The organism is Flavobacterium aquidurense, from assembly GCF_001404985.1.
GTDB classification, from domain to species: domain Bacteria; phylum Bacteroidota; class Bacteroidia; order Flavobacteriales; family Flavobacteriaceae; genus Flavobacterium; species Flavobacterium aquidurense_B.
Map to the genome: position 1 here is coordinate 173015 of NZ_JRLF01000007.1, position 57671 is coordinate 230685.

General features: G+C 32.8%; 50 protein-coding genes (2 of these 50 running past the window's edge). 24 read left to right on the forward strand and 26 right to left on the reverse strand.

Going from position 1 to position 57671, the window contains the following annotated elements; all coding sequences use genetic code 11:
- Nucleotides 1–1541, reverse strand: the 5' portion of a protein-coding gene (locus RC62_RS05130) for an alpha/beta hydrolase family protein (protein ID WP_055093258.1). 871 nt of this gene lie to the left of the window's left edge; the window shows 1541 of its 2412 coding nt (coding positions 1–1541); the start codon lies at nt 1539–1541; its stop codon lies beyond the left edge, outside the window.
- A gap of 262 nt (nt 1542–1803) precedes the next feature.
- Between RC62_RS05130 and RC62_RS05135 the strand changes: the two genes are divergently transcribed.
- Together RC62_RS05135 and RC62_RS05140 are read left to right on the forward strand one after the other, a co-directional pair.
- Complete coding sequence (locus tag RC62_RS05135; RefSeq protein WP_055093260.1) at nt 1804–2811, forward strand: 3-oxoacyl-ACP synthase III family protein; 1008 nt, start codon at nt 1804–1806, stop codon at nt 2809–2811.
- 136 nt (nt 2812–2947) lie between these two features.
- The gene (locus RC62_RS05140) at nt 2948–3619 is read left to right on the forward strand and encodes a copper homeostasis protein CutC (RefSeq protein WP_055093262.1); all 672 of its coding nucleotides are present in this window, start codon (nt 2948–2950) and stop codon (nt 3617–3619) included.
- Between the two features lie 91 nt (nt 3620–3710).
- Here the strand turns inward: RC62_RS05140 and RC62_RS05145 are convergent, their stop codons facing one another.
- Entirely contained in the window at nt 3711–6125 is a 2415-nt protein-coding gene (locus RC62_RS05145) for a TonB-dependent receptor domain-containing protein (protein ID WP_055093264.1), read from the reverse strand.
- A gap of 324 nt (nt 6126–6449) precedes the next feature.
- Here RC62_RS05145 and argS point away from each other — a divergent pair, with 324 nt between their 5' ends.
- A complete protein-coding gene (gene argS / locus RC62_RS05150; RefSeq protein ID WP_055093266.1) occupies nt 6450–8228 on the forward strand; it encodes an arginine--tRNA ligase in 1779 nt (592 codons plus the stop codon).
- A 73-nt stretch (nt 8229–8301) separates the two neighbouring features.
- Here the strand turns inward: argS and RC62_RS05155 are convergent, their stop codons facing one another.
- Nucleotides 8302–9204 carry a DUF6607 family protein gene (locus RC62_RS05155; RefSeq protein WP_055093268.1) on the reverse strand — a complete coding sequence of 301 codons (903 nt, stop codon included), beginning with the start codon at nt 9202–9204 and terminating at the stop codon, nt 8302–8304.
- A 103-nt stretch (nt 9205–9307) separates the two neighbouring features.
- Between RC62_RS05155 and RC62_RS05160 the strand changes: the two genes are divergently transcribed.
- The 11 genes from RC62_RS05160 (at nt 9308) to RC62_RS05210 (ending at nt 24428) form a co-directional block, all read left to right on the forward strand.
- Nucleotides 9308–11464 carry a TonB-dependent receptor plug domain-containing protein gene (locus RC62_RS05160; RefSeq protein ID WP_055093270.1) on the forward strand — a complete coding sequence of 719 codons (2157 nt, stop codon included), beginning with the start codon at nt 9308–9310 and terminating at the stop codon, nt 11462–11464.
- A gap of 12 nt (nt 11465–11476) precedes the next feature.
- Nucleotides 11477–12892, forward strand: a complete 1416-nt coding sequence (locus RC62_RS05165; RefSeq protein WP_055093272.1) for an HmuY family protein — start codon at nt 11477–11479, stop codon at nt 12890–12892.
- Nucleotides 12893–13166: 274 nt separating this feature from the next.
- The gene (locus tag RC62_RS05170; RefSeq protein WP_055093274.1) at nt 13167–14651 is read left to right on the forward strand and encodes an SGNH/GDSL hydrolase family protein; all 1485 of its coding nucleotides are present in this window, start codon (nt 13167–13169) and stop codon (nt 14649–14651) included.
- An 82-nt stretch (nt 14652–14733) separates the two neighbouring features.
- Complete coding sequence (locus RC62_RS05175; RefSeq protein WP_245176786.1) at nt 14734–16065, forward strand: GDSL-type esterase/lipase family protein; 1332 nt, start codon at nt 14734–14736, stop codon at nt 16063–16065.
- A gap of 1 nt (nt 16066) precedes the next feature.
- Complete coding sequence (locus RC62_RS05180) at nt 16067–17752, forward strand: MBOAT family O-acyltransferase (protein WP_055093277.1); 1686 nt, start codon at nt 16067–16069, stop codon at nt 17750–17752.
- Between the two features lie 245 nt (nt 17753–17997).
- Entirely contained in the window at nt 17998–19350 is a 1353-nt protein-coding gene (gene ffh / locus RC62_RS05185) for a signal recognition particle protein (protein ID WP_055093278.1), read from the forward strand.
- Nucleotides 19351–19479: 129 nt separating this feature from the next.
- Nucleotides 19480–20364, forward strand: a complete 885-nt coding sequence (locus RC62_RS05190) for a bifunctional 5,10-methylenetetrahydrofolate dehydrogenase/5,10-methenyltetrahydrofolate cyclohydrolase (protein WP_055093280.1) — start codon at nt 19480–19482, stop codon at nt 20362–20364.
- Between the two features lie 488 nt (nt 20365–20852).
- Entirely contained in the window at nt 20853–21467 is a 615-nt protein-coding gene (locus tag RC62_RS05195) for a hypothetical protein (protein WP_055093282.1), read from the forward strand.
- Nucleotides 21468–21476: 9 nt separating this feature from the next.
- A complete protein-coding gene (locus RC62_RS05200) occupies nt 21477–21767 on the forward strand; it encodes a winged helix-turn-helix domain-containing protein (RefSeq protein WP_055093284.1) in 291 nt (96 codons plus the stop codon).
- Between the two features lie 139 nt (nt 21768–21906).
- Nucleotides 21907–23289: a DUF4173 domain-containing protein gene (locus RC62_RS05205; protein WP_055093286.1), complete on the forward strand. Its 1383-nt coding sequence runs from the start codon at nt 21907–21909 to the stop codon at nt 23287–23289.
- 188 nt (nt 23290–23477) lie between these two features.
- On the forward strand, nt 23478–24428 hold the full coding sequence (locus RC62_RS05210; RefSeq protein WP_245176787.1) for a magnesium transporter CorA family protein: 951 nt from the start codon (nt 23478–23480) through the stop codon (nt 24426–24428).
- A 73-nt stretch (nt 24429–24501) separates the two neighbouring features.
- Here RC62_RS05210 and rluF read toward each other — a convergent pair whose 3' ends face one another.
- The 3 genes from rluF to RC62_RS05225 all read right to left on the reverse strand — a co-directional run bounded on the left by rluF (nt 24502) and on the right by RC62_RS05225 (nt 27026).
- Nucleotides 24502–25353 (reverse strand): 23S rRNA pseudouridine(2604) synthase RluF, encoded by an 852-nt coding sequence (rluF, locus tag RC62_RS05215; RefSeq protein WP_055093288.1) that lies wholly within the window; start codon nt 25351–25353, stop codon nt 24502–24504.
- 162 nt (nt 25354–25515) lie between these two features.
- The gene (locus tag RC62_RS05220; RefSeq protein ID WP_055093291.1) at nt 25516–25860 is read right to left on the reverse strand and encodes an antibiotic biosynthesis monooxygenase family protein; all 345 of its coding nucleotides are present in this window, start codon (nt 25858–25860) and stop codon (nt 25516–25518) included.
- Nucleotides 25861–25874: 14 nt separating this feature from the next.
- The gene (locus RC62_RS05225; RefSeq protein WP_055093293.1) at nt 25875–27026 is read right to left on the reverse strand and encodes a cytochrome P450; all 1152 of its coding nucleotides are present in this window, start codon (nt 27024–27026) and stop codon (nt 25875–25877) included.
- Nucleotides 27027–27099: 73 nt separating this feature from the next.
- On the opposite strand from RC62_RS05225, the gene RC62_RS05230 reads away from it, so the two are divergent.
- Entirely contained in the window at nt 27100–27780 is a 681-nt protein-coding gene (locus RC62_RS05230; protein WP_055093295.1) for an ArsR/SmtB family transcription factor, read from the forward strand.
- 186 nt (nt 27781–27966) lie between these two features.
- On the opposite strand, the gene RC62_RS05235 is transcribed toward RC62_RS05230, so the two are convergent.
- The 3 genes from RC62_RS05235 to RC62_RS05245 all read right to left on the reverse strand — a co-directional run bounded on the left by RC62_RS05235 (nt 27967) and on the right by RC62_RS05245 (nt 30960).
- Nucleotides 27967–28839, reverse strand: a complete 873-nt coding sequence (locus RC62_RS05235) for an alpha/beta fold hydrolase (protein ID WP_055093296.1) — start codon at nt 28837–28839, stop codon at nt 27967–27969.
- Nucleotides 28840–29082: 243 nt separating this feature from the next.
- A complete protein-coding gene (locus RC62_RS05240) occupies nt 29083–29862 on the reverse strand; it encodes a zinc ribbon domain-containing protein (RefSeq protein WP_055093298.1) in 780 nt (259 codons plus the stop codon).
- 3 nt (nt 29863–29865) lie between these two features.
- Nucleotides 29866–30960, reverse strand: coding sequence for a Nif3-like dinuclear metal center hexameric protein (locus RC62_RS05245; protein WP_055093300.1), 1095 nt, complete (start codon nt 30958–30960; stop codon nt 29866–29868).
- 312 nt (nt 30961–31272) lie between these two features.
- Here RC62_RS05245 and RC62_RS23245 point away from each other — a divergent pair, with 312 nt between their 5' ends.
- Together RC62_RS23245 and lpxK are read left to right on the forward strand one after the other, a co-directional pair.
- On the forward strand, nt 31273–31386 hold the full coding sequence (locus tag RC62_RS23245) for a DUF2683 family protein (protein WP_410501011.1): 114 nt from the start codon (nt 31273–31275) through the stop codon (nt 31384–31386).
- A gap of 4 nt (nt 31387–31390) precedes the next feature.
- On the forward strand, nt 31391–32416 hold the full coding sequence (gene lpxK, locus RC62_RS05250; RefSeq protein WP_055093303.1) for a tetraacyldisaccharide 4'-kinase: 1026 nt from the start codon (nt 31391–31393) through the stop codon (nt 32414–32416).
- A 38-nt stretch (nt 32417–32454) separates the two neighbouring features.
- Here the strand turns inward: lpxK and RC62_RS05255 are convergent, their stop codons facing one another.
- The 3 genes from RC62_RS05255 to lipA form a co-directional block, all read right to left on the reverse strand.
- On the reverse strand, nt 32455–34626 hold the full coding sequence (locus tag RC62_RS05255; RefSeq protein WP_055093305.1) for an ATP-binding protein: 2172 nt from the start codon (nt 34624–34626) through the stop codon (nt 32455–32457).
- Nucleotides 34627–34653: 27 nt separating this feature from the next.
- On the reverse strand, nt 34654–35652 hold the full coding sequence (gene gap / locus RC62_RS05260) for a type I glyceraldehyde-3-phosphate dehydrogenase (RefSeq protein WP_055093307.1): 999 nt from the start codon (nt 35650–35652) through the stop codon (nt 34654–34656).
- Between the two features lie 75 nt (nt 35653–35727).
- Nucleotides 35728–36594 (reverse strand): lipoyl synthase, encoded by an 867-nt coding sequence (lipA, locus tag RC62_RS05265; RefSeq protein ID WP_055093309.1) that lies wholly within the window; start codon nt 36592–36594, stop codon nt 35728–35730.
- Between the two features lie 329 nt (nt 36595–36923).
- Here lipA and RC62_RS05270 point away from each other — a divergent pair, with 329 nt between their 5' ends.
- The gene (locus RC62_RS05270) at nt 36924–37799 is read left to right on the forward strand and encodes a M48 family metalloprotease (RefSeq protein ID WP_055093311.1); all 876 of its coding nucleotides are present in this window, start codon (nt 36924–36926) and stop codon (nt 37797–37799) included.
- Between the two features lie 69 nt (nt 37800–37868).
- On the opposite strand, the gene RC62_RS05275 is transcribed toward RC62_RS05270, so the two are convergent.
- From RC62_RS05275 to recF, 12 genes are all read right to left on the reverse strand, one after another.
- Nucleotides 37869–38249 carry a PH domain-containing protein gene (locus RC62_RS05275; protein ID WP_055093313.1) on the reverse strand — a complete coding sequence of 127 codons (381 nt, stop codon included), beginning with the start codon at nt 38247–38249 and terminating at the stop codon, nt 37869–37871.
- Between the two features lie 195 nt (nt 38250–38444).
- Nucleotides 38445–39263: an energy transducer TonB gene (locus RC62_RS05280; RefSeq protein ID WP_055093315.1), complete on the reverse strand. Its 819-nt coding sequence runs from the start codon at nt 39261–39263 to the stop codon at nt 38445–38447.
- Between the two features lie 158 nt (nt 39264–39421).
- A complete protein-coding gene (locus RC62_RS05285) occupies nt 39422–39973 on the reverse strand; it encodes an RNA polymerase sigma factor (protein WP_055093317.1) in 552 nt (183 codons plus the stop codon).
- Nucleotides 39964–41070, reverse strand: a complete 1107-nt coding sequence (locus tag RC62_RS05290) for a glycosyltransferase (protein WP_055093319.1) — start codon at nt 41068–41070, stop codon at nt 39964–39966. Before RC62_RS05290 ends, RC62_RS05285 begins: the two co-directional genes overlap by 10 nt.
- A gap of 82 nt (nt 41071–41152) precedes the next feature.
- Complete coding sequence (locus RC62_RS05295) at nt 41153–41767, reverse strand: FMN-binding negative transcriptional regulator (RefSeq protein ID WP_055093321.1); 615 nt, start codon at nt 41765–41767, stop codon at nt 41153–41155.
- A 1-nt stretch (nt 41768) separates the two neighbouring features.
- The gene (locus RC62_RS05300; protein ID WP_055093323.1) at nt 41769–42236 is read right to left on the reverse strand and encodes a GNAT family N-acetyltransferase; all 468 of its coding nucleotides are present in this window, start codon (nt 42234–42236) and stop codon (nt 41769–41771) included.
- A gap of 96 nt (nt 42237–42332) precedes the next feature.
- The gene (gene murB, locus RC62_RS05305) at nt 42333–43346 is read right to left on the reverse strand and encodes a UDP-N-acetylmuramate dehydrogenase (protein WP_055093325.1); all 1014 of its coding nucleotides are present in this window, start codon (nt 43344–43346) and stop codon (nt 42333–42335) included.
- 151 nt (nt 43347–43497) lie between these two features.
- A complete protein-coding gene (locus RC62_RS05310; protein WP_055093326.1) occupies nt 43498–44601 on the reverse strand; it encodes a pyridoxal phosphate-dependent aminotransferase in 1104 nt (367 codons plus the stop codon).
- Nucleotides 44602–44738: 137 nt separating this feature from the next.
- Complete coding sequence (locus RC62_RS05315) at nt 44739–45797, reverse strand: glycosyltransferase (RefSeq protein ID WP_055093328.1); 1059 nt, start codon at nt 45795–45797, stop codon at nt 44739–44741.
- A gap of 82 nt (nt 45798–45879) precedes the next feature.
- Complete coding sequence (locus RC62_RS05320; protein ID WP_055093330.1) at nt 45880–46560, reverse strand: DUF2461 domain-containing protein; 681 nt, start codon at nt 46558–46560, stop codon at nt 45880–45882.
- A 10-nt stretch (nt 46561–46570) separates the two neighbouring features.
- On the reverse strand, nt 46571–47263 hold the full coding sequence (locus RC62_RS05325; protein WP_055093332.1) for a thioredoxin domain-containing protein: 693 nt from the start codon (nt 47261–47263) through the stop codon (nt 46571–46573).
- A gap of 402 nt (nt 47264–47665) precedes the next feature.
- A complete protein-coding gene (gene recF, locus RC62_RS05330) occupies nt 47666–48745 on the reverse strand; it encodes a DNA replication/repair protein RecF (RefSeq protein ID WP_055093334.1) in 1080 nt (359 codons plus the stop codon).
- A 388-nt stretch (nt 48746–49133) separates the two neighbouring features.
- Between recF and RC62_RS05335 the strand changes: the two genes are divergently transcribed.
- From RC62_RS05335 to RC62_RS05360, 6 genes are all read left to right on the forward strand, one after another.
- The gene (locus RC62_RS05335) at nt 49134–49919 is read left to right on the forward strand and encodes a tetratricopeptide repeat protein (RefSeq protein ID WP_055093335.1); all 786 of its coding nucleotides are present in this window, start codon (nt 49134–49136) and stop codon (nt 49917–49919) included.
- A 66-nt stretch (nt 49920–49985) separates the two neighbouring features.
- Nucleotides 49986–50558 carry a 6,7-dimethyl-8-ribityllumazine synthase gene (gene ribH, locus RC62_RS05340; protein WP_055093337.1) on the forward strand — a complete coding sequence of 191 codons (573 nt, stop codon included), beginning with the start codon at nt 49986–49988 and terminating at the stop codon, nt 50556–50558.
- Between the two features lie 220 nt (nt 50559–50778).
- On the forward strand, nt 50779–52695 hold the full coding sequence (gene mutL, locus RC62_RS05345; protein WP_055093339.1) for a DNA mismatch repair endonuclease MutL: 1917 nt from the start codon (nt 50779–50781) through the stop codon (nt 52693–52695).
- Entirely contained in the window at nt 52692–53441 is a 750-nt protein-coding gene (locus RC62_RS05350; RefSeq protein WP_055093341.1) for a rhomboid family intramembrane serine protease, read from the forward strand. The genes mutL and RC62_RS05350 overlap by 4 nt, the downstream gene beginning before the upstream one ends.
- A 43-nt stretch (nt 53442–53484) precedes the next feature.
- Nucleotides 53485–54348, forward strand: coding sequence for a rhomboid family intramembrane serine protease (locus RC62_RS05355; RefSeq protein ID WP_055093343.1), 864 nt, complete (start codon nt 53485–53487; stop codon nt 54346–54348).
- Nucleotides 54349–54366: 18 nt separating this feature from the next.
- Complete coding sequence (locus RC62_RS05360) at nt 54367–55413, forward strand: endonuclease/exonuclease/phosphatase family protein (RefSeq protein ID WP_055093345.1); 1047 nt, start codon at nt 54367–54369, stop codon at nt 55411–55413.
- Between the two features lie 38 nt (nt 55414–55451).
- Here RC62_RS05360 and RC62_RS05365 read toward each other — a convergent pair whose 3' ends face one another.
- The gene (locus tag RC62_RS05365; RefSeq protein WP_055093421.1) at nt 55452–56066 is read right to left on the reverse strand and encodes a WbqC family protein; all 615 of its coding nucleotides are present in this window, start codon (nt 56064–56066) and stop codon (nt 55452–55454) included.
- Between the two features lie 94 nt (nt 56067–56160).
- On the reverse strand, nt 56161–57671 hold the 3' portion of the coding sequence (gene lepB / locus RC62_RS05370; protein WP_055093348.1) for a signal peptidase I. It continues 46 nt past the right edge of the window; the window shows 1511 of its 1557 coding nt (coding positions 47–1557); the start codon falls outside the window, past its right edge; the stop codon is at nt 56161–56163.

Genomic DNA, 57671 nt, shown 5'->3' on the forward strand with positions numbered 1-57671 from the left:
TAATTCGGATATTCGCTTTTAGACTGAATCTGAACGAGAACTTTACCGGTTTTAAAATCTTCAATACCTAATAAATCTTCTTTTTTATCTTTATAACCCGAAGTGTAAAGGCGTTTTGATTGTAGTGTTTTTAAATTAAATTCATCAATAAAAGGAAATTGCCCTTCTTTTGTATATCCTTCTCCAATACGATATGCATTGTCTTTTTCGATTGCTAAAACATACTTGTTATATGCATTCTTTTTAGTTTCAAAAGCTCCCGGATCTGAATAAACATCTTGTTGGTTTCTGTCTGTGATTACTTTTGCCTGCTGGGCAGGATTTGACGGATTGATTAAATACGTTTTTGTATTACGGGTATCGTACCACTCGTCAGTAAGAAAAGCGATATTGTCGTTACCCCAAATAATATCGTTGTAACGTTGAGGTACTTTTACTAATGCTGTTGCATTGCTTGTAAAAGGGGCATCCCAAAGAAAAACTTCATCTCTAAATTCTACTTTATTAGCAGGATCACCTTCGTCTAAAGCAACAACATATGATAATGTTGCAGGTTTGTCATTTCTCCATTCCATTTCTCTTTTTCCTTTACGAACTGCCATAAAACCTTTTGGGATTACTTCGTTCAAAGGAACTTCATTAACTGTTTTAACTTCTTTTCCCATTACATCATAAACAACTGTTCTGGATGGAAATCGATTTAAAGGAACAACATATGAAAACGGCTTCTGGATTGTACTTAACATTATATAGTTGCCATCCGGCGAAATTCTTTCTCCGGCATACATGGCTGCTTCCTTAAACAAAGTTGCAGTTCCGTTAATGTTGACTTTATATAATTCAGAAGTAATGATATTCTCAAAATTAATTTCGTCATTTTGATTTTTCAGCATGTCGGGATATGTTCTGTTTTGAGATTTTGCTCCTGATGTGTTAGAAATGATAGGACCGGCTGGCAAATCTTTTTTAGAATCTAATAATGGTTTTCTGTTTTTTGGAAGCATTTTAACCAAAATAGTTTCATTGTCTAAAAACCAGCTAAACGGATTACCAAGGTTTGCATTTACATTCGCATCTGTAAGTTTTGTTGCTTTTGCAGTTGCAACATCTACAACCCAAAGTTCTACACCAGTACTTGTAGTATGTGAGAATAAGATTTTCTTATCGTTTGGTGACCAAAGCACATTTGTTATTTTAGGATTTTCAGGTAAACCTGAAACTTGTACTTCGTCTTTTCCGGCAATTTTTCTTAACTTAAGATTGATTGTGTAGGTTGCAGTACTTGAAATATTAGTTACCGGATTAATTCTCAAACCACCTAATCGAAGTTCGTCCTGATTAAGATCGTCTAATGTTTTATATGTATTTCTGTAAAGGAGCAACATATTTTCTTTTTTAGTATCCATAGATACAAGTGGAGCTTTTTGATAATCGGCTAAATCCAAGATAGATTTAGATGGTTTTTGGTAGGTTAAATTTTCCTGAGCAAAGGCAAAAAAGCCAATGTTAAGAAAGAATAGGAGTGTAACCTTTAATTTCATAATTTGAATTTTAGGAGTTTAAAAATGGTATTCGTTATGTTTGACTAAAGTAATTCAATCTTGTTACATTTTATTCGTTATTTTTCATAGTTTTCATCATTTTGATGTAAAAACTGATTTTTCAAAATGCAAATAATCTTAATTCGATATATAATTAAAGTATATTAAATTGTCAATTACGAAAAAAACACTAATTTGTACGCTAATGATTTAAAGTATACTTAAATTTGCATTCCAAATTTTTAACAAATAATAAAAGAATATGTATCATTCAAAAATAGCGGGCTTAGGATATTATGTTCCTTCAAATGTTGTGACCAACGACGATTTGTCTAAGATTATTGATACCAATGATGAGTGGATTCAAGAGCGAACAGGAATTCAGGAGCGCAGACATATTATTCGTGGAGAAGATACCACAACTACAATGGGGGTAAAAGCAGCTAAAATTGCTATAGAACGTTCTGGCGTAGCCAAAGAAGATATTGATTTTGTAGTTTTTGCTACATTAAGTCCTGATTACTATTTTCCAGGACCCGGGGTTTTAGTACAACGTGACTTAGGGTTAAGAACAGTTGGAGCATTGGATGTAAGAAATCAATGTTCTGGTTTTGTTTATGCTATATCTGTTGCTGATCAGTACATAAAAACCGGAATGTATAAAAATATTCTGGTGATTGGTTCAGAGGTACATTCCACAGGTTTAGACATGACCACTCGTGGACGTGGAGTTTCTGTAATTTTTGGAGACGGGGCAGGAGCGGCAGTTTTAAGCCGTGAAGAAGATTTGACAAAAGGAATTTTATCGACTCACTTACACTCAGAAGGACAGCATGCCGAAGAATTAGCTTTGCAGGCACCAGGAATGGGAGCGCGTTGGGTAACTGATATTTTGGCAGATAATGACCCGAACGACGAAAGTTATTATCCGTACATGAATGGGCAATTTGTATTTAAAAATGCCGTAGTACGTTTTGCTGAAGTAATTAATGAAGGGTTGGAAGCAAACGGCTTGCAAGTTTCGGATATTGATATGTTGATTCCGCATCAGGCAAATTTGAGAATTTCACAATTCATTCAGAATAAATTTAAACTGACAGATGATCAGGTACATAATAATATCCAGAAATATGGTAATACAACCGCAGCATCGATTCCAATTGCTTTAACCGAAGCTTGGGAACAAGGGAAAATTAAATCTGGAGATACAGTTGTTTTGGCTGCCTTTGGTAGTGGTTTTACCTGGGCAAGCGCAATCATTAAATGGTAAATTAATTCATCTTGCATTATATTTAAAACCTGCTCTTTTATAGAGCAGGTTTTTTTTATAAATTGCATATTCAAACCTAACAGGTTAAAAAAAACGGTTAGGTTTCTTTTGCGGAAAAACAGATTAATAATCAAAAATGAAAAAAAATCAATTAGAAATAGCCTGCTTCAACTATGAATCGGCGATAATTGCACAAGACAGCGGCGCAGACAGAATCGAATTATGCGAAAATATGCAACTTGGCGGAACAACGCCAAATGCCGTTTTAGCGGTTAGGGTTCGCGACATTCTTTCGATTAAAATGCATGTTATTATAAGACCTCGCGGTGGGGATTTTGTATATACTGATGAGGAATTCGTTGAAATGAAGCAAGATTTAAAACACTTGAAAAAATTAGGGGTTGATGGTTTTGTTTTTGGAATCCTGAACCCTGATGGGAGTGTCAATAAAAAGCAAAATCAGGAATTAGTAAATTTGGCCAGTCCGCTTTCTTGTACTTTCCATCGCGCTTTTGATGTTGTAAAAAACATCGAGCAGTCACTTGAAGATGTAATAGATTGTGGTTTCAAAACTATTCTGACATCAGGAAGAGGCAAAAATGTAGAAGAAGGAATTGATGATTTAGAAATGATTCAGGAACTTACCAAAGACAGAATAGAAATTATGCCGGGTGGAGGTTTACGATCTTCGAACATTAAATTGCTGCAGGAAAAATTAGAACCAACTTTTTATCATTCATCTGCTATTACTGACAATTCAGAAACAGCAAATCCCGAAGAAATAAAAGAATTACGAAATTTTCTTTAACCATTAAATAAAATAAGAAAAGCCTGAAGTTGGCAAACTCCAGGCTTTTCCTTTCTACAAGAACTATTAAAATCTACTATTAAAAGTGGGATTAAAACATTCCGCCGCCACCTTTGCTAGTGTTATCTTCTCTTTGTTTACGCTCTAAATTTTTGATTTTTGCACCACCAAAATTATACGTTAAACCTAAATAAACAGTTTGACTTTCCCATTTAAATTGTCCTTCATGTGCATAAGGATACATAGCGTCAAATGAATATTTCATTGTATTAAAGACATCATTAAAACGTAAACTGATGTTCATCTTGTTGTCTAACAATGTATAACGCGAACCTATGTCCATTTTGTACATTTCATTGCTATTATTTTGAACTCCGTCAACTCCACCTCTGTAAAAACCAAATAATAAAAAGCTTAAACGTTTGTTTACCTTAAAGTTTGAGTTCATACGACCATTAAATGCTGCAACTGTAACTTTTCTTTCAAAAGGGTTACTTGTTTGTGTTACAGGATCATATTCAAACACAACTCCTTGTTGATTAATGCTTGAGAAATCGATAGAAGGTTGGATATCCCACCATTTTGTGATTTTGTAATTAAACGAAACCTCAAAACCATAAGACGTATTATGATCATAGTTTGTATAAGTCAAAATTTGTTTGTTACCAGTTGGATCTGTGTCGTCCGGGTATAAAATTCTACTAATTTGGTCATTGATGCTTCTGTAAAAAACACCTGTTGTAAAACTTCCTTTTTCAAGAGTTTTAGTATAATTTACTTCGACAGAATTTGTAAACTGAGGTTTTAATTCAGGATTTCCTAATGAGGTAACTAACGGAGTAGAAAACTCACGGATAGGTTTTGTCTGCTCTAAACTAGGGCGGTCTACACGACGGCTATAGCTAAATTGTAAAGTGTTTTTTTCGTTCAGGTTGTATGTAAAGTAAGCTGAAGGATATAAAGTAATATAATCATCATTGAATTTTTCAAGCCCCTGATTTAAATTAGCGACAACTTTATAGCTTTCAAAACGACCACCAACCTGATAGCTGAATTTTTTAAATTTCTGACCAAATGTTACATAAGCTGAATAAATATCCGTATCATAAGTATAAACAGAAACTGGAAGTGCTGCAAGCGGATTTCCGGTGCTGTAATAATTATCAGTTTTAGTAATTCTGGCTTCAGCACCGGCTTCAAGCGTCGTTTTATCGTTTAAAGGATTTACGTAATCTACATTCAAAGTTGTTAATTTACGTGTTCCTTTTATATAATCATCATAAACAACATTGTTTTGAGTATTGTCATTATTGATAGATTGAGTATCGAAAGAAGCATAATTAGTTTCTTTATTATCACTATAGTTTCCTTCAAAATCTAAAGTATGACCTTCTTTTTTAAAGATGTGTTTGTAGGCTAAATTGTAAGTTCCAACGTTATCCGGTCCTGAATATTTAGATTTCTGAAAAATACTGGCAACATCAGACCCCGTTACATTATTATAATCAATTGCTGTATCTACAAAACCTTTACCATTTGATTTATTTTGATTGGTATAAAAAGATAATGTGTTATGATCATTGATTAAATAATCCATACCAATTTTATACAAATAGGAGTCATTGTCATTTATAACATCAATTTTCTGAACTACGCTTGGATCAAATCTTTTAATGAAACCATCATTGTAATACGTTCCAAAGTTTTGTCCCACATTTCCAAAGAAATTTACTTTTCCGGTTTTGTAATTCAAGTTTAAAGATTGGTTGTATTTAGCCGTTTCTCCAAAAGTGATTCCGCCACTGTAACTTCCATTAAAACCAGTATTTGCATTTTTATGTAAAACGATATTAATAATTCCTGACATTCCTTCCGGATTGTATTTTGCACTAGGATTTGTAATCAATTCAATTTTTTTGATCGAAGTTGATGGGATTTGTTTTAATAATTGTGCAGGATCAATATTAGATGGTCTTCCGTCAATTAATACACGAACATTATCATTTCCGCGAAGCGAAAGTTTTCCGTCCTGATCTACATTTACAGATGGGATATTATTCATGATATCTGAAGCTGAAGCTCCGGCAGTAGTCAAATCTTTTCCAACTGTAATTACTTTTCTGTCAATTTTTTGTTCAATCGTCGAGCGGTCACTTACGATATTTACGCCTTTAAGCTGAGTAGCTTCTTCTTCAAGAGAAACATTTAATGTTGCTGTTTTTTTATTGTCACTTAAAATAAGCGAACCTGTATATTTTTTAAATCCAATGTACTGAATTTCGATAGTATAACTTTTTAAAGCCAGATTTTTAATAGAGAAATCCCCATTGTCATCCGTGTTAACTCCTGTAACTACTTTGCCGTTATCTTTTATTGAAACTGTTGCATAAGAAATAGGTGCATTGTTCGATTTTTCTGTAATCTTTCCAGAAACTGTTCCCACGTTCTGGGCTTGTGCTGTTGCAATTACACCTAGTAATGCAAACAGAAAGAATTTTAATTTCATAAGTACTAATTGATTATTTTGATTTGATTGATGATGATTGTTTTTTTTGTTTTTTGTTAATTTTTTTCTTCAGTAATTGAATTCTATTTTTCTATTAAGACTCTTTTGTCGCCGATATGTTACAGGAAAAATTGAAAATAATTTAGTTTTTTTTAAGAAAGCCTGTTTTTAAATGGATTAGCGTTTTAATTTTTTGATAATTTTAACAATCAAATTAAAATCCTTTTTGAGAAATTCTAATTGATTTGTTCTATTTTATATGTTTTTCATTTTCTGTAATTGATGAATAAGCAGTATCTTTGCTCACTTTAAAAATAAGTTTACATGTCATTATCACAAATTCTTACACCTTCTATACAAAAAGCAATACAAGCATTATTTGATGTTACTGTTGATAAAATCGAATTTCAAACTACCAGAAAAGAGTTTGAAGGCGATATTACTATGGTAATTTTTCCTTTGTTAAAAGTGATTAAAAGCAATCCTGTAGAATTAGGAAATAAAATAGGAAATTATTTAGTCGAAAATCTTCCCGAAGTAGCACGTTTTAATGTGGTTTCTGGCTTTTTGAATATTGTAATTGCAGATCGTTATTATTTGAATTTCTTTAATGAGATAAGAGACAATCAAAAATTTGGATATGTAACTCCTAATCCTCATGATAAAGCTATCATGGTCGAATATTCGTCGCCAAATACCAATAAGCCTTTGCACTTAGGTCATGTCCGTAACAATTTGTTAGGATATTCTGTAGCAGAAATTATAAAAGCTTCTGGTAAAAAAGTATATAAAACACAGATTATCAACGATCGTGGAATTCATATCTGCAAATCGATGCTGGCTTGGCAGAAATTTGGAAATGGTGAAACTCCGGAAAGTTCACATTTAAAAGGAGACAAATTAGTTGGTAAATATTATGTTGAGTTTGATAAAGCGTATAAAGCTGAGATTTCTCAATTGATAGAAACCGGAAAAACTGAAGAAGAGGCTAAAAAACAAGCTCCTGTCATTATTGAAGCACAAGAAATGCTTAAAAAATGGGAAGCCGGTGATGAAGAAGTAATCTCTTTATGGAAAATGATGAACCAATGGGTTTATGATGGTTTTGCTACAACTTATAGTAATCTTGGAGTTAATTTTGATAAATATTATTATGAAAGTAATACTTATCTATTAGGAAAAGATGTTGTTCAGGTTGGTCTTGACAAAGGTGTTTTCGAAAAAGATCCTGACGGTTCAGTTTGGATTGATTTGACAGATGAAGGCCTGGATCGTAAAATTGTGTTACGTTCAGATGGAACGGCGGTTTATATGACACAGGATATAGGTACCGCAATTCAGCGTGTAAAAGATATGCCGGATGTTGGCGGAATGGTTTATACTGTTGGTAACGAACAAGATTATCATTTTAAAGTATTATTTCTAATCCTGAAAAAATTAGGTTTTGACTGGGCTTCAAGTTTATACCATTTGTCATACGGAATGGTTGATTTGCCATCAGGAAAAATGAAAAGCCGTGAAGGAACTGTTGTAGATGCAGATGATTTGATGCAGGATATGACTGATACAGCAAAACAAATTTCTGAAGATCTTGGAAAATTAGATAGTTATTCAGCAGAAGAAAAAGCCAAATTGTACAAGACAATTGGACTTGGAGCTTTGAAATATTACATTTTAAAAGTAGATCCTAAGAAACGTATTTTGTTTAATCCGGAAGAATCAGTTGATTTCGCAGGAAATACAGGTCCGTTTATTCAATATACATATGCCAGAATTCAATCGATTATTCGTAAAGCCGATTTTGATTTTTCGGCTAAAACAAATACAGAAGAATTACACGAGAAAGAAAAAGAACTGGTAAAACAAATCGAGCTTTTCCCGGAAGTAATTCAAAATGCAGCGCAAAATCATAGTCCTGCACTGATTGCAAATTATACCTATGATCTGGTAAAAGAATACAACTCATTCTATCAGTCCGTACATATATTAGGAGAAGTCGATTTGACTAAAAAAATATTCAGAGTTCAGCTTTCACAAAAAGTTGCCGAAGTTATAAAATCTGCTTTTACTTTATTAGGAATTGAAGTTCCTGAAAGAATGTAAAAAAATAAATAAAATGCCAAAAAAGCCGATAGTCCTAAAACTATCGGCTTTTTCAATAACTAACACAAATATTTTATTTTACGAATTTGTTGATGATAGCATCTGTTTCTGCTTTTGAAGCAGTTGGTTTTAAATCAAACAAAAGAGAATAAAGTGCTTTTCTGTCCACTTTTGCTTCTAAGTTTAAGTCCTGATGTCTGTCAAAAAGAGTTTGCCATTTGTCACGAACATTTTTCCAAAGAGCATTATTTTCCTTCCACCATTTTTGCCCGGCAATACATTTAATATCCGGAACTTTAGTATAAACGTCAAATCCTTTTTCTTGTGCCAACAAAACATCTTTTCCACTATCATCTCTGATTAGTTTGTCGTTGTCTTGCTCGTGATTCCATCCTGTAGCAGTGATTTCGTGAATGTTTCTTCTTTTTAAAACATTATAATCATTACGTTTTGTTTGCTCTCTTCTTGGTAAAGGAGCGTCAGCAACATTCGCCCAGTAATCTTTTCCATCTACATGTACCCAAGTTGAAGAACCTTCATATCTTGGACTGTCATCTACCTGATATACTTTTTGAGTCCATTGTCCTTTAACGGCTTTTTTATCTAATTTTTTATATTTCCAGGAAGTCCCTTTATCGAATGAATATAAGTCTGTGTTTTCATATAGCCAATCTTGTCTCCAGTGTTTAATGATCATATCATCACTTACTATTAATAAGTGTTGCATTACGATTTTGTTAGGAGTATCTTCTAATAACTCTACCCATTCTAAAGCAGATTCATGTTTAGTTTCAGAAGGTTTATAAGTAGCTGAATCTTTAGGATATTGAAAAGTTTCAGTAAAATTAAATTTCACTTCATAACAACCACACATTGATTTAATAGATTTAATGTCTTGTTGTTTTTTGTCCTGACTGAAACCAAGGCTACAAGTCAAAGCCATAACGGCTGAAAAATAGAGGCTTTTTGAAATCATAACTTATTTTTTGTTTTTAAATTTTTTGCAAATATATAAATTTTATTTAGAACAATTAAAAATAGTTATATATTTGCACTGTTATTAAGACTCAATAAAAATAATGAAAATAAAATTTACACTCTTTACAGCTTTTCTTTTTTGTCAAATTTCGTTTGCACAAGAAAAAGATACTACGGCTGTAAATAAACTTTCTGAAGTGGTTGTTACCGGACAATTAGAACCACAATCAATTAAAAAATCAGTTTTTAATGTTCGGGTTATTTCTCAGGAAACTATAAAACAATTAGCAGCTAATAACCTTTCTGATGTTTTAAATCAATATTTAAATATAACAGTTAAAACGAGTGGAGAAGATGGTCGTTCAACAGTCTCTATGTTTGGGCTTGATTCGCAATATTTTAAAATTTTAGTCGATAATATTCCACTTGTAAGTGATACCGGAATGGGAACAAATGTCGATTTAACTCAGGTAAATCTTGATGATGTTGACCATATCGAGATTATCGAAGGTTCGATGGGCGTAACACATGGAGCTAATGCAGTAAGTGGTGTTTTAAATATTATTACTAAAAAAGGAGGTGGATATAAATGGCAAATAAGTGCAACTGTTCAGGAAGAAACAGTGGGTAATGAATATGCTCTTTTTGATAAAGGCCGTCATATTCAGGCAGCAAAAATAGCTCATAATTTTAATGATAACTGGTTTGTAAATGTAGGAGGAAATCGTAACGATTTTGCTGGATATTATGATAATAGAAAAGGTGCAGATTACAATAAAAATGATGGTTTGCGAGGATATACTCAACTGCCAAAAGAGCAACTTGTTGGGAATGCAATGTTAGGATATAAGAAAAATGATTTTAGAATTTTCTACAAATTTGATTATTATGGAGAAAACGTTGACTATTATAATCCAACTTTAATTCCTCAGGATAATTATCCTTTTCCGGAAACTTACTTTTCTAATGATAGGCGCTATATAACAAATCGCTATTATCATCACTTAAACTCTAACGGAAAACTTTTTTCTAAATTAAACTATAATGTTTCTGTTTCAGAACAAAAACAAAAGCGGGATGTAGAGAAATTTAATTATCAAATTGAAAAAGGAAATGAGTTTGATAATAAAAGAGAAACATATCAATCTAAAGAAGTATTCTATTCTACGGGAACTTTAAGTAATTTCTTCAATAGTAAAAAAGTTGATTTTCAATTAGGTTATGAAATTACAAATGAAAATGGATTTTATGATGCAACTGCAGGAACCTTTAAGGATGAAAACCAGCAGTTAACCGATATTAGAAAAAGATTAGAAAACTATGATGTTTTTACGGTAGCAGAAATCAATCTGAGCGATAAATTTTCTATTCGTCCGGGAATTCGTTATTCATTTCAATCTTATTTTGAGAATCAATATGCAAGCTCTCTGGGTCTGAGATATCTATTTAAAAGAGGTTTAGAAGCAAGAGCTTCTGTTGGAAAAGCGTATAGAACTCCAAACTTTGATGAACTCTATACTTATTTTGTAGATTCTAATCATAACCTTCAGGGAAATCCTGATTTGGTTCCGGAACAAAGTACTTCTTATGAATTGAGTTTTAAAAGATCTTGTTTGTTTGATTCAGGGGCTCAAATTGCCAATAATTTGGCAGTTACTTATATGGATGTGGATGATAGAATCGATATGGTTCTGACACAGATAGTACCCACTCAAAACTACAGATATGTAAATATTAATAAATACAAAATGTGGAATATTTCAACTACGGAACAATACACATATAAAAACTGGAATGTACAAGTTGGAGCAGCATTAGTAGGTATTTCCCGAAAATTAGATCTTGCAGCCTTGAATGTAACTTCTGATGATAAATTCTTGTATTCCTTACGTTTAAACTCCAGTATATCATACAATATTCCTAAATGGAATACCTTAATCGCTTTGTTTTACAAGTACAATGGCGAACAACAACAATTCATAGCAGGAACAGATACCGATGGAAGTACTAAATTCTTTTTAAATAAAATCAGCCCTTACAGCTGGATGGATGCTTCTATCCGTAAACTATTCTTTAAAAACCAATTTGAAGTAACCGTTGGAGCTAGAAATTTATTTGATATCACAAATGTACAGACAATACAAAATGGCGGAGGCGGTTCAACAGGAGGTGCACATTCTTCAGGAAGTTCTGATTTGCTACTAGGATATGGACGCTCTTACTTTATTAAACTTACGTATAATCTAAATTTTAATTAATATATAAATACCATGAAAAAAAACTTTATTTTAATTCTTTCTTTCGTGTTGCTCGCTTTTACAGCTTGTAACAGTGATGATAATAATGGACAGTCGTCTGTGGCTATAGCATTTGCTGAATCTTCATATAATTTAACAAGTACAGCAACACCTGTTCAGATAAAATTTTCTGCTCCAGCTCCAGCTGCTGGAACAATAACTATTGCCTATACAGCAACAGCAGCAGCTTACACGACAGATTTTACTACTCTTCCGGTAGCAGCAGAAAGCAAGATAACTTTGCCTTTTGCAAAAGATGCTACTTCAGTTGAATTTACTTTTACTAAAATTAAAAATGCAGTTGGTGCAGAAGTAAAAAATGTAATTTTTAGTATTTCCAGTACTTCAATTAATGCTGAAGTTGTAGGAAATAAAACAATTCAATTAAATTTTAATGAAACTGCGTCATTAGGAACTGCTTTAGCTCCTGAAGTTGGTGGTCCAATGCAACCAAATCAGGTTTATGTTGATTTAAGCAGTGGAAAAATGACAACAGCAGTTAGAACCTCTTGGGATTTAGGATTTTATGGCGGAAGCGAATTTAGAATTATATTGAACAGTTCTTTAAAAATGGCTGCAAAGCAATTGACTTCTACTAATATTGATGAAGTTCAGGTTGCTGATGAAACTATGATTATTTCTCAAGGTCAAGGAAATGCTACACAAATTGATGATCCGACGGGAGTTTTCTCAAAATCAGGCGGTATTGCAGAAGTTTCTTCTACTGATGCTGATAATAAAGTATATTTAATTAACATGGGGAGTAATCCTGCGACTACCAAACCAGCAACAGGATCTGAAGGATCTGCTGGTGGAACTTCTAGAGGTTGGAAAAAAATTAGAGTTTTAAAAAGCGGAAGTGATTATAAAGTTCAATATGCAGATATTGCAGCTACAACTCACGAAGAAATTACAATCTCTAAAAATAGCGCTTACAATTTTACATTTTTAAGCTTATTAGATAAAAAAGTAGTGAGCGTTGAGCCACAAAAAAATCAATGGGACCTTAACTTTACAACCTTTACAAATATTATTCCAGGGGCAACTCCTACGCCATATTTCTATCCTGATTTTGTTGTTAGTAACTTAAAAGGAGGAGCAAAAGCATATCAAGTGCTTACAAGTGCTTTTGCTTATGATGCTTTTACATTAGCAAATGTTGATACTGCTAAATTTACTGAAGATCAAAGAAATATTGGTTCTAACTGGAGAAGTACAAGTGCGGCTGGAGCAGACGGAAATCCAGTTTCTCAGTTCGTTTTAAAAACAGATCGTTTCTTTGTAGTTAAAGATCCAGCAGGAAATATCTACAAATTGAAATTTACTGGTGGAGCTAATGAAGCAGGAGAAAGAGGTTACCCTAAATTCCAATACGCGATATTAAAATAATTAATTCATTAAAAACCTAAGGATAAGATTATTTATTCTAATTTATAAATGCGAAAGCATTAAAATTCAGTTAATCATTAGCTTTGTTTTTTTTATTTTTTTTTGAAAAAGAGGTTAGATGAATCTAACCTCTTTTTTTTGTTTTATTTTATTGTTAAAAAGAATTCATAAATTAATGTTTAATTCTATCTTTGCGCATACTTTTTTATAAGGATTAACAGGAATTTTTAATGGAAATTTTAACGAATCCTTTCTCCAAAACTTATAATTACTAGTGAATACAAAATCTTATTTTTTTCAGTCTTTTGCAATTGTAGCATTGGCATTCATAGCTTTCATTGGATTTAAGCAAATCTTACCGGATAAAATCTTTCCGGACAGCAAAGTAGATTCTAAAAACGTACTTATAGATAGTCTGCTTTTAGAATCCGTGGCAAATGATTCTTTAGCTCAGGCTGGAGATAGTCTTTCTGAGGACGAGAAAAAGGAAGCTAAGGAGAAAATAGTTTTTGATGCTTCAGAAGGAATAGAATTCCCATCTGAAACTTTCGATAACTATAAAGGCTATCAATATCTTATTTCCTTTTATGAAAAATTATATCAGCTTGAAAAAAATCCACAATCTAAAGTAAGGATCGCCTATTACGGAGATTCGATGACAGATGGAGATTTGATCGTTCAGGATGTCAGATCTAATTATCAGGAACGTTTTGGTGGTAACGGCGTTGGTTTTGTATCCATAACGTCAGAGTCAGCAGCATCAAGAGGTTCTGTGAAATCAACCTATTCTAAAAACTGGAAAACATTATCGTATTTAAATATCAAAAATCCAATTAGTCCATTTGGAGTAAATGGTCATGTATTTTTTGCGAATGATAAAGCAAATACGACCTGGGTTCAATACGAAGCAGGGTTAAATAAATACGCGACGACTTTAGATAATCCAACATTGTTTTACGGAAGATCGTCTAAAAAAGGAAATGTTAATTTTATCATTGGAAAAGATACACTTAGAAAAAACCTTGTCCCAAATAATTTGATCAATACCTTAAAAGTTACATCAGGAAGCATAAAAGCATTTAAAGCAAATTTTATACATGCAGATTCAATTCCTATTTATGGCTTTAACTTTGATAATGGTATTGGAGTTCATGTTGATAATTTCTCTCAAAGAGGAAATTCAGGATTGCCAATCTCTATGTTCAATGCAAATGTAATGCAGGGATTTAACCATAGTTTAAAATATGATTTGGTTATTTTGCATTACGGAACCAATGTTTTAAACTACGGAACCAAGAATTATTCATGGTATCAAAGAGGTATGACAAAAGCAGTAAATAAAATTAAGGAATCATTTCCGGGAGTTTCTATTTTGATTATTTCAACAGCAGATAAATCAACAAAATATGATCTGGAAATGAAAACAGATTCTGCCGTAGTTCCTTTGATGAAAGCGCAAAAAAGATATGCACTTGATACTGAATCCGGGTTTGTGAATTTATATACACTAATGGGTGGCGACGGATCAATGGTTAAATGGGTAGACGAATCTCCAGCAAAAGCCAATAAAGATTATACGCACTTTAATCAACGAGGCGCAAAAGCTATTGGTAAATTATTATACGATCAATTAAATAAAGGTTACGAGCAATATAAAGTTTTACGAGAAAATAGAGAGACTGATGTAAATAAACGGAAAGCAGTCAGAAAAACAAATACAGATTCCGTTTCTGTAAAAAAAGATAGTGTAAATGAATAGACTTATTATTTTCTTTTGTTGTCTTTTTTTCTCCACAAATGACAAAACGCAAAAGACAGATTCACCTCCAATAAAAAAAAATATGATTCATAAAGTCGATACAGCAGCGGTTGATTCTTTTTCTGAGGATAGAATCTATAATGCGGAAGTCTTAGAAAGTATTTTCAAAAAATTAAAGGAGACTGAAAACTACAAAAATCAGAGAATAAGTATTGTGCACATTGGAGACTCTCATATTCAGGGTGATTTGATGACAAATGATATTAGAAAGAATCTGCAGCAAAAATTTGGAAATGCCGGTAGAGGATTTGTTTTTCCGTATCAGCTGGCTAAAACAAATGGTTCATATAACGAACGCTTTTATTCGAATAGGATTTGGGAAAATTATCGAAATATCCATCCATTCAAAAGTCGTCCGGTTGGTTTGAGCGGAATAGCACTCTGGAGAGATAATGGCGGTTTTGCAGTAGAATTAAATATAAAAGATGCGGCCTATAAATTTAATTCTATTCATATTATTACCCCTCAAAACCAGAATATGTTTGATTTGGCAACATCATCCCAAACAAAAACAATTCAATCTACAGAACGAAAAGTAATAACGCATAAAATAAAAAAAGGAGAAGCCATTTCGACAATTGCTGATAAATATAATATTTCAATAGCCGAGATTAAAAGAGAAAATCATCTTAAGTCAAATAATATTCGTGCGGGCAGAACCCTTAAAATTTTAACGAATGAAACAAAGCCGAAGAATATTACAAGTTCAGAGTTTGTTACTTTAGATCTTGAATCAGATTCCTTTACTCATTCATATCATTCAGATAAACTGTTAGATAAAATTTACCTGATCCCAAATAAAAATGCAGATAAATACGAACTTAACGGATTGGTTTTAGAGAAAGATGCACCCGGAATAATATATAGTGGAATAGGAGTTAACGGAGCTAAATTTTCAGATTATAATAAGTATCCATTATTCTTTCAGCAATTAAAAGCCTTGCATCCGGATTTGTTGGTTTTTTCTTTAGGAACAAATGAAAGTTATGATCACATGGAAGCTGCTGCTTATATAAAGGAATTAAGAGAGTTTATAAAAAATATAAAAGATCAAAACAGTACTGTTTCGATAGTAGTTATGACACCGCCTCCTTCTTTACTTAAAGCAAGAAAACCTAATATATATATTCGCGATTATGCAAAAAGTATTCTTGAAATCGCAAAAACGGATGGTTTTGCAGTTTGGGACCTATATGACGAATTAGGAGGAATGGATGGGATTAAAAATTTAAAATCCGCAGGATTAATTGGTCCTGATTGGGTTCATTATTCTAAAAAAGGATACGAGAAACAAGGAAATTTGTTTACAGAGGCGTTTTTAAAAGCATACGATAATTTTAAATTAAAAAATTAAGTTGATTACAACAGATAGCATAAATAATTGGTTTGTTCAAAATTTTGGTACAGTTACTCTAGAACAGGCTAAAAGTTGGTTTATATATAATCCTGAAGAAAAATTACTATTTAATACAGGTTTATTCTTAGGATTGTTTCTCGTGTTTTATTTTGTGTATGCTTTCCTGCGCAAAACATTTTATTTGAGATTAACATACGTTATTCTCTTCTCGCTTTTCTTTTATTATAAGTCAAGCGGAATTTACTTTTTACTACTATTGCTTTCCTCAGTTGTAGATTATGGTTTAAGCCAGATAATTTATAAGGAAGCAAAAGACAGTAGAAAGAAAATTTATCTAGTTATAAGTGTGATCCTGAATTTAGGGTTACTGGGCTATTTCAAGTACATGAACTTCATGATTGTTACTTACAATGATATGTTTCAGGGTAATTTCCAACTTCATGATATTTTTCTTCCTGTGGGAATTTCGTTTTATACTTTTCAGTCGATGAGTTATATTATCGAGATTTATCGTGAAGAGATTAAGCCAACAAAAAATTATATTGAATATTTATTTTTCGTTTCGTTTTTCCCGCAATTAGTTGCCGGGCCAATTGTTAGGGCAAAAGATTTCTTGCCTCAGATTTACCAAAAGTTAAACCTCACGAAACAAGATGTAAACAATGCTTTGTTTCTGATCATTGGCGGATTAATTAAGAAAACTGTAATATCCAATTATATCTCGATAAACTTCGTTGACCGTGTTTTTGATACACCAATGAACTATACATCGTTCGAAAACCTGATGGCATCTTATGGGTACGCCATTCAAATTTATTGCGACTTTTCAGGATATTCAGATATGGCAATTGGTATTGCTTTGTTGCTTGGATTTAAATTGCCAGCCAACTTTAGAACGCCATATAAATCAACATCAATCACGGATTTCTGGAGAAGATGGCATATTTCGCTGTCGACCTGGTTAAAAGATTTCTTATATATATCTATTGGAGGAAACAGAGAAGGAACATTTGCAGGATTTTTATTCCCGAGTTTATTTTTCTTCGGGTTATTACTTTGGGGAATTTCCAATATAAACGAGAGTTTTATTCCGTTGAGTATCGCAATAGGATCAATAGCATTATTTTGCCTGACATTTTTGCTTTCAAAAAAGAAAAACCAAACCCTGGTAACCAACTTCAATTTATTTACCACAATGCTTTTAGGAGGATTATGGCATGGAGCCGGAGCACAATTTATTGTTTGGGGAGCTTTACACGGATTAGCATTGGCGGTTCATAAAATGTTTATGGAATTTTTTCCTTCTAAAAAAGAAGGCAAAGGTTCAAATTTCTTATGGACGCTTTTTTCAATCATAATAACATTCCACTTTGTGGTTTTCTGCTGGATCTTTTTCCGTGCCAGAGATTTTGAAACAGCTTTACAGGTCATCAACAATATTGGTCAGTTAACATTCGAACCAGAACATTGGCAAGCAATTATATTAGGATATAAAAATGTATTTTTATTAATGCTTTTCGGATATGTTTGGCATTTCTTACCAGAAGTTTTTACCTCAAAAATGAAATTTGTTTTCGATAAAACACCTTTAATAGGAAAAGCAATTATCCTGGGATTTGTATATTGGATTGTTTATGCAACAGCCGTTGCCGGTTCACAACCGTTTATTTATTTCCAATTTTAAAAAGAAGGTTCATAGCAACAAAGGCGCAAAGGTTTTTCTTTTGCGCTTTTTTATTTCTCGCAGATTTTACAGATTTAAGCAGATTAATGCAGTAATTTTTAAAATATAAATCTGCAATAATTTGCAAAATCTGCGTGAAACAGAAACTTTACGTCTTTGTGTCTTCGTGGCAAAATTGCGCTTAAATAAAAATTGCCTGAAATATCTAATTAGATTATCTTTGCACTTCAAATAAAGAAAAAATTATGTTTGATAATTTAAGTGATAAGTTAGATAAAGCCTTCCATATATTAAAAGGGCACGGTAAAATTACAGAAGTAAACGTTGCCGAAACCTTAAAAGAAGTTCGTCGTGCCTTACTTGATGCCGATGTTAACTTTAAAATTGCTAAAGATTTTACTGCCAAAGTAAAAGAAAAAGCGATTGGTCAGGACGTTTTAACAACACTTCAACCAGGACAATTATTGGTGAAGTTAGTAAAAGACGAACTAACAGAATTAATGGGTGGTGATGTTGCAGGAATCAATCTTTCCGGAACACCTAGTGTTATTTTAATGTCAGGACTTCAGGGTTCTGGTAAAACAACATTCTCAGGTAAACTTGCCAACTTTTTAAAAACTAAGAAAAACAAAAAAACACTTCTTGTAGCGTGTGATATCTACCGTCCTGCGGCGATCAATCAGTTGCACGTTGTTGGAGATCAAATAGGTGTTGAGGTTTACTCAGAGCCAGAAAATAAAAATCCTGTAGAGATTGCTCAAAACGCAATCAAACATGCAAAAGCAAACGGTTTCAATGTAGTTATTGTCGATACCGCCGGACGTCTTGCTGTAGATCAGGAAATGATGGATGAAATTGCTCGTGTTCATAAAGCAATTCAGCCACAAGAAACTTTGTTTGTTGTAGATGCAATGACAGGACAAGATGCTGTAAATACAGCAAAAGCGTTCAACGATATCTTAAACTTCGACGGAGTTATCTTAACTAAATTAGATGGAGATACACGTGGTGGAGCTGCGATTTCGATTAAATCGGTTGTAAACAAACCAATCAAATTTGTAGGTACAGGCGAAAAGATGGAAGCAATTGATGTTTTCTATCCGGATCGTATGGCTGAGCGTATCTTAGGTATGGGAGACGTTGTATCTCTTGTAGAAAGAGCGCAAGAACAATTTGACGAAGAAGAAGCAAGAAAACTTCAAAAGAAAATCGCTAAAAACGAATTTGGTTTTGATGATTTCTTAACTCAAATTCAACAAGTAAAGAAAATGGGTAATATGAAAGACCTGGTTGGAATGATACCAGGAGCTTCAAAAGCCATGAAAGATGTAGAAATAGAAGATGATGCTTTTAAACATATAGAAGCAATCATTCACTCGATGACGCCAATCGAAAGAAGCAAACCTGCCATAATCGACGTAAAAAGGAAAGCCAGAATCGCTAAAGGTTCCGGAACCAAAGTCGAGCAAGTAAATCAGTTAATGAAGCAATTCGACCAAATGAGCAAAATGATGAAGATGATGCAAGGTCCGGGCGGAAAAAACCTGATGAAAATGATGGGAGGCATGAAAGGAATGCCAGGCGGAATGCCGAGATAAAGAAAAATATGTTTAAGGTTTAGAGTTTCAAGTTGCTTGGAATTTTAGACCTTAAATTTTTTAACTATATTAATAATAGAGAAGCAGTTAACTTCTCACTTTTAACTCAAAACATTTAACTTACAAGAAATGCAACTACTAGACGGTAAAAAAACAGCTGAAGACATTAAAAACGAAATCGCAGCCGAAGTTCAATCGATAAAAGATGCCGGAGGAAAAGTACCTCATTTGGCAGCCGTAATCGTTGGTACAAACGGGGCAAGTTTAACTTACGTAGGGAGTAAAGTAAAATCTTGCCAGCAAATAGGCTTTGATTCAACTTTAGTAAGTTTACCGGAAGATATTACTGAAGAAGATTTACTGGCAAAAATCAAAGAACTAAACGAAGATGACGATCTTGACGGATATATCGTTCAGTTGCCATTGCCAAAACATATCGACGAGCAAAAAATCTTATTAGCAATCGATCCTGATAAAGATGTTGACGGTTTTCACCCAACAAACTTTGGAAGAATGGCATTAGAAATGGAAAGTTTTATTCCTGCAACACCATTTGGAATTATGGAATTGTTAGAGCGTTACAACGTAGAAACTTCTGGAAAACATACTGTAGTAATTGGAAGAAGTCATATCGTAGGTCGCCCGATGAGTATCTTAATGAGCCGTAAAGGAAATCCCGGAGATTCAACAGTAACTTTAACCCACAGCCGAACTAAAAACTTAGCTGAATTCACTAAAAATGCCGATATCATCATCACAGCTTTAGGAGTTCCTGAATTCTTAAAAGCAGATATGGTAAAAGACGGAGTTGTAATCGTAGATGTTGGAATTACTCGTGTAGAAGATGCATCAAACCCAAAAGGATACGTTATCAAAGGTGACGTAGATTTTGACGGTGTAAGCAAAAAATCATCTTTCATTACGCCAGTTCCTGGTGGAGTAGGGCCAATGACAATTGCGATGTTGCTTAAAAATACCCTTTTAGCAAGAAAAATGAGAAGCGCGAAAAAATAATTTTTGCAATCAAATCATAAACAAAGCCTATTCAATTGAGTAGGCTTTGTTGTTTTATATACTTTGGGCGTGACCGTATTTACAAAAGGCACCATTTAACATTCCGCTTATGCGCGGCTTTTGCAAATACGGTCGGGCTATCCGCGCTACTTCGGTAGCCAGTTCCTATCCCTCACGCAACTTTGCGTAATGCAGCAGTTCCAGCGGGACGATATTTTTATAGAAATATATGATTTATGTTTTGTAGAGCCCCATCGGGGTGACATATAAAAATATACAATATTTAATTTCCAGAAATAAACTCCGCTAGGAGTTACAGTTTGGTAGAAAAAGCATTAAAAACCCATATAATATCCCGTAGGGATTACACATTTTTAGATAATACAGATATATTTAAACGCATCAAAAAAAAGCATCACAAAAAAATCAAGATTAATACTTGTCAATTCAAAATAAAATATAACTTTGCAGTACAAAGTACTTTATTTATGAATCAGAAGCACCAAGAAGATTTAGCACACATTCGTTCCATGATGGAGCGCTCTTCAAGATTTATATCCTTAAGCGGGCTCTCAGGAGTTTTCGCGGGCTTATCGGCTTTAATTGGCGGATTGTACGTTTATCAATTGTTCAAAGTAAACGGGATCGAATATTTTACTGACCAGCATATATTGTTGACAAGTAACTTAGTTTCAGAATTATTCTGGGTTGGAGTTGCAATTTTAGTTTGCGCTTTTGCTTTTGGCATATTTTTTACAATCAGAAAAAGCAAAAAATACGATCTCCCAATCTGGACATCGGCCACAAAAAATATGCTTTTCAATTTAGCCGTTCCTCTTTTGGCAGGAGGCCTATTTTGTCTGGCACTTATATACCACGAAATTTATGGTTTAGTCGCTCCGGCTACTTTAATTTTCTACGGTTTAGCACTTGTGAATGCTGAGAAATATACATTTTCAGATGTTAAGTACTTAGGGTTCTGTGAGTTATTTTTAGGATTTATTTCCCTTTTTTATATTGGATATGGTTTAGTTTTTTGGATCGTAGGATTTGGTATTCTGCATATCTTGTACGGATTAATAATGTTCAAAAAATACAAATAAATCCATACAATGGGAATTATTGATAAACTAAATAAAGATTTCGAAAGCCGTGTCAGACTGGGTATTATGTCCGTTCTGATGGTCAATGAATGGGTTGATTTTACCGAGATGAAAAATCTTCTCAATATCACAGATGGAAATTTAGCCAGCCATTCCTCAGCGCTTGAAAAATCAGAATATATTGAAGTTAAAAAAGAATTTGTGGGTAAAAAGCCTAAAACCTCTTATCAGGTAACTCCAAGAGGACGTGCGGCCTTTAAAGAACACCTTTCTTACCTCGAAAAATTAATGAAATCGTAATAACTATATTTTTTTATCTAAACACTTTGAAACGCAAAGTACTTTTAAAATTTAAAATCATGAAATCGCCACTAAAAAATAAAACCTATTAAAAAAAGGCGATAACATATTTGACCTCTAATAAATAAAATCAACAAATATGAAAAAACACCAAATTATTCTAGCCAGCAGTTTGATATTTACACTGCTTTTTTACAACGAGTCAGTAGGAGTAAACCTCGCTATTTTTGGACTATTACTAACCGGTTCAATCTGTTATTTTTTTCAGGATCGGTTTACAGACAGATCACATTTGATTCTGGTGGTAACTTCGGTTTTGTCATGTCTTGCCTTTGCCTGGTACGGAGACTTTGCTTCTTTTTTGGCTTTGGCAATGTCAATTCTCTTTTTACAATTTAAAACCCAGGAATCTAAACTTAAAATTATACAGATATTTCCATTGGTATTCTTGAATGCATTTGCTTCCGTAGGTCGTATTTTTATGTTTAACCAATGGCTTCCGGAAAAGAAAATTCATAATGATTTTGCTAAAAAAATTGTTGCTTTCGTTGTTATTCCGGCAATTTTTATTGGGTTATTTTTTATCGTATATTCTTTTGGCAGTAACCATTTCTCTTCTTTATTTACAGATTATACTTTAGATATTGATATTGTTCAATTGGTATTAATAAGTATTCTCGGGTTCTATATTTCTTTTAGTTTCTGGAATTATTGGGTACCGGATCTTTCATACGAGAAAAATGCAATGCTGGATAATGATTTCGATAATATAGCCGAAATCAAAAGTCAAAGTACATTCTCGTTTTTAGATATTGATTTCGAGCGAAAAAGTGGCGAGATTACACTGGTATTATTAAATATTATGCTTTTGGTATTTATTACAACCTACAACTACGAACAATTTTTTGAAGTCGTAAAGAATACAAATCTAAGTGCTGATACCCACGAAAGAGTAAATTCAGTAATCTTCTCGATTATTATGGCAGTAGGTTTAATATTATTCTACTTTAAAGGAGGATTCAATTTTGATAAAAAAGCGGCTAATCTTAAAAAATTAGCCAAAGTTTGGATCGTCTTAAACGGACTTTTGATCGTAAGTACATTCATTAAAAACTCTGAGTATATTGCAGTTCAGGGATTAACCTATAAACGATTAGGAGTTTATGCTTTTCTGATCTTAGCTATTATAGGGTTAGTTTTTGTTTTTCTAAAAATTACCAAACAAAAAACAAATGCATATTTGGCAAATCAGATGGTATGGTATTTTTACGGAACAGTGTTATTGTGCAGTTTTGTAAATTGGGGAAATTTGATAACAAATTATAATATCTCAGTAAATAAATGTGCGGAGCCTATATTCTTGAGCAGTTTGAATTTTAATGATGAAGCCCGAAGAGAATATTTTTCTAAGAATAATTTAGACGGTGGAAATGCTGAAATTGTACGAGAAGAATTGATTCAGAATTATCAGAGTGAAGGATTTTTATCAAAAGCTTTGTATTATGAGTTTTTAAAGAAATAACAACAATTTGAAAAACCGTCTTAGAAATATACTAAAGGCGGTTTTTTTTAATATTTAATTATAATTATAAACTTTTGGTTCTTAAAAATAAAAGATACTTTTGCACCACTTAAAAAAAACTTCTCCAATGGACGATTATTATTCGTTAGTATTAAATTAAAATAGCTTTTGAATTATTTCAAAATGCTATGATAAAACCCTGCAATTTTGAAATGAAAGCCTTTTACAAAAACAACAACGGATTAATCGAGACACAAGAATGGACTCCAAACTGCTGGATTAACATTGAGTCTCCTTCAGAAACAGAAAAAAAATATTTACTCGAAGAACTCCAGATTCCCGAAGCTTTTTATAATGATATTGAAGATATCGACGAAAGACCTCGTATGGAAGCTGAAGACGGATGGACTCTGTTTATCATGCGTATCCCGGTAAAAAGTAATGATGTTAAACTGCCTTTTCAAACCATTCCTTTAGGATTAATTTTTAAAGAAGATATTTGCGTAACCATTAGTTTTTATGAAACCGAGATCATTTCTGATTTTGTACAATACACCAATCGAAAAAACATACATATAAAGGATAATTTTGATCTTGTCTTAAGATTGTTGTTATCATCAAGTGTTTGGTATTTGAAATATCTGAAACAAATCAATCAAAAAATAAAACTTGCCGAGGATAATTTAGAGAAATCAATCAAGAATGAAGAATTGCAAGCGCTTTTGCAAATAGAAAAATGTCTTGTGTTTTTCATTACTTCTCTAAAAGGAAACGATGTTTTGTTTCACAGAATTAAAAATTTAAAAGCCCAAAGAGAGCATTTTGATCAGGATTTACTGGAAGATGTTGATATCGAAATTAGTCAGGCGCAAGACACGGCAAATATATACAGCAATATCTTAACCGGAATGATGGATGCTTATGCTTCGGTAATTTCGAATAACATGAATAATATTATGAAGCAAATGACTTCAATTTCTATTATTTTAATGATTCCAACGTTGATTGCCAGTTTATACGGAATGAACGTGCCGAACGGTTTAGAAGAAAGTAAATACGGAATCTGGATATTACTTTTAGTATCGGTCATCTTATCAATCTTTGGTGTTTATCTATTTAAAAGAAGAAGATGGTTCTGATAAAATGATTTATAAAAAGCATTATATAAAAAGACCCTTTCGTTTTTACGAAAGGGTCTTTTTATAAGATCAATTAGTAATCTCCTTTTTTCTTAAATCTAGGATCATCCTTTGATATAAAATCTGTTCGTCGTTTAGGAACATCATCTTTTGATAAAAAATCGGTTCTTCGTCTTGGCGCTTCAGGTTTTGGCAAACTTGCTTCTTCGGTTTTGCTTGACGGTTCAATTAAGTGATTTAATTCTTTAATTTCATCATCTGTCAAATCACGATAACGACCTACCGGAACATCAAGAGAAATATTGATGATTCTAATACGTTTAAGCGCAGTTACATCATAACCCAGATATTCGGTCATTCTACGAATTTGGCGGTTTAAACCCTGCGTTAAAATGATTTTAAAAGTGAATTGGCTTATTTGCTCCACTTTACACTTTTTAGTCACAGTATCCAGAATCGGAATACCATTTCCCATACGTTGTATAAAACGCTCTGTAATAGGTTTGTTTACCGTAACTGTATATTCTTTTTCGTGATTGTTTCTGGCGCGTAAAATCTTATTTACGATATCACCATCATTCGTCATAAAAATTAATCCTTCACTAGCCTTATCCAAACGTCCAATTGGGAAAATCCGTTTAGGGTAATTGATATAATCTACAATATTATTTCGAACCTCAAGATTGGTTGTGCATTCGATTCCAACCGGTTTGTTGAAAGCCAGGTAAACCAATTTATCATGTTTTTCAACAATCAATTTTCCGTCAATTCGCACTTCGTCATTTTGCGAAACTTTTGTTCCCATTTCTGGTACAACACCATTTATTGTTACGCGTCCTTCCTCAATAAGTTTATCAGCTTCACGGCGGGAACAATATCCTGTTTCACCAATAAATTTATTCAGACGTTTTAAATTCTCTTCCATACTGCAAAAGTAGGTAAAATTTAGACTTCTTAGAATTTTAGATTATTAGATCTTTAGATTATATAAGTTGTTTGTCTAAAAAAAACTTAGCAACTCAGAACCTTAAAGCCTCAGAACCTTAAAAAAACCTTTGTTCCTCTGAAACTCTGTCACTTTGAACCTTCATCGATGATATGACGAACTATCCTCAGGCGTTTCTTTCCTGTCAAACATTCCGTAATCGCGCACGACGTTTGCAATCCTTAATTGATAATCTTTAAAAACCTCATTTCTGCCTTTTGCCTGCGCGTGACGATGCATTTCGAGATTTCGCCATTGCTGGATACTTTCTTCATCTTTCCAGAAAGACAAAGACAAAACTTTATCAGGATTCGTAAAACTCTGAAAACGTTCTATCGAAATAAATCCATCGATGTGGTCTAATTCAGGTCGCAGACTTGCAGCAATATCTAAATATTCTTCTTTTTTTCCTTCGTTAGGAACTACTTCAAAAATTACAGCTATCATATTTTGTTTTTTAATTATGCTATCGAAATCCAGATATTTTTAGGTAATCTGGCATTAATCATGGGTTCGTATTCTATATTATTTTCTAAAAGGCTAATCGTATTATATTCCTTAAATAAAAAACATAAAGTTTCAGTTGCCAGATGAATCGAAAAGTGTTTTGCTATGCACATATGTCCACCAATACCAAAAGTTAGATTTTCGTTATTATTGTTTCTTTCAAAATCAAAAACAAGGGGATTTTCGAACTTTTTAGAATCACGATTTGCCGAAGCAAGTACAATTAATATAGTGTCATTTTTTTTAATCAGGCTTTCGCCGATAGTAATATCTTCATTTGCAATTCGTCTTGTGTTATGAATGGGAGGATCAAATCGTAACGTTTCTATAATAGATTTTTGTATTTCATCTTTATCTGAAAAACTTTTGTTACTAAGAATTTGCAATAATGAATTACTCAAAATGCCTCTTCCCGCATCATAACTCTGAATAAACAATCCGATCAGATTGCTAATGGATATTTTCATTATTTCGTCAGGCGAAAGAAATTGAGATTTTGGTGTTTTGTTTAAAAAACGGTTATAGAAATCTAATTCAGAAAGTCGTTTCTCGGCAATTAAAAATAGTGTTTCAGAAATTTCATTTATGGATTTTATCTGTTCTTCAGTTTTGGTTGGGAGCATTATTTTAACCAAAATTTCAATTTTATCTAATACAAAAACACAATCATTTGCTGCAAAACCAAAACTTTTTAAAACAACCAGAAGCGGTAATTTTTTACAAACGGAGTCTACCCAGTCGATTTTATTTTCGTTTATATTATTTTGTATCAATCCGGAAAGAATTTCGTTGATTGCAACAGATTTTATGTTTGAAAATAATAACATTGCAATATCTCTTGCTGCTTCATGTTCAATGCCATTTGAAAGCCTTGTCAGGTTGTTTAAAATCGCAAAAGCATGTTCATTCAGTTTCTGTTTGTCATTAGGGATTATGGCAGGAATAAAGGCATTGGGATTTTTTAGAATTTGAACACAATATTCGTAGGAGTAAATTGCCCATATTTTATGGTATTCATCCCAATAAATCGGATTCTTATTCAACATCGATTTATACACTGAATAAGGATTATCAACATCAGATTGAAGAAATAAAGCAGTAATCATATTGATATTTTTTAGCAAAGTTATCTAACTTTACAAATCAATACTTCATTCTATATTTAACTATGGTACTTAAATGGAAGATCAATTTATAAAAGCTGCAACATTAATTGGTGACGCGACAAGGGCAGCAATCATGTGGACATTATTAGACGGAAGAGCTTTTACAGCCACAGAACTTTCAATTGCCGTAAATACATCTCCGCAAAATATGAGTATGCATTTGGGGAAACTTCTTGAAGCAAATTTGCTTTGTGTAGAAAAACAAGGCCGACATAAATACTACAGATTTTCTAATAAAGAAGTTGCGTATGTAGTTGAAGCAATGGCAAATCTTATTCCGAAGCCTGAAATCTCATCAAAAAGCAAAATCGAAAATTATCCTCCAATAAAATATTGCAGAACGTGTTACGATCATTTGGCAGGAAAAATAGGTGTGGCTCTCGCAGATAGTTTATTAGAGCAAAAAATAATTATTGAAAAGAGTAATACTTTTGAAATTAGTACTGAAGGAGAAAAATGGTTCTCAGATTTTGGAATAAATATTGAAGATGCCAAAAAACAAAAGCGAATATTCTTAAAACCTTGTCTGGACTGGAGCGAAAGACGATATCATATCGCAGGCTCAATAGGGACTTTTCTATTGAATAAAATGCTGGAGCAGGACTGGATTAGAAGAACTGCAAATTCCAGAGCAATTATAATAACAGGAAAAGGTGAAAAGGAGTTATTGAAGAATTTTAATGTTGTTGTTTAGATAATTTTAGATTGCAGATTTTAGACTTCAGATTAATAGATTTCACGCAATCTTGTCATTTCGACGAAGGAGAAATCTTAGTGAGAAGCTCGACAAAGATTGGGTTTTCGTTACGGAGTTACTTGCGAGGATTTCTCCTTCGTCGAAATGACAATACTACCGTTTTTAAGGAAAAAACGTAGTGCCTTAGCGACTTAGTGGCTCAGAACCTTCAGAAAACAAAAACTCAATTACCTTCTCATACAATTCATCATCATGCATGCCGTGACCTAAACCTTTGGTTTCGATGAACTGACTATTTTTCCAGTTACTGGCAATTTTTTTACCTTCTTCAAAAGCTACTATCTTATCTGAAGTGTCGTGAGCAATAAAACCGGCAACATTAAATTGTGAGGCGAATTTTTGTCCGGAGAAATCGCTAATTTTAAAGTTGAAACGATTGATGAATTTAGTTTCAAGAAGTGAAAACATTTTGGTATTCAAACTCAACATCGCAATATAATTATCGATCAATGTTTTTAAGTCCGATGGTGCTCCCAGAATTACCATTTTATTAATGCTCGTATTCGGAAATAAATATTGATGATAAACACAGGCCGCTCCACCAATCGAATGGCCAATAATAATAGTAGGCTGGTATTTTTCGACCGCTTTGTTTATGAATTCAGCATAAAGCGGAATATTAAATTCTTTACCACTGCTTTGTCCGTGAGCCGGAGCATCAATAGCGATGATAGTACTTCCGGATTTTTGAAGATGTGGCAACGTTTTTTTCCAGCGCGAAGCATTGCTTTCCCAACCGTGAACAAGAAGAATTTTGGTTTCGTTTCCTTTCCAGATATAGGTTTGAAAATGATGTTCGTTATGATGAAACGTTTCTGTTTCTGTATTCTTTAATATTTTGGGTAAACCTTCTTTTTGTAATCGTCCAATTCTGGGCTGGCTAAAAAGGGCATAAGAAAGTTCAACCGCTTTTTGTGGACGTACATAACTTAAAAGGTTAATATATGATCCAACTGATTTTAATGTAATGTAACGAATTCCTTTTTTAATTCCCAAAACTTAATTTTTTTCTAAAGATAAAAAATATGCTTTTAAACTTGATAAAAATATTTTGTAACAGATTAAAAGACTATACTGATCTGTGTTTTTTTTGCCACTAATTTCACGAATTTTTACAAATTAATTTATGCTAATTGTGAAATTCTTGGCGAAACTTTTTACTAATCTGTGAAAATCATTTTAATCTGTGGCAGAAAAATAATGACAAAAAAAAGTCCCGATTAAATCGGGACCGTTTATTTAGAATTTAGAGAACAATTGTTCCATTTTTTCTTTTTCTTCTTCAGCCAATGCACTGTCGACTAAGATTCTTCCAGAGTGCTCATCAGTAATGATTTTCTTTCTGGAAGCAATTTCTACCTGAGTTTGTGGCGGGATAGTGAAGAATGATCCTGCAGAAGCTCCTCTTTCGATAGATACTACAGCTAAACCGTTACGAACACTAGTTCTGATTCTAGTGTAAGCAGCTAATAATCTTTCTTCGATCTGACCTGAAAACTCAGCTGATTTCTCAGATAAGAAGATTTCTTCTTTTTGAGTTTCAGCCATAATAGCATCTAATTCAGATTTTTTATGTTTTAAGTGTGAACTTTTAGCGTCAAGTTTTTCTTTTAAATTAGAAATAACTTCTTTTTTATGTTCGATAGAAGCTTTCATTTCTTTGATTTGCTTTTCAGCTAATTGAATTTCTAATTCCTGAAATTCAACCTCTTTAGTCAACGAATTAAATTCTCTGTTATTACGAACTGATTCTTGTTGTTTTGTGTATTTTTTGATAACCTCTTTGTGCTCATCAATCGCATTTTTCTTCGATTTGATAAGATCCTCAATAACCTCAAGTTCACTTTTCAGTTTCTCTGAACGCGTGCTTAAACCTGCAACTTCATCTTCTAAATCTTCCACTTCTAAAGGAAGCTCACCTCTCACGTTTCTGATTTCGTCAATTCTAGAGTCAATAAGCTGTAAATCGTATATTGCTCTTAACTTGTCCTCAACACTTAATTCTTTCGTATTCGCCATATTCTATAAGTACTTAACTGGATTTGTATTTTCTTCTGATAAAATGATGGCAAAATTAAGGATTTTTTTTCGAAGATAATCAACAATATAGTTTTTTGTATAGCGTTCGCTCTCAAAATGACCAATATCGGCTAAAAGTAGTCGGTTTTCAGCTTCATAAAACTGATGGTATTTTAAATCGGCAGTCAAAAAAGCATCGGCTCCAGCCATAATTGCATTTTTTATGGCAAAACTTCCAGATCCGCCCAAAACGGCAACTTTCTTTATTTTTTTTCCTGTAAAAGCAGAATGACGAATTCCGTCGGCAATCATTTTATCTTTTACAAAAAACAGAAAATCTTTTTCATTCATTTCTGTTTCAAATTCACCAATCATTCCTAAGCCAATATTTTGGTGAGCATTTTTTAAATCGTAAATTTCATAAGCGACTTCTTCATAGATATGATTCGAGAAAAGAGCTTTTAAAATTCGGGATTGTAAATGTTTTTCAAAGATAACTTCAATTTTTATTTCGGTTCCAGTATGTAATTTTCCTCTTTCTCCAATGACAGGATTACTGTCTTCGTTTCCCTGAAAAGTAAAAAAACCTTCGGTATTAAAACTACAATTGTCATAATTACCAATAGTTCCTGCTCCAGCCTGAAACATTGCGTTTCGAACTTTCTCGGAATTATCCGGAGTGGTATAAGTAACTAGTTTCTGGATAAAACCTTGTTTCGGAATCAAAACCTTGGTATTTGCTAAACCTAAGGCATCACAAAATATTTTATTAACGCCAGCTGAATGATTGTCTAAAGCAGTGTGAACAGCATAAATAGCAATATCATTTTTGATAGCTTTCAGAATGGCGCGCTCTACATAATTTTTGCCCGTAATTTTTTTAATTCCGGAGAATAAAATCGGGTGAAAACAAACTATCAGATTACAGTTTTTAGCAATAGCTTCATCGATTACATTTTCTAAAGCATCGTGACAAACTAAGACACCATTACTTTCGGTTTCTACATTTCCGACTAAAAGACCAACATTGTCAAAATCTTCGGCGTAAGCCAAAGGTGCCATTTCTTCCAGGACTGCTAATATTTCTTTGATTTTCATTATTCTTTTGTTTCAGGTTTCAAGTTTCAGGTTTTACATTGTAATTTGAAACTTTAAATTTGAAACAAATTAACGAAAAATAATATACTTTTTTAGTTTAAAGAAGCAACTGTCTCATTTGAATTATCTAGACTAATGATATGTATTTCGTATATTTGTAATTCTAAATCATAAGTCATGACTACAATAAAAGTTAACGAGCAAACGAAGACAGGAAAAGCATTTATGGCGATGTTTGAAGCTTTTTTTAAAGGTGTTGAAGGTATTGAAATCGTTGAACCAACATGTGGATAGGTTAATGAAGAGCCAAGTATTTACAGCTCTGAATTTATTAAAAAAGTTAAAAAAGCAGAAGAAAATATTAAAAATGGCGAGACTACAACGCTAGATCCTAATGATATATGGGGAAGTTTAGGCATAAAATAAATCTATGAAATTACTTCGAAAAATACTTTTTCCGTTTGCCATCTTATACGGAATCATTACTTCAATCAGGAATTTTCTTTTTGATAAAGGAATTCTGAAATCAACATCTTTTAATATTCCGGTTATTGCAGTTGGAAATTTAAGCGTAGGCGGAACAGGGAAAACTCCTCAAATAGAATATCTTATTCGTTTGTTATCTGATCGTTATCAGGTAGCAACTTTAAGTCGCGGTTATAAACGAAAATCTGAAGGATTTGTTTTGGCAAGTGAAAGTTCGAATGCCGAAATTTTAGGCGATGAACCGTTTCAGTTTTACCAAAAATTCCCAAATATTCAGGTAGCGGTAGATGCTGATAGAACAAACGGAATAACACAATTACTTTCGCAGAATGAAAAGCCACAAGTTATTTTGTTAGATGATGCTTATCAACACCGTAAAGTAAAAGCAGGTTTTTATATTTTGTTGAGTTCATACGATGATTTATATGCAGATGATTATATGCTGCCAACCGGAAATCTTCGCGAAAGCAGAAGCGGAGCCAACAGGGCAAATATTATTATAATTACAAAATGTCCTAAGAATTTGTCTGATGAAGATCAGGCAAAAATTCGTTTGAAATTGAAACTGACTTGTTCACAACAAATCTATTTTACTTTTATAGATTATGACGATTACATTTATGGAGAAAATGAAAAAATTGCTGTAAATCAAATTAAACAGGAATCAAAATTACTTTTGGCAGGAATTGCAAAACCAACGCCATTTTTTGATTATTTAAAAAATGAAAATGACGAATGTATGACTTTCCCGGATCATCATAATTTCTCCGAAACAGATTTGGACTCAATTCAGAAGAAGTCGCAGAACAAAAAAATCATTACAACAGAGAAAGATTATGTGCGTTTAAAAGATTCTAAATTAGCTTCGCAATTGTATTATTTGCCTATAAAGAGTACATTCATTAACCATCAGCAAAATTTTGACGCTACTATTTTAGAGTATGTTAAGTTAAACTCAGAATCTTTGTGACTTAGTCCCGAAGCTTGTGGATAGCAACTCAAAAAGAACTAATCAAAAAACTTAGCAATTATGCTATAAAATTCATCTGGTACAAATGGTTTTGTAATTACATCATTCATTCCAAAAGATAAAAGCATGTCTCTGTTTTCGTCGAGGGAAATAGCTGTTAAAGCAATAATTGGAGTCGTTTTGTCAAATTCCCTGATTAATTTTGTAGCCGTTGTTCCATTGATTCCAGGTAAGTGCACATCCATTAGAATCATATCAAAACGCTTTATTTTTAAAAGATCAATAGCATCTTCTCCGTTATCGATAATCTCGCATGTAATAGCTTTGTTTTCAAGCATTTTACGGGTAATCATCTGATTGATCTTATTGTCTTCAATCAATAAAATAGATTTGTGTTTTAATTGCTTGTCGTTGTAAGGTTTTGTCTCTTCGACTATTACTAAAGGTTCTTGGTTAATCTTAAAATTCAGTTTAAAGGTAAAAGTAGAACCTTTGCCTACTTCACTTTTTAATTTTATTTCGCCTCCTAAAAGTTCGATCAGTTTTTTTACAATTGTAAGCCCTAAGCCGGTTCCGCCATATTTTCTGTTGACTTCAATAGAACCTTGTGAGAAGCTTTCAAAGACAGTTTGCAGTTTGTCTTCAGGAATACCAATTCCCGTATCTACAATTTCGAAATATACGGTTGCATAGTCTTCTTGTTTAGCATACAGTTTTGCAATTACATCCACATTTCCGTTTTGAGTAAATTTTAATGCGTTGTTAATCAGGTTTAAAATAATCTGAGATATTTTAGTAGGATCGCCAATTAAATTATCGGGGATTGTATTGTCTATTTCAAGATTAAAATAATTTTTATTGGCAGTTGCTAATTCTTTTAGAGAAGTTTGAATATTAAATAGTAACTCTTTTAAGTTGAAGCTAATGTTTTCTATTTCGACTTTTGTCGAATCGATTTTATTAATTTCAAGAATTTCATTGATAAATGTCGTGAGATAGTTTCCTGAAAATTTTAAAGATTCTAAATACTTAAGTTGTGTCTTTTTAGGATGATCTTCCAGAAGTAAATGTGTGATTCCGTTAATCGCGTTTAATGGCGTCCTGAGTTCATGACTCACGGTTGATAAAAACTCTGATCTGGCTTTAGATGCTTTTTCTGCTTTATTTTTGGCCAGGATAAGTTCTTTATTTTTCTCTCTTAAAAGTAAATTATTCTGATTTCGAATAATATTGTTTTTATACAGCGCTAAACTCAAAAGTGATAAAATAGAGATAAGTGCGATGGCTAAAATACTAACCAATTTAGAGTAACGATACGTTTTTAACTGAATTTTTTCTTCACTTTCCCGTTTAATAGTATTGTTTAAAGATTGATTTTTTTTGAACTTTTCGAATTCATTAAGATCAAATTTGGCATTTTTTAATTTCAGGATATAATTTTCTAACTGATAGTGTTCGTCTAAATAAGAATAGGCGAGATCAAAATTTTTATTCTGTTTATAATATTGGCTTATCGCTAAAATGATTTTTGATTTTTTTACCAAATCATTGCTTTTTGAGTTGTAGTCTAAAGCGTTGTCCAGATAAATTATAGCCGAATCATTTCTTTTAAGCTGAGTTTCGATTAAACCAAGCTGGTAATAAGAATCTGCTTTTGTTTTAAAGATATGCGGGTTATCAGGTTTTTTAGTAATTTCCTGAAGCGTTTTTGCAGCAAGAGGTAAATTTTTGTTTGCTTTTAAGGCCATCGCTTTCTGATAGCTTAAAATTTCTGCATTATCAGCAATTTTTAATTGATTTAAAAGGTCATCTGCTTTTTTGTAATACAGTTCAGCAGTTTCATAATTGCCTTTTGCGGTATTGACAGTACCTATATAATGCAGTGCTAAAACTTTGGTACAAGTTGGTTTTACACGATCAAATGAAGCAACACTTTTGTGAAAGCTTTTTAATGCTTCATCATATTTATGCTGTTTGTAATAAATTTTTCCAAGCTTGAAAGTTTGATTGGTCAAGCCTTCAGGTTTGTGATTTGTCTCGCAAAAATCTATGGACTTTTTAGTATAAAAAACTGCTTCTTTATATTTTTTATTGCCCAGATTATTGTTTATTAGCTTGTTATAATAGAAAACGCTATCTGTATTCTTTTTGGTTTGAGAATACAAAAATGAATAAAAAAAACAAAAAACAATAAAAAAGAGTTGTTTCATGTATTTGCAATGCTTTTACAATGAATCTTATGTTTTTCTTACAAGCAAAATCAAATCAATTAATCTTGATGAATAGCCAATTTCATTGTCATACCAACCCACAACTTTTACCATTTTATCAATAACGGAAGTTAGCTGCGCGTCAAATAAACATGAATGTGTATTGCCAATTACATCAACAGAAACAATTGGATCTTCTGTGTAATCTAATATTCCTTTTAAATTTGTTTTTGAGGCTTCTTGAAATGCTTTATTTATTTCTTCTATTGTAACAGCACGTTTTACATTAAACGTAATATCTGTCAATGAACCATCGGGAACGGGAACTCGAATTCCGCAACCACCGATTTTCTCATGCAATTTAGGAAAAATTTTTGTTAATGCCTTAGCTGCACCTGTAGTTGTTGGAACAATTGACTGACTTGCGCCTCTTGCACGGCGTAAATCCTTATGTGGCTGGTCATGAAGACTTTGATCTGTTGTGTAAGAATGTATAGTTGTAATGTAAGCTTGCTCAATTCCACATAATTCATCGATGATTTTTATCATCGGGGCAGCATTATTTGTTGTACAGCTTGCATTAGAAATGATGTTTTCAGTTCCGTCCAGAATATTTTCATTAACACCTAAAACTACAGTCTTAATGGTATCAACTTCTGATGGGGCAGAAAGAATCACTTTTTTTGCTCCTGCTTCAAGATGAGCATTTAATTCTTCATGGGTTTTATATTTTCCTGTAGATTCTACTACAAAATCAATATTATGGCTTTTCCAATCCAGGTTTGAAATCTTTTTTTCGTGAAAAAACAAATAATGTTTTTCATTGACAATTATGCCTTCTTCGTCATGACTAACGACAAAAGGTAAAACACCATGAATACTGTCGTATTTTATCAAATGAGCCATAGTTTTGTTATCGGCAATATCGTTAATGGCAACGACTTCAATTTCAGGATGGTTTAAAAGTAAACGGAATAAATTTCTACCAATTCTTCCAAAACCATTAATAGCAATTCTTGTTTTCAATCTTTAGGTTTATTCGGTTAATTGTCTATTCGTTTAATCGATTGAACAACTAAACGAATAAACGATTAAACTTTTTTATAAAATATGTTTTTGTGCTTTGTATGAAGAACGAACTAACGGTCCGCTTTCTACGTGACGGAAACCTAATTCAAGACCAAATTTCTCGTATCGTGCAAATTGGTCCGGGGTAATAAATTCTTTAACAGGTAAGTGTTTTTTACTTGGCTGCAGGTATTGACCAATAGTAACAACATCTACATTTGCATTGCGTAAATCTGTCATCGTCTGAAAAACTTCTTCTTCAGTTTCTCCAAGGCCCAACATAATACCTGATTTAGTTCTGTTGATTCCTTTTTCTTTCAGGTAACGCAAAACTTCTAAACTGCGATCGTATTTTGCCTGGATACGCACTTCACGAGTCAAACGACGTACCGTTTCAACATTGTGAGATACTACTTCAGGATTTGCTTCTACAATACGGTCCAGATTTCTTTCTATTCCTTGAAAATCAGGAATTAAAGTTTCCAGAGTAGTATTTGGGTTCATTCTTCGAATTGCTTTTACAGTTTCAATCCATATAATAGAACCTCCGTCTTTTAAATCATCTCTGTCTACACTTGTAATTACAGCGTGTTTGATGTTCATGATTTTTATAGAACGGGCTACTTTTTCAGGTTCGTCCCAATCTACCGTTTCAGGTCTTCCGGTTTTTACACCGCAAAATCCACAAGAACGCGTACAAACGTTTCCTAAAATCATGAAAGTTGCTGTTCCTTCGCCCCAACATTCACCCATATTAGGACAACTTCCCGAGGTACAAATGGTGTTTAAGCTATATTTATCGACTAAACCGCGAAGTTCAGTATATTTTTGCCCAATTGGAAGTTTGACTTTTAACCATTTAGGTTTTCCTAGTGGGACATTTTCAATGACTGTTTCCATATATCAATATTCAAAGCACAAAGATAAGGAATGTAGTTTATTTGTAGATTCGTTTAAGATTTAATTTGGTATTGATCTGCAATAGTTTGTGAAAAGCTATTTTGATAATACTATTATTACCATGTTAAATTTTTGTTTTTAAATTATTATGAGAGTAAAAAAGCGAGGTTTTTGTTTGTTATTTTGAATAAGAATAATAATTATATCAGAACTCTGATTTTTACTCGTTTAATATTTATATCTTTATTTGTTAGAAAATGAATTTAATTAAAATAGAAATACCTAAACATTGTAATACATTTGCTATTAAATTGTAATAAATAAAAAACATGAAAAAGAAATTTATAGTACTGGGAGTTTTGTTTACCGCTTTTGGTTTTACTAAAATGAATGCACAGATTAATTTTGGCGAAAAAGCCCTTGGAGCTGTTCAAAAAGGAGTATCTGGTTTTACTTTCAGTAATGCAGATGCGGCGGCTTTGTCTAAAGCTGCAGTAGATAAAATGGATGCTGAACATGAAGTTGCAGCTGCAAGTGATCCTTATACTTTAAGACTTAACAGGGTATTTGGGAAATATACTGCCGGAGATGGATATACTTTAAACTATAAAGTTTATAAATTAAAAGAAGTGAATGCTTTTGCTACTGCTGACGGAAGTGTTCGTGTATATTCAGGATTAATGGATATTATGGATGATAATGAATTGCTTGCAGTAATTGGTCACGAAATTGGTCACGTTGCTAATCATGATTCTCAGGATGCAATTAAAGCGGCTTATAGAAAAGAAGCTTTACTAGAAGGAGCAGCTTCACAATCAGCCACTATTGCCAGTGTTACCGATAGTCAGTTAGGGAAAATAGGAAGTGCAATAATCGATAGTAAATTTAGCCGTAAACAAGAAGCCGAAGCGGATTTGTTTTCATACGATTTCCTGAAAAAGAACGGATATAATGTAAACGCCGAAGAATCTGCCTTTAGAATTTTGGCTAAAATGAGCGAAGGGGCAGAAGCTTCATTTATCGATCAGATGATGAGTTCGCACCCGGATTCAAAACAAAGAGCTGAAGACGCTAAGAAAAGAGCTGAAAAAGATGGTTTGTATAAGCCATATGTGCAACAGAAAATTGTAAATACAGCACCAGCAGCAACAAAAACTACTACGAAGAAAACTACTACGAAAAAAACAACAACTAAAAAGAAATAGTAGTTTCTGATACAAAAATAAAACCCGACAATTTTCTCTAATGAATTTGTCGGGTTTTTTATTTAAAGATTAACCTAAAACGTGAAAAGCCAGTACTTTTTGTACATCATATACGTTTACAGATTTGTTGAATTGCTTTACAATACTTGGTTGTAATTCGCTTGAAACCCAAATTTTTAATTCGGCATCAAGATCAAAAGTTCCTGCTGTTTCTACGCTAAAACGAGTAATACTTTTGTAAGCAATAGATTTATATTCTGTTTTGCTTCCTGTTATCCCTTGTACATCAACCAGAATTAATCTTTTGTTTGTAAAAATAAAAGTATCGCGAATTAGTTTAAAGCCCATTTCGATTTCTTCGTTATCAGTTAAAAGCTGACCGTATTTTTTAATTAAATCTTCCTGACTTACTGAACCGGCGTTGCCAAGAATAGCTGAAAATATTCCCATTTTTTAGTGTTTAATTTTAATAGATTTGAATTTACCTCTTAGGTATTGTAAAAGTAATTAAAATTAAAAATAATATTGATTTTCTATCATTAAGAGATTAAGAAAAATTAGGCTAAAACCTAATTTTTCTTAATCTCTCAATGGTTTTTTTAAAGCAAAAAAAAGCAGAACTTAAGTTCTGCTTTTCTGTTTTTGTTATTCTGCTTCCGTTTTTATTGTAATTGGAAGGTTATACGCAGTTCGAACTGCTTGCCCGTTTAAAACTCCGGGAATCCATTTTGTTTTTAGTGATTTTAGAACTCTTATAGCTTCTTTCCCAATTCCGTAACCCGGATCGTTTTTTACCATGATATCAGTAAGTGAACCATCTCTTTCGACTACAAACGAAACATAAACTTTTAAGGTTTTCTCTGCATCAAGTTCCGGTCTGTTGAAGTTGTTGCCTACAAAAGTGTAAAACTTAGCCATTCCTCCCGGAAATTCTGGCAGTTTGTCTAAAATTGCCGGATTTACAGGATCATTAGTTATAACAGGTACAACAGCTTCTCCGCCTCCGCCTCCAGTTGTTGGTGTTGCATTTAAAGCAGTCCCAGTTCCTGTAGGATTTTCTACACCGGTAACGTTGTTTGCGTTAGTTGCAATTTCGGGAGTCGCTTGTTCTGGTGCAGTAATAATTGGATTTGTCAATTGTGTACTGGTAGATGGCGCTGCGGCTGCACTTTGTTGCTGAGGAAGAACTTTTTCTTCTGTTTTTGGAATAATCGGATGTACCTCATAAGGTGTTACGATCATTGGACCAGGATCTGTTGGTATTATTTCTACCTGAGAACTCCTGAATTTGTTAATTAATACTGATACACTTCCCAAAGCTGCTAACAATAGCAAACCCATAAATAGAGCCGTAATAGTGGTTTTTGAATTTTCCTGGCGTAATTGATACGCGCCGTACTCTTTGTTTTTGTTTTCGAAAACAAGATTGGTCCAGCTTGCTTCGTAGATACTTGATTTAGACATGATTTATGGATTTTAAGGTTAAGTAACGTTAAATCATAAGCAATAAGTTTTTTTTGGGTTTAGCTGCAAAAAGAAATATTGCAGTTTTAATGTGTGAATAATTTACTTTTTTAAGAATAAAGTGAACAAAATGTTATTCTTTATCTAAAGATAATAAATTATCTATTACGTTCGATGATTTCTGCTAATAATTTTTTAGCTCGAAGTAATTTTACTTTTACATTGCTTAAAGGCTCGTTAATTTTAACGGCAATTTCCTGATAAGTCATTTCCTGAAAATAACGAAATTGAATTACTTCCTGATAATGTGGTTTTAATTCTTTAATGCAGAGAAGTAATCGCGAAAGGTTTTGTTCTTTAATCAAAGCATCTTCAGCAGATGGAGTAGTATCGGCAATATTGTATGCCTGTTGGTCTTCAGTATCAGTGATTTCAATAAAAAGATTGGTTTTCTTTTTACGAAGCAAATCAATATAAACATTTTTTGCAATAGCAATTAACCATGTATTGAATTGAAATTCAGGATTGTAGGAGGCAATTTTGTCAAAAGCTTTTGAGAAGGTTTCAATAGTGATATCTTCGGCAGTAGTTTCATTTTCAGTACGCTTTAGCATAAAGCCGTACACTTCATTCCAGAAATAATCTAATAAAAAAGTAAAGGCGATTTGATCGCCCTTTTTTGCTTTTTCTATTTTAGAATTTATTTCCAATATACAGGTTTTGAAAAGATATTAGTTATAAAGATATTAATTTGCGTAAATATAAGCATGATTTCTATGATAGGAAACCATACTTTAAGGTCATTTTCTTTTAATTTCCCAGCTGAAAATCCAATTACAGTCCATGCTACAGTATAGCGTGTTGCTAAAATTGCCAGTACTGCAATCCATTGAAATTGGAAAGCTAATAAGACTATAACTAAGATAAAGAAAAATAATTGTGAAATGAAAAAAAGACCCAATTGCATTTTGTCGAAAAATTTATAATATTCTGCAGTAGAAATGTGTCTTCTTTTTTGGGTAAACCATTCTCCGTAAGTCTCTTTTGGTTTAGAATAAGTAAAACTTTCAGGTGCGTATGATATAGTGGTATTACTTTTATTTGCTGCCTGGTTTATGAATAAATCATCATCACCGGAACGAATCTGAATATGTTCAATAAAACCATTAACATTAAAAAACTCTTCTTTTTTATAGGCTAAATTTCGACCAACTCCCATATATGGAAGCCCTAATTTTGCCCATGAAAAATATTGTACAGCTGTTAAAACAGTTTCAAAACGAATAATCTTATTCAATAAAGAACGCTCAATTTTTTCATAACCGCCATATCCTAAAACAATTGTTTTATTCATGGTAAATTGTGAAGTCATTGCGGTGATCCATTCTTTTGATGTTGGATAACAATCAGCATCTGTAAAAAGTAAATATTCTTTTTTAGAGGCTTTGATTCCTAAGGTTAAAGCATATTTTTTATTACCCCAAAAGGCTTCATTGTTCTGTACTTTTACCAATCTGATATTAGGATATTGTTGCTCAAATTGCTCAAAAACTTCTAAGGTTTCGTCGCTTGAAGCATCATCGATTAAAACAATTTCGAAGTCAGGATAGTCTTGCTCTGCTAAAAGCGGAATGAACTTTTTAACGTTTTCTTCTTCATTTTTGGCACACACAATTACTGAAACAGGAAGTTTTTTTGATGTAATCTCTTGTGGTTTACCAAAAGCAAATTTTCCAAAAATTCCTAAGTAGTAGAAAACCTGGATAAAAACAATAGCAATAAAGAAGTAAAATAAAGTTATAAGCATCTGTTTTAATGTCTTTTAATTTCTGAATCTTGCGAGTGCAAATGTACTTATGAATTCCTAGATTTCAATGGCTAAACCCAATTTACTTTCGGCATTTCGACATTTCTTTTGCAACAGCAATAGCCTGAGGGTTTTCGGTTTTTTCTAATTCAGAAATTATGTTTTTATAATTATGATCATCACGGTTTTGAGATAGTTTTTTGGTTGCCTGAATCTCATCGATTTCGATTTCAAAACCAAAAATCCCTCTCGCTTCACGCATTGTCTTGGTTGATAAATTCTCGACACGGACCGGATTCTCAGATGTGGCTTCGTATTTATCAACCAATTTTTTAAGTTGCTCTATTGATGTTTCTTCATCGACAATTTTAATTCGGCCATAAACATGTACGGCTATATAATTCCAGGTTGGTACATTTTCATGATCATACCATGAAGATGATATATAACTATGAGGGCCGGAAAACACAGCTAATACCTGATCGTTTTCTGCAAAACCTTCTGCCTGTGGATTCAGTTTTGAAATATGCCCTTGCAAAATCTCCTTTCCGTCAGCATTAACTTCAAGTTCTATCGGAATATGTGTCGCACATAATTTTCCATGAGTTTGATTGATTAAAATACCAAAACTATTTTCTTTCAAAAAAGTCCTGATTGATTCCGGATCTTCGTCTTTGTATAAATTTGGAGTATACATTTTATAATTTTTTATTTAAAGATTTCCCCAGACAAATAGCTTCTGGTCGATCTGTATATTTTCCGTAATTCGGAATTACTTTATAACCTTGTTTTTGGTAAAACTGAACGGCGCTTTCATTTTTGACCCGTGTTTCTAAAACCAAATCACTATAACCAATAATAGCAGCATTATCTTCTAAAAATGCTAAAATTGTTTGTCCAATTTTCTTTCCAGGAACTTTAGCATACATCCGTTTTACTTCTCCAATATTCCCATCAATTGGTCTGATGGCGCCGCAACCTACAATTTCAGAATTAATTTCAGCTACAACAAATACAAATTTTGAATTTTCATTTTCCCAGTCCTGAAAAGAATTCTTTCCATCACTTCCAAAACGAAGATAAAGATTTTCCGACAATTCTTCTGTAATTGCTAAAGCTTTTTCGTTGTCTGGGTTTGTGATTTTTATGGAAACCAATTCTTTCATTATTACTTAAAAAACTTTGACTTACCTCAGTCTGACTATAAATTAATTAGTGAAATTACTTCTTCTGTTCCTTTCGTTCGGGGTGTAGCGTAAAATCTAAATCACATTAACTTCAGCTTCAATATGAATTCCGAATTTTTCGAAAACCGTTTTTTGGACATCTTTTGAAACAGCTAAAATTTCCTGTCCCGTTGCGTTTCCGTAATTTACTAAAACCAGCGCTTGATTTTTATGAACTCCTGCATCACCAAAACGTTTTCCTTTAAAACCTGCTTGTTCAATTAACCAGCCTGCAGGAACTTTTACTTCGGTTTCTGAAACTTCGTAATATTTCATTTCAGGAAACTCTTGGTGGATTTTTTCGAAATCAGATTTCAGTAAAATCGGATTCTTAAAGAAACTCCCGCTATTTCCCAGTTCTTTCGGGTCTGGTAATTTACTTTGTCTAATGGCGATTACAGCATTACTCACATCTTTTAAAGTTGGGGTTGTAATATTATTTTTAGCCAATTCAGCAGTAATATCTCCGTATGAAGTATTGATTTTATGATTTCGTTTGGTGAGTTTATAAACTACAGATGTTATAATGTATTGGTCTTTTACTTCATTTTTAAAGATGCTTTCCCTGTATCCGAAATTGCATTCAGGATTAGTAAAAGTTTTTATTTCCTGAGTTTCGATATTCAGGGCTTCACACGAAACAAAAGTGTCTTTTATTTCAGTTCCGTAAGCACCAATGTTCTGAACCGGAGTTGTTCCCACATTTCCGGGAATCAGGGACATATTCTCTAAACCGCCAAAATTATTGTCGATTGTGTAAAGTACGAAATCGTGCCAAGTTTCTCCGGCTTGGCTTTCAACCCAAACGAAATCCTCATCTTCCTTAATGATTTTTTTACCTTTTAAATCAATATGAATGACTAAAGCGTCAATATCTTTGGTCAAAAGCATATTGCTTCCTCCGCCTAAAATAAATTTTTTCTCGTCTTTGTGTTCTTTCAAAATAGTTTTCAATTCATCGACTGAATGAACGGCAACAAATTGTTTTGCTTTGGCTTCGATGCCAAAAGTATTATAGTTTTTTAAAGAAAAATTGGATTGGATTTCCATAAATAAAAGGCTTTTTGAGTCCCGAAATATTGGGATAATTCTGAGTTCAAAAGTAACGATTATAATTTATCTGAATAGATTTTCTATAAAATAACAAACAATAAAATAATAGAAATATGTGAAAAAAAGAAATAAACCGTTTTGGGAACTTTTATTTTATAGCTTCGATAAATTGCTCCATTTCTTTCATAGTGCCAATGGTAATTCTGGTCCATTTTCCGTTTTCTTCATAGATTCTCGTGCCCATTATATTATGATCTTCTAATTGTTTGAAATAATCTTTCTTGTAATTTTCTAAAGAGAAATAAACAAAGTTCGAATAAGACGGAATGCAGGTTAAGTTGAGTTGAGTAAGCTGATCAATCGTATATTTTTTAACCTCTTCGTTTGCAGTATAAACCTGTTGAATAAATTTTTGATCGCCTAACGATGCGATTGCAGCAGCTGTAGAAACGACAGTGATGGTCAGGTTTGGTGATGATTTTAAAATACTAATTTCATTAATTGTTGCAGAATTCGCAACCGCATAACCTACGCGTGCACCAGCTAAACCGTACATTTTTGAGAAAGTTTTGGTTATAATCAAGTTTTTATTTTCAAGGACAAGATCGCTTAATGATTGTTCTTTTGTAAAATCGATATAAGCTTCATCAACAAAGACAAGCGCTTTTTTAGTGGCTTCTTTTATAAAAGACACTAAATTTTCTCTCTTGCATATTGTTCCTGTTGGATTGTTAGGATTACAGATATAAATCATTTTGGTATCTGAATCAATTGCCTTTAAAATTGCTGTTAAATCGTGTTTTTTATCTTTGGTTAACGGAACGGTAATTTTTTTTAAGCCTAATTTTTCAGAAGGATCAGTCCAATAGTCATAAGTAGTTTCAGCCATAATAAAATTGCCTTTGCTTAAAGCTGAGTATTGAAGAACCAGATCTAAAATTTCTGTTGAACCTGCACCAAGCAAAATATTATTATCTGAAATATTATTCTTTTTAGCAATAGCCGCAATTAATTCAGGATAAAGATTCCAACCATAACGATTGCTGTTATTTACACTTTTGGTCATAGCAATTCGTGCCAAAGGAGAAGGACCGTATGGATTTTCGTTTGAGCGTAATAAAATAGGAGACTTGTCTAAATTAGAAGAAATATAATCTTCTGCCGGAGAATTTGCAAAACTTTCAAATGGGATTATACTTAATCCTACTGCGCCTAAACTTACTTTTTTTAACCAGTTTCTTCTATTATTCATATCTTTTTTAGATTAAATTAAATGATTTAATAGTAAGTCGTTGGAATTAAAGAAATGTTACTGTGATATTAAGTATGAGTTTTTACCGCAAAGTTCACAAAGCTTAGATTAATAAAAAAGCTTTGCGAACTTTGCGCTTAATTTTTATGTAAGTTCAGCAACTCATGATATTTATCCGAAATAATTTTCATATTAATATCATAGTTCGCGTTTTCCTCGACAAATTTCCTGTTTTGAATAATAGTATTATTTCGGGATTCAGTATTTTCAAAACTCCAAATCAATTCGTTAGCCAGCATTTCGATATTATCAATTTCTATTAATTGTCCGTTTTCGCGATGTTTGATCCAGCTTTGATTTCCCGGAATGTCTGAAACTACAGGATAGCAACTACATGCCATTGCTTCGAATAAAGATGCCGAAACACCTTCGGTAATTGGCATGCTGATATAAATATTTGATTGCTGCAATAATTTGGGAAGATCGGTATTTGGAATTCTCCCAGTAAAAATCACTTTGTTTTCTATTTGTAATGCTGCGGCTAAATCTTTTAAAGATTGTAATCTTGTTCCGTCACCAACAATAGTCAATGAAAAATCAATTTCTTTTTGATGTAAAATTGCAAAAGCTTTTAAAATAGAGTCATGACGATATTCAGGTTGTAAAGACCGTGTTACAATAGCTTCAATTTTGTTTGAATTATTGACTGAAGGAGAAAAAAGAGATAAATCTATTCCTTTCGGGATGACCAAAACTTTATTCATGTCGACGCCAATTGCTTTCATCGAAATGGTCATAACCGGACCCCAGGCATGAATTAAATCGGCTTTTTTGAAAGCGTGTTTTTGAATAATTTTTTTAAAAGGTAATAAAACAGAACCTTCGGGCCACAAATCAGTTCGGCCTTGTTGTGCTATAGCAATAGGATGCATACCGGAAATTGCAGCAAGAAAACCATAACTTGTTGTTCTTTCGGCAATAATCATATCCGGTTTTTCTTTCCTGATTGTTTTACGAATAGAAATAGGAGAGAAGGCATATTCTATAATCCTTTTAAAGCGATTCAGTTTTGAATTATTTGGTGTTTGAAGTTCCCAGGTGCAAATTTCAAAATCTCCAAATTCTTTCAAACCTTTCATCCAGGTTATAGCATCGGCTCGGTAGGATTCTCCCAGAAAAAGTATCTTTCTTTTCATTCGGCAAACTTAATTTTTTTTGCCACAGATTAAAAGATTTTAAGGATTATTAATCTGAATTAATCTGTGGCGAAACTTTTATCTAGAATTCGTCTTCTGTTTCTAAAGCACGATTAATGAACTCGTTTAAAGGTTTTAAAGCGATTAGTTTTTTGCTCATTTTGGCTACAAAGTCTTTTTGAGTGACTTCTGAGATGTCATATTTTTGAGTTGCGGTGAAGCTTTTTAGTTTTAAAAACTCAATTGCAGGATGGTCTTTTTCGTAACCTCTTGGTGGATTTTTAAGCGAATTGTTTTCATCGATATCTAAACTTCCAAATTCTTTTTTGAAATCTTTATTTTTTAAAATAGCTTCTAAGTCATCATGGAAAAAAGCAATTTCCTTGCGGACTTTCTTTAATTGATCCGGCTCTGGAGAATAAAATCCTCCGGCAATAAAACTGGCGCCTTTTTCGATATGTACATAATATCCGGAACGATTTTGTCCTTTTGCGCCTGATGAAAGCCAAACGCCTAAATGTGCTTTATAAGGAGATTTGTCTTTTGAGAACCGTATGTCGCGATTGATACGAAATGTACAATGTTTAACCTCTAATAATTCTAATGAAGGATCAAGTGGTTTCATTGCGTCCAGAAAATCACTTACCAATTGGTGATAATCTTTTTTGAAAATCTCGTATCGCTTTTTATTGTCCTGAAACCAATCTCTGTTGTTATTCTTTTTTAAATCGTCTAAAAATTGCAATGATTCTTTCGTTAGCATATTCTTTGTTTTATTGCAGTTGTTTTTTTAAGTCTTTTTCACTGATAAAGCCTGTTGTTTTCCATTTTACGGCTTTATTTTCGTATAATACAATTGTTGGTAATTGGTCAATTTTTAGTTGAGTTGCAAGTGTTTTGTTCTTGTCAACATCAATTCTAATAATAGTTACTTTGTCTGCCATATCTTTTTGCATTGTTAAAAGAAATGGTTCCATTTGCTTGCAGGGTCCACACCAAACGGCATAAAAATCTACAAGAACCTTTTTATCTGAATTTAATAAATCATTAAAATCATTCATAGACATTCCTGCTGCTGCGGGAATTCCAAATCCTTCTTCGGTCCAGTTCAGGAAACCGCCCTCTAATTCGTAAACATTCGTAAACCCTAATTCATTTAGTTTTGCTGCTGCTTTTTTACTTCTTCCTCCGCTAAGGCAATACACAAAAACGGGTTTTGATTTGTCGAAAGCTGCAGCTTTTGTTTCAAAATCGTCACTATTCCAGTTTACATTTTTGGCATTTTCTATATGATCAGATTCGAATTCATCTGGAGTTCGAACGTCTAAAATTTGTGGATGATCAGTTGTTTTAATTTTTTCTGCAAATTCTTTTGGAGTAATAGATTCAAAAGAATTAGACTTTTTTTCATTGCAGGAAAAGAATGCAATTGAAACTAGCAGGAATAAAATTTTGGGGAATTTCATGATACTGAATTTTAAAATGTATCGCTAAAGTAGTGATTTTTCGATTTTGAATTCTTAATAGAAAGTGAAATAAAAACGTTGATCACGAATTTCATGAATTAGTGCGAATTATTAAAAAATTCTTTTAGTCGCTTAGCTTTGCCAAAGTTCAAGGTTAGTCTGCGTATTTTTGTCATCCCGAGGAACGAGGGATCTCCATAAGTAGCTCGACAAAGATTGATGATTTTTATTGCCGAGTTTCTTGTGGAGATCCCTCGTTCCTCGGGATGACAATGATTGTGGTAACTTTGTTTTAAAACCTTGTCGAAACTTCAGAATCTGTTTAATCTTATAATCTGTGGCTAAATTATTTTAGACAAAGAATTAGTGATATTCGTGCAATTCGTGGCAAAAAAAAACTCCTTACAAATTAAATATCTTGTAACTCTGATGTGTCGATTTTACAATTGCTTCGGTGCGTTCAGGATGTGTATCTGAAATAAAAAGCTGTCCAAAAGTTTCGCTATTGACCATTTCTATGATTTTAGCAACACGGCTTTCGTCAAGTTTGTCAAAAATATCATCAAATAATAAGAGCGGTTTTACACCGCTTTGTTTTTTAAGGAATTCAAACTGAGCTAATTTCAAGGCAATCAAAAAAGATTTTTGCTGCCCTTGCGATCCGAATTTTTTTATGGGATGTGAATCAATCTCAAAAGACAAATCATCTTTATGGATGCCCACACTTGTATAATGAAGCGCGCGATCTTTATTAATATTTTCCTGTAAAAGTGTCAACAAGTCTTTCTCGAACAAATGACTTTCGTAAACCAGCTGTACCGTTTCTTCAGATCCTGTTATGGCTTGATGATGTACATTAAATATAGGTATAAATTGTTCCAGGAAATCTTTTCGTTTTTCGAAAATCGATTTTCCAAAACTATTTAACTGCTCATTATATATAGATAAGGTGTCATTATCGAAAGTGTGATTTAAAGCAAAATATTTCAATAATGCATTTCGCTGCACAATGACTTTTTGATATTGAATAAGCTGATGCAGATAAGTGGAGTCTAATTGCGAAATCACACTATCCATAAATTTACGGCGTGTTTCGCTACCTTCTACAATTAAATCACGATCAGCAGGCGAAATAATTACTAACGGAATAAACCCAATATGATCTGAAAACTTATCATAAGCTTTTCCGTTTCGTTTCAGGATTTTCTTTTGTCCTTTTTTTAAACTGCATACGATTTGTTCTGTTCGGTCGTTTTTTTCCAGTTCAGCATCAATTACAAAAAACTCTTCTCCGTGTTTGATATTTTGTACGGCTAACGGATTGAAATAACTTTTTCCGTAAGCCAAATGATAAATTGCATCAAGCACATTGGTTTTGCCAATTCCGTTTTTGCCTACAAAACAATTGATCTTGTGGTCAAAATCAAAACTGACTTCGGAGAAATTTTTATAATTGAATAAAGAAATTTTGTTTAAATACATTTTTTAGGGACTGGTAAGAACAAATTTAGTGCTTTAGAATATAAAAGTTCCTTTTGTTGATTAAGTTTTCATCTGCAAATTAAAGATTTGAATGATTTTTACCGTAATTGAATCATGTCAAAACTGAATCTGTAAAATCTAAAGCTGAAATTATAATAATAACGAAAGAGAAATGATGTTTTGAATTGCAAAAAAATGAGGGTGCAAAATTACCAAAAATATCCAAATAATTAGGCTTTCGGCTGATTTCAGTGGGATTTATTTTGCTGTTAAACAGAAAGAAGGAGCCGTTTAGTGAATTATTTTTTTAAAATGGATATAAATTTACTTTTTTTTGCTTTAGTTTCAATAAAAATTTTATTTTTGCCGTTCACTAAATTAATTTTAAATGGCTACTTACAATAAAAGAGGATATAAAGCACCAAAAGAAAAGGAAGTTAAAGAAGAAGTTGTCAATGAAGAACAACAAGTAATTCTTGATGGAAAAAACAGCACAACAGCTGACGTTTTTTCTAAATTAGATGAAACTGCTTCAAAAACTGAGGATTGGGTTGCTAAAAATCAAAAAATCATTATTGGTTTAGTTGCTGGTATTGCAGTTGCTACTATTGGATATTTAGCTTACCAAAAATTCATCGAAGCTCCTAAACAAGACGAAGCTGCAAGTGAAATGTTTGTTGCACAACAAAATTTTGATAAAGCAACTAATGGTGTAGCTAGCGATTCATTATATAAATTAGCATTGAATGGTTCTGAAGGTAAATTTGGATTCATAAAAATTGCTGATGAATATTCTGGAACTGATGCAGGAAATTTAGCGAACTATTATGCTGGTATGGCATATTTGAATACGGGTAAATTTGATGAGGCAATTAAATATTTAGGTAATTTTAAATCTAAAGAAGCTATCGTTAATGCTTTGGCAATTGGTGGAATTGGAGATGCTTATTCTCAAAAAAACCAACAAAAAGAAGCTTTAGACTATTATGTAAAAGCTGCTGAATCTAACAAAAACGATTTTACAACTCCTCGTTTCTTATTAAAAGCTGGTAAAACTGCGTTGGCTTTAGGTCAAAAAGAAGACGCGTTGAAATATTTAACAGATATTAAAGAAAACTACGATACAACTCCTGAAGCTGCTTCTGTTGATGTATTAATTGGATTAGCGCAATAATAATTTTAGATTTAAGATTTAAGATTGTAGATTTGTATTTGAGAAATTAAAATCTAAAATATAAAGATGGCTACCGAAAATAAAAACTTATCAGAATACGATAAAAACACGATCCCAAATGCGAAAGACTTTCGATTTGGGATTGTTGTTTCTGAGTGGAATGAAACTATAACTGAAGGACTTTACAATGGAGCTTTTGATGCTTTGACGGATTGTGATGTTCCTGCTCAACAAATTATTCGCTGGAATGTTCCGGGAAGTTTTGAGCTGATCTATGGCGCAAAAAAAATGTTGCAAACGCAAAATGTAGATGCGGTAATTGTTATTGGATGTGTAATTCAGGGACAAACCAAACATTTTGATTTTGTTTGCGAAGGCGTAACACAGGGAATTAAAGATTTGAATGTTCAAACTGATATTCCGGTTATTTTTTGCGTACTAACAGATAATAACATTCAACAGTCCATTGACAGAAGTGGAGGAATTCACGGAAACAAAGGAACCGAAGCAGCAATAGCAGCAATAAAAATGGCTTATATCCGCCAACAAGCTTCAATGTCGCACCCATTTAATCAGCCTTTGTTGTCTTCTGGAGCAATCCAAATAGAAGAAACTCCTATAAAAATAGAGAAAGAATAAAACACAATTGTTTTAAAAATACTAAAACCTATACTGTGTAAAAATAGTATAGGTTTTTTTGTTTTTTTTATGACTAATGAAGATCTAAAACCACATGGAAATTCATTAAATTTGTAGACCTTGGTTTAAAAAACCAGAAAAAAATTAACAGTATCAATCTGAGATTTTTACAATACGTTAAACAGAATTAAACAATAAACTCTTAAATCATAATTTCTTAATGTCCAGTATTATTCAATTACTTCCTGATCATGTTGCTAACCAAATTGCCGCTGGAGAGGTAGTTCAAAGACCTGCTTCAGTTGTAAAAGAGCTGTTAGAAAATGCTGTTGATGCTAAAGCAACTGATATTAAGTTGATTATTAAAGATGCCGGAAAATCATTGGTTCAGGTTATCGATAATGGTTCAGGAATGAATGTTACAGATGCGCGATTGTGTTTTGAACGTCACGCGACTTCTAAGATCCGTCAGGCAGAAGATTTATTTTCATTATGTACAAAAGGATTTCGTGGTGAAGCACTTGCTTCTATCGCGGCAATTGCTCATATGGAAATGAAAACAAAGCAGGATCAGGACGAACTGGGAACACATATTATAATTGAAGGAAGTAAATTTGTTTCGCAGGAAGTGGCAGTTTTACCAAAAGGAACTTCATTTGCCGTTAAAAATTTATTTTTTAATATTCCGGCACGTCGTAATTTCTTGAAATCTGATACAGTCGAATTTCGTCATGTTATGGATGAATTTCAACGTGTTGCCCTGGCACACCCCAACATTCATTTTACGTTTTATCATAACGGAAGCGAAATGTATAATTTGCCTGCCGCAGGATATCGCCAGCGCATTGTTGGGATTATGTCCGGTAAAACAAATGAAAAATTAGTTCCGGTTAACGAAGATACAGAGATTATAAATGTTCAGGGTTTTGTCTGCAAACCTGAATTTGCCAAGAAGAGCAGGGGAGAACAATTCTTTTTTGTAAATGATCGTTTCATAAAAAGCGGTTATCTGCATCATGCAGTAATGGCAGCTTATGACGGACTTTTGAAAGATGGCTCACAGCCTAGTTATTTCTTGTATTTGCAAGTTCCGCCCAATACGATCGATATCAACATTCATCCTACTAAAACAGAAATTAAGTTTGACGATGAACAAGCATTATATGCTATTTTAAGAGCCTCGATAAAACATAGTTTAGGACAATTTAATGTGGCTCCGGTTCTTGATTTTGATCGTGACGCTAATTTAGATACGCCATATCATTATAAAGATTTAGAAGCTGAAACGCCTACCATTCAGGTCGACGGAACTTTTAATCCTTTTACAGATGATAAAACCAATCAGCATTATTCTAAAGCAGGTTCAGGATCCGGATCGGGTTCTGGTTTTAGTTCAGGATCTGGTTCTGGTTCAAATTCATATTCCGGATATAATAAAAGAGTAGAACCAACAGCAAGTTGGGAAAGTTTATATGTGGGCTTAGAAACTGATACTATAGAAAGTTCCCCTTTTACATTCGAAAATGAAGAAGTTACTTCGTCACTATTTAATGATAATGAGATAGAGCAAGCAAGTCAGGGTACTTATCAAATTCATAAAAAATACATTGTTTCACCAATAAAATCCGGAATGGTAATCGTTGATCAGCAACGGGCACACCAGCGTATTTTATACGAACAATTTTTGTTGAATATGACTGTAAATCAAGCTTCAAGTCAGCAATTGTTGTTTCCTTTGAATTTGTTTTATTCTTCTGATGAAATGACATTGATCGAAGAATTAAAACCATCATTAGAAACGACAGGTTTTGTTTTTGAACAGGCTCAAACAGATCATATCGTAATTTCAGGAATTCCGGTAAATATTACCGAAAGTGAAGTTTCGATGGTAATAGAGCAATTATTAAGTGATTTGCAAGACGGAATTCCGGCAAGCAGTTACAGTCAGAATGATACAATTGCGAAATCTATGGCCAAAAGTTTAGCGGTTAAAACTGGATCTTATTTAACCGAAAAAGAACAAGATAATTTAGTAAACGGTTTGTTTGCTTGTAAAGATCCAAATATTTCACCTTTTCAAAAACCTACTTTCATCACGATGCGTGTTGAAGATATAGATAAAAAGTTTGCCTTATGATGAAAATAACTCCCGTAGTAAAACAATTATTGATAATAAATATCATTTTCTTTATCGGTTCTCAATTAGTACCGGTTTCGTATGAATATCTGGCACTTTTTTTTCCTGAAAACCCGGGATTTAAATTTTGGCAGCCTATTACTCATATGTTTATGCATGGAGGATTTGCTCATATTGCTTTTAATATGTTTGCGCTTTATTCCTTTGGATCTACGTTGGAACATTTTTGGGGCGGAAAGAAATTTTTGTTTTTCTATATTTCATGCGGCTTAGGTGCGGCCTTGGTTAATTTTGCTGTTAATTATTATTTTTATCAGGATAGTTTAAATATTTTATTGGCAAACGGTTTTAATAAAACGGATATTCTTAGTTTATTGAATGAAGGTAAAATTGATACAAGATGGCAGCAAATATTAACTGTTTCTGAATTTAAACATTTTACCGAAGCTTATTTAGGAACTGTAATAGGTGCATCTGGTGCTGTTTATGGATTGCTAATTGCGTTTACTTTTATGTTTCCAAATGCTGAACTGGGAATTATGTTTATACCAATTCCTATAAAAGCAAAATATTTTGTTCCTGTTTATATGCTTTTGTTTGATGGTTTCTTTGGTATTTTTGGAAGTTCATTTATGGGCATTGAATCTGGAATAGCGCATTATGCCCACATTGGCGGTGCTTTATTTGGATTTTTAATTATGTGGTACTGGAAAAAGAATCAGTTTAATAATAATCGTTGGAATTAATTTTTAACTTTAATATCGCAAATAAAAACCAAAAAGAGATTTTATGAATATTCTTGACGATTTAAAACTACAATATAGATTGGGCGGTGTAGCAATGCGTGTTATTTATTGGAATATCGCATGTTTCCTGATTTCTTTAGTATTCTTCTATCAATATTCAGGTGGTGGTTTTGTATATCCCAATTGGATAGCTTTATCATCAGATCCTAATGTGTTTTTATTTAAACCCTGGACATTCCTTACGTACGCCTTTTTTCATGCGTCATTCTTGCATTTACTATTTAATATGATGGTTTTGAACTTTGCAAGCAATCTGTTCCTGACCTTTTTTACTCAAAAACAATATTTAGGATTGTACATTCTGGGCGCAATTTTCTCAGGTGTTACCTTTGCTTTGAGTTTTTATTTTTCAAACATTGCAGGATCTATTGTTGGCGCATCTGCTGCTATTATGGCAATTCTGGTTGCAGTAACAACGTATCAGCCTTTAATGAATGTGCGTTTATTGCTTATTGGTAATGTTAAGCTTTGGCATATTACCGCAGTAATTTTAGTTCTGGATTTAATGCAGTTCCGTCTGGACAATACCGGCGGTCATATTTCGCATTTGGCCGGAGCACTTTTTGGTTTTATTTTTATTAAGCTCCTTCAAAACGGTACAGATTTAAGTAAAATCATTTCAAAAACATTAGATTTTTTTACAAATCTTTTTAGAAAATCCCCTACGACCCCATTCACAAAAGTTCATAAAAATTACAAAAAACCTACTGAAAGAGTTGCATCGAGAATTGTTACGAAAGATAAAACGCAACAACAAATTGATGAAATTTTAGACAAGATTAGCCAGTCTGGTTACGATTGTTTGACAAAAGAAGAAAAAGAGTTTTTATTTAAAGCTGGAAAATAATCCTTTTAGCATAAAAATATGAAAAACCTTTCGTGGTTTAATAAAATAATGTTCTTTTTGAATATAGTGCTGACTGTAGTAACTTTTAGTATTTATATTTTACCATTTTTGGCACCTAAAAGTTTTCCGCTTTTATCGGTGCTTACGCTGTTTATGCCTATCTTTTTTGTGCTTAATGGATTATTCTTTGTATATTGGGCAATTCAGTTTAAAAAACGTCTTATATTATCTGGTTTGGTTTTGCTCACCGGAATTACATTTATTAGTAAATTTTATAAATTCTCTGCAAAGGAATATATCAAAGACGAAAAAGACTTTTCTATAATGAGTTATAATGTACGTCTTTTCAATGTTTTTAAATGGCTGGACCGTGACGATATCCCATCTAATATAAAAGCTTTTATCGACGAAAAAGATCCAGATATTCTCTGTATTCAGGAATACTCAAACTCAGCTCATATCGACTTAAAAGTATATCCTCATCGTTATATTTTTATTGAAGGAAATCAGATTAAAACCGGACAGGCTATTTTTTCTAAGTTTCCTATTATATTTGAAGGCAATATTATTTTTCCAAATTCTGATAATAATGTAATCTATGCAGATATAAAGCGTGGTAAAGATGTAATCAGGGTTTATAATATGCACTTGCAGTCGATCAAGATTTCGCCTGATGTAAGTGATATTTCGAATAATATTGATAATGTAAATCAGGAAAAATCACAGCTTATTTATACCAGAATAAGCAAAGGATTCAGGCAACAGCAAGAACAAGCCGAAATCTTTAAAGAAAATATTAAAAAATGTACAACCCCGTTTATTATTTGTGGAGACATGAATAATAGTCCGTTTTCGTATGTATACCGAAGCATAAAAGGAAAACAAAAAGATGCTTTTGAAGAAGCAGGAGAAGGTTTTGGAGCAACTTATAAATTCAAATATTATCCTGCCAGAATTGATTATATCTTTACTGACAGTAAAATGAAAGTAAAGCAATTTGAAAGCTTTCCTGATTTCGAAAATTCAGATCATTACCCAATCATGACAAGGCTCTCGATTGAGTAAAATAGTTTTCTTAAATTAGGATTTTTATTATCAGAAACTTAAACCAGTTTTTGTGTTTTTAAATAATCCATTGCAAATTTTCCCTCATTAAAAAGTAAATCCAAAACACTTAAATTGTTGATGAACCCATGTTTGTCATCAAAGACCTGGGTGTATTTTTCGAATACGTTTGGATCTTTTTTTCCGTTTGCCAAAATTCTGTAGTCAGTAATATTTTCAGTCTCATGGAAATATTCTGTAGTCCTGGAAAATTCTAATTTCATTCGTAAACACTTTGTTACGATGTCTAAAACTTCCATGTTGAGATCGATTAAAAAAGTATGCTGTTTTTCGAAAACAGGACGAATGTCATCTTCAAAAAATTCGAAAAAAGGAGAACTTCTATATCCGGCTTCCAGAGACTTAAAATGTTGTTTTTGCCAGTCAAATTCATTTTCAATTAAAACATCTTTCGTTTTTTGATGTAATGTTTTAGAATGTTTAACCGGGATATTCAATAACTGGATACCGTTAGGACTATAGATATAAGCACGATTTCTATTGGTCTGTTTTTGAAAATTATCTTCCATTTCAAAAGTAATATTTTCAGATTGAGCCATAACTGCAAAGTGGCTAATCGAAGGAAAATAGGTAGGAAGTAATAAGGAATTCATTTTGTTAAGTTTTACGTTAAATGTTTCAGGTTTCAAGTTTCACGTTCGCAAAGAACCTGAAACTTGAAACCTGAAACAAAAATAAACTATTTTTTTATGCTTTGTTTTCTTTTCTTTTTTTCCAGAAATACTCTCCAACAAAATAAAGTGCAAGAATAATTAAGAAATACTTAAAGTAAGATTGTGGTTGTCCTTCTCCGTTAACAGTCGTAAAAACTCTGTTCCAACGAATCTTGTTGATTCCTTTTCCGTTCGTATCCCAGCTCATCCAGATAAAAACAGGTTTTCCTACGATATGATCTGCAGGAACATAACCCCAATAACGACTATCTTCTGAGTTGTGACGGTTGTCTCCCATCATCCAGTAATAGTTTTGTTTAAAGGTATAAGTATTAGCTTGTTTTCCATTTATTAGGAAATGTGAACCGTCTAATTGTAAAGTATTGCCTTCGTATTTGGTAATGATTTCTTTGTAAAATGGCAATGACTCATTCGTTAATGCAACAGTTTTTCCTGCTTCCGGAATGTAGATAGGTCCAAAATTATCCTGGCTCCATTTGTTGATATGAGGGAAGATAGCATTATCGTTTCCTCTGTCAATTTCTCTTTTTACAGCAGTAATTCCGGGAGTGTTTTTTAAACGTTCTGCACTTGCTTCTGTCAAAGCTCTGAAATAAATAGTATCTCTTTTTTGTTGATCTTTAATATAAGCACCATCAGTAATATCAAGCTCTTTCATTAAAGATTCGAAATCAATAGAGGTTTTTCCGTCTAAAGCCACTGAATAAGAATATTGTGGTTTAGCTCTTTCTGGCATAACTAATTTTTTCCCGTTGATGAAAACAAATCCATCTCTAATAGACAAACTATCACCAGGAATACCAACGCATCTTTTTACGTAATTCGATTTTTTATCGATCGGTTTTATAACTCCCGGTCTTCCTTTTGGCTCATAAAAATAGTGAACCGTATCTACAGGCCAGTTAAAAACGACAATATCTGCTCTTTGTATTTTTTCTAAAGCAGGCAATCTAAAATAAGGTAATTGTGGCCAGCTTAAGTAGGATTTTCTTTTTAAGAATGGTATTGTATCGTGAACCATTGGTAATGCTACCGTTGTCATAGGCACACGAGGACCATAATTTACTTTACTCACGAATAAAAAGTCACCAATTAATAATGATTTTTCTAAAGATGAAGTAGGGATTGTATACGGTTGTACCACGTAAGTATGTACTAATGTTGCAACGATAATAGCAAAAAGCAGTGAACTTACAGTGTCAGCAGTTTTATTTTGTGGTCTTAATTCTCTATTGGCATTATATTCTAATTTCTGAGTATAATTTACATAATAGATATAGAATCCAAAAGTAAAAATTCCCAGTAAAGTGTCTAACGTAGATTTTTTACCAAATGTTCTTAACGTTTCTACCCAAACTACAGGAAACATAATCAGGTTAATAATCGGGATGAAAAGCAGCAAAGTCCACCAGGTTGGGCGGCTGATTATTTTCATTAAAACGATCGAATTGTAAACCGGAATTGCAGCTTCCCAGGTTTTTCTTCCGGCTGCCTGATATAATTTCCAGGTTCCCAGAAAGTGGA

What these genes read in the sequence shown, in the direction of transcription:
- RC62_RS05135 (WP_055093260.1), top strand. Translation starts at nt 1,804, where the DNA reads ATGTATCATTCAAAAATAGCGGGCTTAGGATATTATGTTCCTTCAAAT.
- RC62_RS05140 (WP_055093262.1), top strand. Translation starts at nt 2,948, where the DNA reads ATGAAAAAAAATCAATTAGAAATAGCCTGCTTCAACTATGAATCGGCG.
- RC62_RS05145 (WP_055093264.1), bottom strand. Translation starts at nt 6,125, where the DNA reads ATGAAATTAAAATTCTTTCTGTTTGCATTACTAGGTGTAATTGCAACA.
- argS (WP_055093266.1), top strand. Translation starts at nt 6,450, where the DNA reads ATGTCATTATCACAAATTCTTACACCTTCTATACAAAAAGCAATACAA.
- RC62_RS05155 (WP_055093268.1), bottom strand. Translation starts at nt 9,204, where the DNA reads ATGATTTCAAAAAGCCTCTATTTTTCAGCCGTTATGGCTTTGACTTGT.
- RC62_RS05160 (WP_055093270.1), top strand. Translation starts at nt 9,308, where the DNA reads ATGAAAATAAAATTTACACTCTTTACAGCTTTTCTTTTTTGTCAAATT.
- RC62_RS05165 (WP_055093272.1), top strand. Translation starts at nt 11,477, where the DNA reads ATGAAAAAAAACTTTATTTTAATTCTTTCTTTCGTGTTGCTCGCTTTT.
- RC62_RS05175 (WP_245176786.1), top strand. Translation starts at nt 14,734, where the DNA reads ATGATTCATAAAGTCGATACAGCAGCGGTTGATTCTTTTTCTGAGGAT.
- ffh (WP_055093278.1), top strand. Translation starts at nt 17,998, where the DNA reads ATGTTTGATAATTTAAGTGATAAGTTAGATAAAGCCTTCCATATATTA.
- RC62_RS05190 (WP_055093280.1), top strand. Translation starts at nt 19,480, where the DNA reads ATGCAACTACTAGACGGTAAAAAAACAGCTGAAGACATTAAAAACGAA.
- RC62_RS05195 (WP_055093282.1), top strand. Translation starts at nt 20,853, where the DNA reads ATGAATCAGAAGCACCAAGAAGATTTAGCACACATTCGTTCCATGATG.
- RC62_RS05200 (WP_055093284.1), top strand. Translation starts at nt 21,477, where the DNA reads ATGGGAATTATTGATAAACTAAATAAAGATTTCGAAAGCCGTGTCAGA.
- RC62_RS05205 (WP_055093286.1), top strand. Translation starts at nt 21,907, where the DNA reads ATGAAAAAACACCAAATTATTCTAGCCAGCAGTTTGATATTTACACTG.
- RC62_RS05210 (WP_245176787.1), top strand. Translation starts at nt 23,478, where the DNA reads ATGATAAAACCCTGCAATTTTGAAATGAAAGCCTTTTACAAAAACAAC.
- rluF (WP_055093288.1), bottom strand. Translation starts at nt 25,353, where the DNA reads ATGGAAGAGAATTTAAAACGTCTGAATAAATTTATTGGTGAAACAGGA.
- RC62_RS05220 (WP_055093291.1), bottom strand. Translation starts at nt 25,860, where the DNA reads ATGATAGCTGTAATTTTTGAAGTAGTTCCTAACGAAGGAAAAAAAGAA.
- RC62_RS05225 (WP_055093293.1), bottom strand. Translation starts at nt 27,026, where the DNA reads ATGATTACTGCTTTATTTCTTCAATCTGATGTTGATAATCCTTATTCA.
- RC62_RS05230 (WP_055093295.1), top strand. Translation starts at nt 27,100, where the DNA reads ATGGAAGATCAATTTATAAAAGCTGCAACATTAATTGGTGACGCGACA.
- RC62_RS05240 (WP_055093298.1), bottom strand. Translation starts at nt 29,862, where the DNA reads ATGGCGAATACGAAAGAATTAAGTGTTGAGGACAAGTTAAGAGCAATA.
- RC62_RS05245 (WP_055093300.1), bottom strand. Translation starts at nt 30,960, where the DNA reads ATGAAAATCAAAGAAATATTAGCAGTCCTGGAAGAAATGGCACCTTTG.
- lpxK (WP_055093303.1), top strand. Translation starts at nt 31,391, where the DNA reads ATGAAATTACTTCGAAAAATACTTTTTCCGTTTGCCATCTTATACGGA.
- RC62_RS05255 (WP_055093305.1), bottom strand. Translation starts at nt 34,626, where the DNA reads ATGAAACAACTCTTTTTTATTGTTTTTTGTTTTTTTTATTCATTTTTG.
- lipA (WP_055093309.1), bottom strand. Translation starts at nt 36,594, where the DNA reads ATGGAAACAGTCATTGAAAATGTCCCACTAGGAAAACCTAAATGGTTA.
- RC62_RS05270 (WP_055093311.1), top strand. Translation starts at nt 36,924, where the DNA reads ATGAAAAAGAAATTTATAGTACTGGGAGTTTTGTTTACCGCTTTTGGT.
- RC62_RS05275 (WP_055093313.1), bottom strand. Translation starts at nt 38,249, where the DNA reads ATGGGAATATTTTCAGCTATTCTTGGCAACGCCGGTTCAGTAAGTCAG.
- RC62_RS05280 (WP_055093315.1), bottom strand. Translation starts at nt 39,263, where the DNA reads ATGTCTAAATCAAGTATCTACGAAGCAAGCTGGACCAATCTTGTTTTC.
- RC62_RS05290 (WP_055093319.1), bottom strand. Translation starts at nt 41,070, where the DNA reads ATGCTTATAACTTTATTTTACTTCTTTATTGCTATTGTTTTTATCCAG.
- RC62_RS05295 (WP_055093321.1), bottom strand. Translation starts at nt 41,767, where the DNA reads ATGTATACTCCAAATTTATACAAAGACGAAGATCCGGAATCAATCAGG.
- RC62_RS05300 (WP_055093323.1), bottom strand. Translation starts at nt 42,236, where the DNA reads ATGAAAGAATTGGTTTCCATAAAAATCACAAACCCAGACAACGAAAAA.
- murB (WP_055093325.1), bottom strand. Translation starts at nt 43,346, where the DNA reads ATGGAAATCCAATCCAATTTTTCTTTAAAAAACTATAATACTTTTGGC.
- RC62_RS05310 (WP_055093326.1), bottom strand. Translation starts at nt 44,601, where the DNA reads ATGAATAATAGAAGAAACTGGTTAAAAAAAGTAAGTTTAGGCGCAGTA.
- RC62_RS05315 (WP_055093328.1), bottom strand. Translation starts at nt 45,797, where the DNA reads ATGAAAAGAAAGATACTTTTTCTGGGAGAATCCTACCGAGCCGATGCT.
- RC62_RS05320 (WP_055093330.1), bottom strand. Translation starts at nt 46,560, where the DNA reads ATGCTAACGAAAGAATCATTGCAATTTTTAGACGATTTAAAAAAGAAT.
- RC62_RS05325 (WP_055093332.1), bottom strand. Translation starts at nt 47,263, where the DNA reads ATGAAATTCCCCAAAATTTTATTCCTGCTAGTTTCAATTGCATTCTTT.
- recF (WP_055093334.1), bottom strand. Translation starts at nt 48,745, where the DNA reads ATGTATTTAAACAAAATTTCTTTATTCAATTATAAAAATTTCTCCGAA.
- RC62_RS05335 (WP_055093335.1), top strand. Translation starts at nt 49,134, where the DNA reads ATGGCTACTTACAATAAAAGAGGATATAAAGCACCAAAAGAAAAGGAA.
- ribH (WP_055093337.1), top strand. Translation starts at nt 49,986, where the DNA reads ATGGCTACCGAAAATAAAAACTTATCAGAATACGATAAAAACACGATC.
- mutL (WP_055093339.1), top strand. Translation starts at nt 50,779, where the DNA reads ATGTCCAGTATTATTCAATTACTTCCTGATCATGTTGCTAACCAAATT.
- RC62_RS05350 (WP_055093341.1), top strand. Translation starts at nt 52,692, where the DNA reads ATGATGAAAATAACTCCCGTAGTAAAACAATTATTGATAATAAATATC.
- RC62_RS05355 (WP_055093343.1), top strand. Translation starts at nt 53,485, where the DNA reads ATGAATATTCTTGACGATTTAAAACTACAATATAGATTGGGCGGTGTA.
- RC62_RS05360 (WP_055093345.1), top strand. Translation starts at nt 54,367, where the DNA reads ATGAAAAACCTTTCGTGGTTTAATAAAATAATGTTCTTTTTGAATATA.
- RC62_RS05365 (WP_055093421.1), bottom strand. Translation starts at nt 56,066, where the DNA reads ATGAATTCCTTATTACTTCCTACCTATTTTCCTTCGATTAGCCACTTT.